Below are 57,671 nucleotides of genomic sequence, written 5' to 3' on the forward strand. Positions count from 1 at the left end.
AACAACCAGAAGTTCAAGCAGAACAAAAAACAGAAAAATCAGAAGAAAAAAAATAATTTTTTTTTCAATGCCTTTAACTCTTTACGATAAAATTTGGAACGAACACCTTGTTCATCAACAAGATGATGGAACAGCCCTACTTTTTGTTGATAGACATTTAATTCATGAGGTTACAAGTCCTCAAGCATTTGAGGGGCTTAGAAAATCTAACAGAAAAGTAAGACAACCAGGTTTAACTTTAGCAGTTGCAGATCATAATGTTCCAACTACTGATAGATCTAAAGGAATAGCAGATGCAGAATCTAAAATTCAAGTAGATACCTTAGAAAGCAATTGTAAAGAATTTGGAGTTCAATATTTAGGAATGAACGACAAGAGACAAGGAATTGTTCATATCATTGGTCCAGAACAAGGTTTTACACAACCTGGAACAGTAATTGTTTGTGGAGACAGTCACACAGCAACACATGGTGCATTTGGTGCTTTGGCATTTGGAATTGGTACCTCCGAAGTGGAACATGTCTTAGCAACACAAACATTGGTTCAAAAAAAAGCAAAGAATTTTAGAATTAATGTTAATGGAAAACTTCCTATTGGTGTTACCTCTAAAGATGTAATTTTACAAATTATAGGAAATATTGGAACTGCAGGAGGAACGGGTTCTGTTATTGAATACGCTGGCACTCTAATTTCATCTTTAAGTGTAGAACAACGAATGACAATTTGTAATATGACTATTGAGGGAGGAGCAAGAGCAGGATTAATTGCTCCAGACGAAAAAATATTTGAATATTTAAAAGGTAAACCGATGTCTCCAAAAAATGAAAATTGGGACAAGGCTATGAAATATTGGAAAAATTTAAAAACTGATGATGGAGCTAAATTTGATAAAGAAATAAATTTAGTAGCAGAAGACATTTTACCTATGATCACCTGGGGAACTTCTCCACAAGATGTAATCACTATAGATGGTAAAGTTCCAAATCCTAAAAATGAACAAGATGAAGACAAAAAGAACTCTTTAGAAAGGTCATTGAATTACATGGGTTTAGAGGCCGATACACTAGCTACAGATATTAAGATTGATAAGGTTTTTATAGGAAGTTGTACGAATGGTAGAATTGAAGATCTAAGGGAAGCTGCTAAAATATTAAAAGATAAAAAGAAAGCATCCCATGTTCACGCAATGGTTGTTCCAGGCTCAGGCTTAGTTAAAGAGCAAGCAGAGCAGGAAGGTTTAGATAAAATTTTTATAGCTTCAGGTTTTGAATGGAGAGAGCCTGGTTGTTCAATGTGTCTTGCAATGAATGCAGATAAATTAAAACAAGGAGAAAGGTGTGCTTCAACTTCAAACAGAAATTTTGAAGGAAGACAGGGTAGAGGTGGAAGAACACATTTAGTAAGCCCTGGAATGGCAGCAGCAGCTGCAATATCTGGAAACTTAGATGATGTCAGAAAGTATCAAAATTAAAATGCAAAAATTTAACTTACTTACAAGTATCCCAGTATATTTACCAATTGTAAATATTGATACAGATATGATTATTCCAAAACAATTTCTTAAAACAATTAAAAGAACAGGGTTAGGGAAAAATTTATTTTTTGAAATGAGGTATGATGATAGTGGAAATGAAATAAAAGATTTTATTCTAAATCAAAAACCTCACAATCAATCAAAAATATTAATCGCAGGAAAAAACTTTGGCTGTGGTTCGTCAAGAGAACACGCACCTTGGGCACTTTTAGATTTTGGAATTACATGCGTGATAAGCTCTAGTTATGCTGATATTTTTTACAGTAACTGTTTCAAAAATGGAATTTTACCGATTATTTTACCAGAGGAAAAAATAAAAGAATTATCAGAATATTCAAAAAGAAAAGAAGAAATTTCAATAGACCTAAATGAAGAAAAGATAATTTTTGGAAATAGTGAAATTAAGTTTGACATTGATCCTTTTAAAAAAAAATGTTTATTAGAAGGGCTTGATGATATTGCGCTGTCATTAGCCAAAAAAGAAAAAATCACAACCTTTGAAGAAAACTTAAAAAATAGTAAACCATGGATATTTAATGATAAAAATTAAAAAAAGAAAAATTTTACTTTTACCTGGAGATGGTATTGGACCTGAAGTTATTCAAGAAGTTAAAAAAGTTATTTTATGGTTAAATTCAAATAAATCTCTAGATTTTGAAATTGATCAAGATTTAGCGGGTGGTTGCTCTTATGATAAACATGGAACACCAATAACGGATGAAGTCTTTTACAAAGCTTTAGAAAGTGAATTTGTTATGTTGGGTGCAGTTGGTGGACCAAAATGGGATAATTTAGATTTTTCAAAAAAGCCAGAAAGAGCCTTATTAAAATTAAGAAAAGAATTAAAACTATTTGCAAATTTAAGACCTGCAATTTGTTTTGAGCAATTAGTTGATGCCTCAACCCTAAAACCAGAAATTGTATCTGGATTAGATATTATGATAGTAAGGGAATTAACAGGTGGAATTTATTTTGGTGAGCCAAGAGGAATTAAACCAATAGAAAATGGTGAAAGAAAAGGGATTAATACCCACTCATATACAACTAGTGAAATAGTTAGAGTAGCAAAAGTAGCTTTTGATCTAGCAAGAAAGAGATCAAATAAGGTTACTTCATGTGAAAAGTCGAATGTAATGGAAGCCGGACAACTTTGGAAAGAAGAAGTTCAAGAGCTTCACGACAAAGAATTTAAAGATGTAGAATTAAGTCATATGCTTGCTGACAATTGTGCAATGCAATTATTGAAAAATCCAAAGCAATTTGACGTAATCGTTACTGACAATTTATTTGGAGACATGCTTTCTGACCAAGCCTCAATGTTAACGGGATCTCTAGGTTTATTACCATCAGCTTCTTTAGGTGCAAAAAATAAAGAGGGAGAAATGAGAGCTATGTATGAGCCTATTCATGGTTCTGCACCAGATATCGCTGGAAAAGAAATTGCAAACCCAATAGCCTCAATTTTAAGTTTTGCAATGGCCTTAAGATACTCTTTGGATTTAGATAGTGAAGCTGATGCTTTAGAAAAAGCTGTACAAGATGTCTTAAATGAAGGTCTTAGAACAAAAGACATCCTTTCTGAGGGAAAAAAAGAAGTATCAACATCAGCTATGGGTGATGCGATAATTTCAAAATTGCAATAATTAAATAATTATTCTAAAGTTCTGGAATGCCAAATTATACTGCACCAGTAGAAGATATGATGTTTCTTTTTGATAAATTAAGAAATAATAAAAATTATAATGATCTTGAAAAATATAAAGAAGTTAATTCAGAATTAGTAAAAGATATTTTAGAAGAAGCAGCTAAAATTAATCAAAACTTAATATTACCACTAGCAAAATCAGGTGATGAAAACCCAACAGTTCTAGAGAATGGTGTGGTTAGAACACCGCCTGGCTATAAAGAAGCTTACTCTAAATATATAGAAGATGGTTGGACTTCACTTTCTTGTGATCCAAAATATGGGGGACAAGGAATGCCAAAAACTGTAAGTGCTTTTTTTGACGAAATGTTATCATCTGCAAGTTTATCATTTAAACTTTATAGTGAGTTAAGTATTGGTGCATATAATTGTATTTCTCATCATGCTACAGATCAAATAAAAGAAAAATACCTTCCAAAAATGGTTGAAGGAAAATGGAGTGGTACTATGTGCCTTACTGAACCAGTTTGTGGAACTGATTTAGGCCTTTTAAAGACTAAAGCTATTGAGCAATCTGATGGAACTTTTAAGTTAAGTGGACAGAAAATTTTTATTACTTCAGGTGATCAAGACTTAACAGAGAATATTATTCATTTAGTTATTGCAAGAGTAGCTGACTCTCCAGCAGGAACAAAAGGAATAAGTTTATTTTTAGTACCCAAGTTTGTAGTAAATGAAGATGGATCTATTGGGGCAAGAAATGGAGTTTCTACAGGTTCTATAGAAAGCAAAATGGGAATTAAAGGTTCTGCTACGTGTGTATTAAACTTTGATGATGCAACTGGTTATATGATTGGATTAAAGAATAAAGGGTTAAATGCAATGTTTACTATGATGAATTTAGAGAGAATTGTTGTAGGAATTCAAGGTTTAGGAATTTCTGAAATTGCCTATCAAAATTCTTTAAGTTATGCAAAAGAAAGGAAACAAGGAAAAACAAATAATACAAAATCAACTAATGGAGCAGATTTTATTATTGAGCATGCTGATATTAGAAAATCTTTGCTTAATATGAAATCTATTATTGAAGGTGAAAGAGCCTTATGTTTTTGGCTGTCTCAACAAACAGAAGTTAGCCTTTATCATCCAGATGAAAAAATAAAGCAGGAAGCATCAGATCTTGTGTCGTTAATGACACCTGTGGTTAAAACGATGTTTAGCGATATGGGAATGGAAATAACAAGTGAGGCTATGCAGGTTCATGGCGGTTATGGGTACACAAAAGACCAAGGAATAGAACAGCTATATAGAGATAATAGAATCACACCAATTTATGAGGGAACAAATTCAATTCAAGCAGCAGATTTGGTTTTTAGAAAATTAGTAAATAAAAATGGTGATATAATTGATAAGTATTTGGAATTAATCAAAAATGATTGCAGTACAGAAAATGAAAAATTAAAACCTTTTATAAAAGAATTAAAAACACACCTAGAAATTTTATCTACTTTTACTGTTTGGATTAAAGAAAAAGTACAAAACTCAAAAGATGATGCAAGTGCAGCATGCAATGACTATTTAAAAGCATTGGGGTTCGTGTCTATAGCACATGCGTGGATAAAAGTTTTAGAAGTAAGTTTTAAAGATTATGAGCAAAACAAAGAGTTTTATGAAGATAAAATACAAACTGCAAATTTTTATTTTAAAAGAGTTTTACCAAGAGCCGAAAGTCATTTTAAAACCGCTACATCAGGAAGTGATTATATAATGAATTTTAAATTCAGTTAGTATGAGTCATTACAATAAAAATTTAGATAAAAATGAAGCTAATTATGTTCCTCTTTCTCCTTTAACATTTTTAGAAAGAACTAAAGATATATATCCAAATTATGAAGCCTTAGTTTATGAAAGTAGGTCGTATACCTGGGGTGAGGTTTATAAAAGATGTGTTAAGTTTGCTAGCGCACTAGATAAATTGGGTGTGAAAACTGGAGATACAGTTTCTATAATGGCTTTTAATACACCAGAAATTTTTGAGGCACATTATTCAATACCAATGGTAGGAGCGGTAATTAATGCAATCAATACAAGACTAGACCCTACTACTGTAAGTTATATTTTACAGCATAGTGATGCAAAGGTTTTAATTGTAGATAGACAATTTCACAACGTAATTGAGAAGGCTTTAAAGAATGTTAAAAATAAAATTACCATTATTGATATTGATGACCAAGATATAGATACAAGTTCTTTCAAAAAAATAGGAGAATTTGAATATGAAAGTTTTTTAAATACAGGAGATGAAAATTATGAATGGAAAAAACCAAAAGATGAATGGGATGCAATTTCATTAGGGTATACATCTGGAACCACTGGAAACCCTAAGGGAGTAGTTTATCATCACAGAGGCTCATATTTAATGTCAACAGGCAGTGCCACAGCTTGGAATATGTCTAACAAACTAAATTTTTTATGCGTTGTGCCAATGTTCCATTGTAATGGCTGGTGCTATCCTTGGACACTAGCAATGCTACATGCAAGAGTAATTTGTTTAAGAAACATTGATGTAAAAAAGATGTTTGAATTAATTGTTAAATATGAAGTAACTCATTTCGGTGGAGCCCCAATAGTATTAAATATGATTGTTAATGCTCCAAAAGAAGATCAAAAAGTACTAAAAAGAAAAGTAAATGTTTTGACTGCAGGAGCACCGCCACCAAGCATCATCTTTGAAAAAATGGAAAATCTTGGCTTTGAAGTGATGCATGTTTATGGATTAACTGAAACTTATGGTCATATGTTACAGTGTGCATGGAACGAAGATTGGAATTCATTAGAAAAAGACAAAAAGAATGAAATCAAAGCAAGGCAAGGTGTTAGGTACCCAAACACAGAGGGTGCCATTGTAATGGATCCAGAAACAATGAAGCCAGTGCCCAAGGATGGAAAGACTATGGGTGAAATTATGATTAGAGGAAATATTGTAATGAAGGGGTACTACAAAGATAAAGAAGCAACAGATAAGTCGATGGCAGGTGGATGGTTTCATTCAGGAGATTTAGCTGTGACGCATCCTGATGGATATATAAAGATTCAAGATAGATCCAAAGATATTATTATTTCTGGAGGAGAAAACATTTCTTCAATAGAAATTGAAAATGTAATTGCAAAACACCCTTCAGTTTCTTTAGCAGCTGTAGTTGCTAAGCCAGATGAAAAATGGGGAGAAACACCCTGTGCTTTTGTTGAACTAATTAAAGATAAGCCAACAACTGAAAAAGAAATAATAGATTTTTGTAGAGAAACATTGGCAGGATTTAAACTTCCTAAAAGTGTTATTTTTTGTGATTTACCCAAAACTTCAACAGGAAAAATTCAAAAATTTGAACTTAGAAAAAAAGTTAAGGAATTAAGTTGATCTTTCAAGTAGACAATAAGAATGTCTTTGCATCAGATTCAGGTAAAGGTATTGATAAAAAAAAACTTACAATAATTTTACTTCATGGAAGTGGTCTCTCTCATATTGTTTGGTCTTTAACAGAGCAGTATTTATCAAATCAAAATTATAATGTTTTAGCAATTGATTTACCTGGTCATGGAAATTCTGAGGGTGATTGTTTAAAATCAATAGAAGAAATTTCAGATTGGTTAGAAAAAGTTTTTAAAGAGCTTAATATTTATGAAATAATAATGATTGGACACTCCCAAGGGTGTTTGGAGATACTTGAATATTATTCCAAATATTCAACAAGAGTTAAAAGTTTAATATTTGTCGGTGGGTCGTACAGAATGCCAGTTAATCAAGACCTTATTGATCTTGCTGAAGATGGAGATGATAAAGCAGTTCAATTAATGATGAAATGGAGTTATGAGAACTCAAAAAAATTCATTGGGGGCAATCCTGTAGAAAAAATTATTAACTCTCCAAGAGATATTAGGGAAATTTTAGCTATTGATCTTATAGCTTGTAATAATTATAAAAATGGATCTGAGGCTCTAAAATCAATAAATTGTCCTACATTATTTATATTTGGTGAGTTAGATAAGATGGTTAACCTTGAAAAAGGTAAGAAATTTGCTGAACTTATTCCTAATTCGGAAACTCATATAATAAAAGATTGTGGACACATGATTATGTTTGAAAAAGCTTTTGAAATGAGAGAAAAGATCTCTGAATTTTTAAAAAAATGAAAAACTTTTCAATAGCAAAATCTAGAAGACTAAGAAGCACTCCTTATACTTCAAGAATAGAGGAGCAAGGAGTTACAGCATACACAATTTACAATCATATGTTGTTGCCAGCTGCGTTTGGTTCAATAGAAGATAGCTACAAGCACTTAAAAGAGCATGTTCAGGTATGGGATGTTGCTGCAGAAAGACAAGTAGAGATTTCAGGAAAAGACTCAGCAGAGCTAGTACAATTGATGACATGTAGAGATTTATCAAAATCTAAAATAGGCAGATGTTATTATTGCCCAATAATAGATGAAAATGGAAACTTGATTAACGATCCAGTTATTTTAAAACTTGCGGAAGATAAATGGTGGATATCAATAGCAGACTCAGATGTAATTTTTTTTGCTAAAGGATTAGCATCAGGGCATAAATTTGATGTTAAAATTATAGAACCAGTAGTTGATATAATGGCAGTACAAGGTCCAAAATCCTTTGCATTAATGGAAAAAGTTTTTGGAAAAAAAATTACTGAACTAAAATTCTTTGGGTTTGATTATTTTGATTTTGAAGGGACAAAGCATCTTATAGCAAGGTCAGGATGGTCTAAACAAGGCGGATATGAGCTATACGTTCAAAACCCAGAGTCAGGGCAAAAATTATATGACCATCTTTTTGAAGTTGGAAAAGAATTTAAAGTAGGACCAGGATGTCCAAACTTAATAGAGAGAATTGAGAGTGCACTGTTATCCTATGGTAATGACTTTGATAATAATGATAATCCATTTGAATGTGGTTTTGAGCAATATGTTAGCTTAGATAGTGATGTAAATTTTTTAGGAAAAGAAAAATTAAAAGAAGTAAAATTAAATGGACCTCAAAAGAAATTAATGGGAGTCAAAATTGATTTAAAAGAAATCAGTCTTACTGGATCAAAAAACATATATGATGAAAATAATAATATAATTGGTGAATTAAGATCGGCTTGTTATTCACCTCATTTTCAAAAGGTTATAGGAATAGCAATGATCCAGAAATCTCACTGGGAAGCATCTCAAAGCTTTAAAATTCAAATAAACGATAATACCATTAATGGAAACGTTTGCGATTTACCCTTCATCTAGTATAAAAGTAAAATAATATCATGAATATAGCAATTGTAGGAGCCACAGGTAATGTTGGAAGAAAAATGCTCGAAGTATTGGAGCAGAAAAAAATTTCAATTGGTCAATTATTCTTAGTTGCCTCTCCAAGAAGTGCTGGTCAAAAAGTAAATTTTAATGGTAAGGAGCAGGAGATTTTTAACCTAGAGACTTATGATTTCTCAAAAGCTGAAATTACTTTTTTTGCGGCTGGTGGAAAAATATCAGAAAAATATGCAGAAAAAGCAGCAAAACATACTACAATAATTGATAGCTCTAGTTTTTTCAGAATGGATCAAGATGTACCTTTAATTGTTCCACAGGTGAATCCAGAGGCAATTAATGTTTTAAAAAAAAATATTATTGCCAATCCAAACTGCTCAACAGCACAATTAGTAATAGCTCTAAAACCGTTACATGATGAATTTAATATAAAAAGAGTAGTTATATCAACTTATCAATCCGTATCTGGTGGTGGAAAAAAACCAATGGATGAATTAATTGAACAAACTAGATTATCATTAGATAAAAAGAAAATAAATTCTAAAAATTTTACTAAACAAATTGCTTTTAATGCTATTCCACACATAGATGTTTTTGCAGATGATGGTTATACAAAAGAAGAATTAAAGATGGTTAACGAAACAAAAAAGATTCTCGATGATAAGATTGAATTGACAGCAACATGTGTAAGAATTCCAGTACTAGTTTCTCACGCTGAGTCAGTAAATATTGAATTTGAAAAACCATTTAGTTTAGAAAAAATACACTCTTTATTAGATAGTGCAGAAGGTTGTGAGGTATATGATATAAGAGAAGATGGAGGTTACATTACACCTTTAGAAGCTGAAGGTAAAAATGAAACTTATATTTCTCGGATTAGAGAAGATAAAACAAAAAAAAATACAATAAACATGTGGATAGTATCAGATAATTTATTAAGAGGTGCTGCACTGAATGCAGTTGAAATAGCTGAGCTTTTAATTAAAAAAAATAATGGATAATAACAACCCTTTATCTCCACATATCCAAATTTATAGATGGCATATATCTTCTTTAGTTTCTATTTCTCATAGAATTACTGGAATAGTTAATATAACAGCAATAACCATAATTTGTTTTTGGATCTTTTCTTTATTATTAGGAGAATCTAGTTACGAACTAACAAAAATATTTTTACAATCTATTTTTGGAAAATTTATTATTATTTGTTTAACTTGGTCCTTTAGCTTTCAAGTATTGAGTGAAATAAGACACCTAGCAATGGACCTTGGTTATGGCTTTGAACTAAAGACAACAAAGATTACAGGCTTACTAGTTATCTTTGGGTCCATTTTTTTTACAATTCTATTTTATCTATTAGGAAGGAATTTTATTTAAAATGAACTTTGTTACAAAAAAATGGCTGTTCATGAAAATTAGCTCAGCAATTCTAGTGCCTTTAATGATTTGGTTTATCTTAAATCTAGTTTCAATTTTTGATAAAGATTATATTGAGATTGTTAATTTTTTTACTACTCAATCATCTAAAATTTTAGTTTCTTTAACACTAGTATTTGCTTACTTTTTCTCAGCTTTAAGCATTAGTGAGGTATTTGAAGACTATATTCAGGATGAAAAAATCAAAAATGCCGCAAACAAAGTGCTCAATATTTTTGCTATAATAATGCCATTAATCACAATTATTGTAATATTTAATTTAAACTAATGAGCTCATATAAAATAATAGACCATGAATACGATGTAATAGTTCTTGGAGCTGGTGGTTCTGGTCTAAGAGCAGCTGTTGGTTTAAGTGAAGCTGGCTTAAAAACAGCATGTATTTCAAAAGTTTTTCCAACTAGAAGTCATACTTCTGCTGCGCAAGGAGGTATATCAGCATCATTAGGAAACATGGGTGAAGATGATTGGCGTTGGCATATGTATGACACAGTCAAAGGTGCTGACTGGCTGGGTGATCAAGATAGTATAGAGTATCTTTGTAAAGAAGCCCCTGCAGCAGTTATTGAATTAGAAAAATATGGAGTGCCATTTAGTAGAACAGAAGATGGAAAAATTTATCAAAGACCTTTTGGTGGAATGACAAAAAATTATGGCAATGGAATAGTCCAAAGAACGTGTGCAGCAGCAGATAGAACTGGACATGCAATTCTACATACACTTTATGGACAGGCACTTAAGCATAACACGGAATTTTTTATAGAATACTTTGCGCTAGATTTATTAATGAAAGATGGCGAGTGCAAAGGGTTAATAGCTTGGAATTTAAATGATGGAACAATTCATAGGTTTAGAGCTCACTCAACTATAATTGCCACTGGCGGTTATGGTAAAGTTTATTACTCCGCTACGTCAGCTCACACATGTACAGGTGATGGAAATGCAATGGTTTTAAGGGCGGGACTTCCATTACAAGATATGGAGTTTGTTCAATTTCACCCTACTGGAATTTATGGGCATGGTACTTTAATTTCAGAAGGTGTTAGAGGAGAAGGTGGATACCTTGTTAACTCTAAGGGCGAAAGATTTATGGAGAGATATGCTCCTAATGCAAAAGATTTAGCATCAAGGGATGTAGTAAGTAGATCAATGTCTATTGAGATTAACGAAGGAAGAGGCGTAGGTAAAGATAAAGATCATGTTCTTTTAAACTTAAGTCACTTAGATAAAAAAGTAATTGAAGAAAGACTTCCAGGAATTTCTGATGCTGCAAGATTATTTGCAAATGTTGATGTAACTAAAGAGCCTATACCTGTAGTCCCCACTGTTCACTATAATATGGGAGGTATTCCAACAAATTATAAAGCTGAAGTACTAACAGTTAACGGTTCTGAAAAAATAGTACCAGGATTAATGGCAATTGGTGAAGCAGCATGCGTTTCAGTTCATGGAGCTAATAGATTAGGATCTAATTCATTAATAGATTTAATGGTATTTGGAAGAGCTGCTGCAAAAAGAGCTGCGGAACTAGTTAAACCAGGAACACCCCATGAAGATATAGGAGAGTCTGAAACTGAGAAATGTTTAGAAAGATTTGATAAACTTAGAAATTCAAATGGAGAAAATAGTACAGCTGAATTGAGACTTGCGATGCAAAAAACTATGCAATCAAAATGTGCAGTCTTTAGGACAGAAAAAACTCTTAAAGAAGGTGTTTCTGAAATTAGAAAAACATATGATGGTATGGGGTCAATTTCTGTTAAGGATAAATCACTTGTTTTTAATACTGATCTTGTTGAAACGCTCGAATTTGATAATTTAATAAGACAAGCAATTACCACAGTAGACTCTGCTTATAATAGACAAGAGAGTAGAGGAGCACACGCAAGAGAAGATTTTCCAACAAGAGATGATGAAAAATTTATGCAACATACTATTGCTTGGTGCAATGGAAAAGATACAAAAATCGGCTACAGGCCAGTTCACAAAACAACTTTAACAAATGAAGTTCAATATTTTCCTCCACAAGAACGAGTATATTAATGGTTCAAATAAATTTACCTAAAAACTCAGAAGTTAAAAAAGGTATTTATTACAAAGACAAAACTGGTTCTAAAAATATTAGAAAAGTAAATGTATACAGATGGGATCCCAGTTTAGGTGAGAATCCAAGAGTAGATTCATATGAGGTCGATATGGATAATTGTCCTTCAAAGGTTTTGGATGTTTTAAACAAAATTAAAAATGAAATTGATCCCTCATTGGCTTATAGAAGATCTTGTGCGCATGGTGTTTGTGGCTCATGTGCAATGAATATGGATGGCAAAAATGGTTTAGCATGTACAAAGCCTCATTCAGAAATAGATGGAGATATTAATATTTACCCACTACCTCACTTAAAGGTAAAGAAAGATCTTATAGGTGATTTAAGTGGATTATATAAACAATATGAGTCCATTGAACCTTGGCTTAAAACAAATCAAAAAGTTGAGACCACAGAAATATTACAAACTAAAGAAGATAGAGTAAAATTAGATGGTGCCTATGAATGTATTATGTGTGCATGTTGCTCAACCTCCTGCCCAAGTTATTGGTGGAATGGTGATAAATATTTAGGCCCAGCAGTTTTACTTCAAGCTTATAGATGGATAGTAGATAGCAGGGATGATGAAAAAAAAGAAAGATTAAAAAAAGTGGCTGATGAACTTAAACTATATAGGTGCCATACTATTATGAATTGTACTAGCGCGTGTCCAAAGGGATTAAATCCAGCAAAAGCTATAGCTGAATTGAAAAAAATGCTTGCAACAAACTAATTACCCTTTTAAATAGCAATATTCATGAATTTATTAGAACACTTTGTTGGCGGAAAGCTAATTTCAGGTTCATCTGATAGAAAAAGTAAAATTTTTAATCCAGCAACAGGTGAACAAGAGTCTGAGGTAAGATTAGCCAGTAAAGCTGATCTTGATCAAGCTGTAGAAGTAGCACAAAAAGCTTTTGAAACTTGGTCATTAAAACCTGCACTTCAAAGGGCAAGAGTAATGTTTAAATTTAAAGAATTAATAGAAAAGAATGCAGATGAACTTACAAAATTAATAGTCTCAGAGCATGGCAAAGTTTATGAAGATGCCAAAGGTTCTTTAACAAGAGGTTTAGAAGTTGTTGAGTTTGCCTGTGGAATCCCAAATTTGCTTAAAGGAGAATTTTCAGAAAATGTAGGAACAAATGTTGATAGCTGGTCGATGCGACAGCCTCTTGGAGTTGTTGCTGGTATTACACCTTTTAATTTTCCAGCAATGGTACCTATGTGGATGTTCCCTTTAGCCATTGCATGTGGAAATACATTTATTTTAAAACCATCAGAAAAAGACCCATCTTGCCCACTAAGATTAGCAGAGTTACTAACAGAAGCTGGACTACCAGATGGTGTTTTTAATGTTGTTAATGGAGATAAAGAGTCTGTTGATGCAATTTTAACAAACAAAGATATCAAAGCTGTAAGCTTTGTAGGATCAACGCCAATTGCAAAATATATTTACGAAAATTCTGCCAAAAATGAAAAAAGAGTTCAAGCTTTAGGTGGCGCAAAAAATCATTTAGTAGTAATGCCTGACTGTGACCTTGATGGTGCAGTAAATGGATTAATGGGTGCTGCATACGGTTCAGCAGGAGAAAGATGTATGGCGCAATCAGTGGCAGTAGCTGTAGGAGATATAGGTGATGAGTTAGTTGCCCGTTTATCAAAAAAAGCTGAAGCATTAAAAGTAGGTCCTGGTATGGATAAAACATCTGAGATGGGTCCACTAGTTACTAAAGAACATTTAGAAAAAGTAAAAAGTTATGTTGATCTTGGAGTTGAAGAAGGTGCTAAATTAATTGTTGATGGAAGGAATATAAAACTTCAAGGATACGAAAATGGTTTCTTTATAGGTGGTTGTTTATTTGATCATGTTAATAAGGATATGAGAATTTATAAAGAAGAGATATTTGGTCCTGTTTTGTCAGTCATAAGAGTTAAAACTTTTGAAGAAGCAACAAAACTAATTAATGATCATGAGTATGGTAATGGAGTAAGCATTTATACAAGAGATGGTGATGCTGGAAGAACGTTTGCTAGTAAAATTCAAGTTGGTATGGTTGGAATTAATGTTCCAATACCTGTGCCAATGGCATTCCATAGTTTTGGTGGATGGAAAAGATCATTATTTGGAGATAGTGCAATGCACGGAGCTGAAGGAATTAAATTTTATACAAAGCTTAAAACAGTAACATCAAGATGGCCTTCTGGAATAAGATCTAATGCAGAATTTGTCATGCCAACAATGAAATAAGGAGAAAAATGAAAAAAATATCTTTAATAGGAGCAGGTCAAATTGGGGGCACTCTTGCTCACTTAATAGGAACTAAAGAAGTAGCTGATGAGGTAGTACTTTTTGATGTTGCAAGTGGCATAGCTAAAGGAAAAGCTCTAGATATAGCTCAATCTTCCTCTGTTGATGGTTTTAATGTGAAATTTTCAGGTACAGACAATTATGAAGATATAAAAGATTCTGATGTAATAATAATCACCGCAGGAGTCCCAAGAAAACCAGGAATGAGCAGAGATGATTTATTAGGTATTAATTTAAAAATTATTAAACAAGTAGCAGAAGGCATTAAAAAAAATGCACCCAATGCATTTGTTATATGTATCACTAATCCGTTAGACGTTATGGTGATGGCCTTTCAAAAATTTTCAGGCTTACCAGCAAATAAAGTAGTTGGAATGGCAGGAATTTTAGACAGCTCAAGATTTAAATTATTTTTATCTCTAGAGTTAAATGTCCCTGTAAAAGAAATTGAAGCAATGGTTATGGGAGGTCATGGAGACACAATGGTTCCCCTACCAAGATTCACAAAAGTTTCAGGCAAACCATTATTAGACCTAGTGAAAGAAGGAAAGATATCTCAAGAAAGATTAGAAGAAATTAACCAAAGAACTAGAGATGGTGGAGCTGAGATTGTTAAATATTTAGAAAAAGGTTCCGCATTTTATGCACCAGCCGCTTCAGGAGTACAAATGGCAGAAGCATATTTAAAAGATGAAAAAAAATTACTTCCATGTGCAGTTCATTTAAATGGAGAGTATGGGGTAAGTGACGTTTATGCTGGTGTACCGGTAATAGTTGGCAAAGATGGTGTTGAAAAAATAGAACAAATAGACTTGGATGAAAAAGAAAAAAAAGAATTTATGCACTCGATAGATGCTGTGAAAGCATTATGGGAAGCTGCATCAAAAATAGATTCAGATCTATCTAAATAGTAATGAACATCCACGAGCATCAAGCAAAAAAAATCCTAAAAGAATACGGGGCAGTTGTGCCTGAAGGTATTTTTGCTTTCACAGTTGATGAGTTGATTGAAAAAGCAAAATCATTAAAAACAGAAAAGTTTGTATTAAAAGCCCAAATTCATGCCGGTGGAAGAGGTAAAGCAGGAGGTGTAAAAATTTTAGATACAATTGAAGAGCTAGGTGTTGCTGCAAAAGAATTATTAGGAAAAACACTTGTAACACATCAAACTGGCCCTGAAGGTAGAGAAGTAAAAAGATTATATGTGGAAGTATCTTCCAATATAGATAAAGAATTTTATCTATCGTGCTTAATTGATAGAGCAAGTTCAAAAATTGTATTTATTTCCAGCGATCAAGGTGGAATGGATATTGAAGAGGTTGCAGATAGTACACCTGAAAAAATCATAACAACAAAAGTAGATATTGTTAATGAAATCTCAGATGCTGATTGTGAGAAGATAATTAAAATTTATAGCTTAACGGATGATGCTAAAAAGCAAGCAATAGCAATAATTAAATCAGTATATAATATGTTTCTAGGCACGGATGCTAATATGGTTGAGGTTAACCCACTAATATTAACTAAAGAAAAAAACATAATCTGCTTAGACGCAAAGGTTAATTTTGATTCCAACGCGCTATTTAGACATCCTGAAATTACAGAGTTGAGAGATTTAAACGAAGAAGATCCAGCAGAAATAGAAGCGAGCAAACATGATCTTGCTTATATAAAGTTAGATGGAAGCATTGGTTGCATGGTTAATGGAGCAGGTTTAGCAATGGCAACAATGGATATAATTAAACTGTATGGTGAAGAGCCAGCAAATTTTCTAGATGTTGGTGGTGGAGCTTCAAAAGAAAAAGTTTCTGCTGCATTAAAAATAATTCTTTCAGATAAAAATGTTAAAGGAATATTAATAAATATTTTTGGTGGAATAATGAGGTGCGATGTTCTTGCTCAAGGTGTTGTTGATGCTGCCAAGGAAATAAACATAAGTGTTCCATTGATAGTTAGACTCGCGGGAACAAACTTTAAAGAAGGAAAAGAAATTCTAGATAACTCGGGTCTAAAATTAATTTCAGCAGAAAATTTAGATGATGCTGCACAAAAAATAGTAGAGGCTATAAAATAGAATGTCAGTTTTAATTAATAAAAATACCAAAGTTATATGCCAAGGTTTTACAGGTGCACATGGTACTTTTCATTCAGAACAAGCATTAAAATATGGAACTAATCTTGTAGGTGGAGTTACTCCAAAAAAAGGAGGACAAAAACATCTTGAACGTCCAGTATTTAATACTGTAGCCGAAGCAAAAAAAGAAGTTGGTGCTGATGCAACTATGATTTATGTGCCAGCAAAATTTGCAGCAGCAGCTATAATAGAAGCTATTGATGCATCTATTGAGCTTATAGTTTGTATTACTGAAGGTATACCAATTCAAGATATGCTTCGTGTTAAACAAAAGTTAAATAATTCAAAAAGTAGATTGATAGGACCTAACTGTCCAGGAATAATTACTCCTGATGAATGTAAAATTGGAATTATGCCTGGAAATATTCATAAGAAAGGTTCTGTGGGAATTGTTTCAAGATCTGGAACTTTAACCTATGAGGCAGTTGCACAAACAACTGAAAACGGATTGGGACAATCTACCTGTATAGGTATTGGTGGAGATCCAATAAATGGAACAAACTTTATTGATTGTTTGGATTTATTTTTAAATGATGATGAGACAGAATCTATTCTTATGATAGGAGAAATTGGTGGTTCTGCAGAAGAAGAAGCAGCTGAATTTGTTAAAAACCACAAAATAAAAAAGCCTATGGTTGGATTTGTAGCTGGAATAACAGCACCCCCAGGAAGAACTATGGGACATGCAGGAGCTATTATCTCAGGTGGTAAAGGTGGAGCAGAGGATAAGATCAAAAAAATGGAAGAATGTGGGATTACAATTGCAAAATCACCGTCTGAACTAGGCAAAACATTATTTAATAAATTATCTAATTGAAAATTATTTATCTGATATTATATCAATAAAATAGATGTCATCATCAAAAAATCTCGAATTCGAAAAAACTTCATTTCTTAGTAAATCTAACAATGCTTTTATTGAGCAAATGTATCTTAAGTTCATTAATAAAGACTCTGATTTACCTGAAAGTTGGCAGAATTATTTTGAAGGAATTGGAGATGAACTAAATATTATAGTTAAAGAAATTAATGGACCATCCTGGGGAGCAAAAAAAAAAGTTGATATAGACGAGCTTCAAAAAAAAATTGAACAAGAGGATAAAAATTCACTTAGCAATACTCCTCAAATTAATATAGGCCAAATAAATTCATCCAGATCAAATGAAGACTCAATTAAAGCAGTCTCAATGATTAGATCATACAGACAAAGAGGACATCTTATTGCTAAATTAGATCCACTTGGATTATTAGAGTCAGATTATTTAGATGAACTACATCCTGAATCTTTTGGTTTTAAAAAAGAAGATTATCAAAAAAAAATTTATCTTGGTGGAGTTATAAATAAAACACAATCAAATATTAAAGAGATATTAATATTTTTGAAAAAAACTTATTGTGGTTCAATCGGATATGAATATATGCATATATCAAATCCGACTGAAAGAAAATGGTTTAGAGATCGGATAGAAAAGTCAGAAGATAATATGAATTTTACAAAAAATGGTAAAGAGGCAATTTTAAATAAATTAATTCAAGCAGAGGGTTTTGAAAAATTTCTACATAAAAAATATGTAGGGACAAAACGATTTGGATTGGATGGTGGAGAAAGCTTAATTCCTGCTTTGGAACAAATAATAAAGATTAGTGGTCAGTCTGCAGTTAAAGAGGTTAAGATTGGCATGTCCCATAGAGGTAGACTAAATGTGTTAGCAAATGTTTTGCAGAAATCTTACAAAAGAATATTTAATGAATTTGCTGGAGAGATTAATGCATCATCAGAAGAAGGAGCTGGAGATGTTAAGTATCACCTAGGAGCATCTTCAAATAGAGATTTTGATGGAAATTCTGTGCATGTTAGTTTAACAGATAATCCATCTCACTTAGAAGCTGTTAATCCAGTAGTTCTTGGGCAAACAAGAGCAAAACAATTTTTTCATAAAGATAAAGAGAGAAATAAAGTAATACCTATATTGATACATGGTGATGCTGCATTTGCGGGACAAGGTGTGGTAGCAGAATGTTTTGCGATGTCTGGTTTACCAGGTCATAACACTGGTGGAACAATTCATATTATTGTAAATAACCAAATAGGTTTCACAACAAGTCCAAGATTTGCACGATCTTCACCTTATCCATCAGATATAGCAAAAATGGTTGATGCACCAATTATTCATGCTAATGGAGACGACCCAGAAGCAGTTGTTTATGCGGCTAGAATAGCTACTGAGTTCAGATTGAAATTTAATAGAGACGTTGTTATAGATTTAATTTGCTATAGAAGGTTTGGTCATAATGAAGGAGATGAGCCATCATTTACTCAACCATTGATGTACGAAAAAATTAGATCACATCCCTCTCCAGTAAATGTCTATGGGAATAAATTGATAGCTGAAAATACAATTACTAATGATATTTTAGAAAGTTCAGTAAAAGAATTTAAAAATTTACTTGATGACCAATTTAAAAATGCAAAAAACTACAAACCTCAAATTGAATGGTTTGAAGGCACATGGTCAGCATATAAACCTGAAAAAGGAAAAGATAAAAGAGGAATAACAGGCGCAGATACTAAAAAACTTTTAGAGATTTCAGAAAAAATAAATTCTTCTTCTGAAGAACTAAATTTACATAAAACAATAATCAAAATATTAAATTCAAGAAAAGAAGCAGTTAAAAATGGTTCAAACATAGACTGGTCAACTGCAGAAGCGCTAGCATTTGGATCTTTATTAGAAGAAGGATACCCTGTTAGACTAGTTGGCCAAGATTCTGGTAGAGGAACTTTTAGTCAAAGACATTCTGTTTTAAGGAATCAATTAAATAACAGCCGCTATATTCCATTAAATAATATTTCAAAAAATCAAAAACAATTTGAAGTAGTAGATAGTTTTTTATCAGAATTAGCTGTTCTAGGTTTCGAGTATGGTTATAGTCTTGTTGAGCCTAACACACTAACACTTTGGGAAGCACAGTTTGGAGATTTTGCTAATGGAGCACAAATTGTCATTGACCAATTTATTGCATCTGGTGAAAGAAAATGGACAAGAGCATCAGGATTAGTATTATTATTACCACATGGATATGAAGGTCAAGGTCCAGAACACTCATCAGCTCGTTTAGAAAGATTTTTACAATTATGCTCTAATGACAACATGCAAGTAATGAATTGCACTACACCAGCAAATTATTTCCATGCATTAAGAAGACAAATGCATAGAGATTTTAGAAAGCCACTAATTATGATGACACCAAAATCTTTACTAAGAAACAAGTATTGTGTTTCTAACTTAGAAGATTTTAATAAGGAAAATTCATTTCATAGAATATTATGGGATCATGCTGTGGACCCAAAATCTAATGGTTTTATAAAATTAAAAAAAGCCTCAGAAATAAAAAAGGTAATAATGTGTTCAGGTAAAGTTTATTTTGATTTATTAGACGCTAGAGAAAAATTAAAAAAAGATGATGTAATATTGTTCAGAATTGAACAATTATATCCATTTCCAGCCAAGACTCTTGTTAAAGAACTTAAGCCTTATGCTAAAAATGCAAAGTTTTACTGGTGTCAGGAAGAACCAAAAAATATGGGAGCATGGTTTTCAGCAAGAGACTATATACAATGGACATTAGATACCATTAACGCTAATAATAGAGAAATTTCTTATATAGGAAGAAGTCCAGATGCATCTCCTGCAACAGGATATGCAAAAAGACACATTGCACAACAGCAGGAAATTATTAATAAGGTTTTTGAATAAAATGAATGAAAAAATTTTAGTACCCGTTTTAGGTGAAAGTATAACCGAAGCAACCGTTGCTAAGTGGCTTAAAAAAGAGGGTGATACAGTTGAAGCAGATGAGGCAATTGTAGAACTGGAAACTGACAAAGTTAACTTAGAAGTTCCATCTCCTATAGATGGAGTTTTGTCTGAAATAAATTCAAAAGATGGAGAAACAGTTGAAGTCGGAGCTTTACTTGGTTCAATAAACCAAAATGGAGTTCAGTCTGCTGAAAAAAAAATAATTACAAAAATTGAGCCTAGGAAAGCAGAAAATAATGTTATTAATTTAGAAGTAAAAAAGGAAACACCCAAAGTTTTCAAAGAGCCTGAAGAAGATCCTTTAATATTAACAAATGAAATTAAAGAAGAAGCACCATTAATATTAAAAAATGAGAACAATGAAGGCAAACCCGAATCCTCAAATAAAAATAAAGAAATACTTTCTCCATCAGTGAGAAAAATTGTTGTTGAGAATAAAATTGATTTAGAAAAAGTTAGAGGCTCAGGTAAAGAGGGTAGAATTCTTAAAGGTGACCTAATTAGCATGATGGGAGAGAACCCACAGCCATCAGAAAGAAAAATTAAATATGGTCAAGAAGAGAGAATTAAAATGTCTAGGCTTAGACAGACAATTGCAAAAAGATTAAAACAAGCACAAGAAAATGCAGCATTATTAACAACCTTTAATGAAGTTGATATGACTAGCATAATGGAAATGAGAAAAGAGAACCAGGAAGACTTCCAAAGCAGATATGAGATTAAATTAGGGTTTATGTCATTTTTTGTAAAAGCATGTGTTGCAGCACTAAAAATATACCCATCAGTTAATGCTGAAATTGATGGAGACGAAATTATTTATAAAAATTATTATAATATAAGTTTTGCAGTAGGAACTGAAAAGGGATTAGTAGTACCAGTATTAAGAGATGCAGATCAATTATCATTTGCTGATATCGAAAAAAATATTAAAACTATTTCTGAAAAGGCAAGAGATGGAAAAATAACCATAGAAGACCTTCAAGGTGGAACCTTTACAATTAGTAATGGTGGAGTTTATGGCTCAATGTTATCTACTCCAATATTAAATTTACCTCAATCTGGTGTACTAGGTATGCACAATATAGTTGAGAGACCAATGGTAGTTGATGGTGAGATTAAAATTAGACCTATTATGTATCTTGCCTTGTCTTATGATCACAGAATTATAGATGGAAAAGAGTCAGTATCGTTCTTAAAAATGGTTAAAGAAAACTTAGAGGATCCAAGAAGGTTATTTTTAAATATTTAAATGTCAGATAAATTTCAAGCAGTTGTAATAGGTGGAGGTCCAGGAGGCTATGTGTGTGCAATAAGATTAGCTCAACTGGGTCTTAAAACTGCATGTATAGAATCTAGAGGTTCATTAGGAGGCACTTGTTTAAATGTGGGGTGCATACCTTCTAAAAATTTATTAAATCTTTCAGAGAATTATCATAAAGCACAAAACTTCTCTAAACTTGGGATAGAAGTTGGTGAAGTCAAACTTAATCTTCAAAAAATGATGAAAAATAAGGAAAAGGCAGTAACTGTACTGACAAAAGGTGTGGAGTTCCTATTTAAGAAAAATAAAGTTGCTTATTTTAAAGGTACTGGAAGCTTCAAATCTGCAGATAAAATCTCAATATTAGATGATCAAAAAAAAGAAACTATCATAGAAACTGAAAAAACTGTCATTAGCACAGGATCTGTCGCAGTTTCATTGCCAGGAATTGAATTTGATGAAAAAATAATTGTATCTTCAACAGGTGCATTAACTCTGCAATCGGTTCCAAAAAAAATGGTTGTAGTTGGTGGAGGTTATATAGGATTAGAGATGGGATCTGTTTGGTCTAGATTAGGTGCTGAAGTTCATGTGGTAGAATTTCTTGACCATATTACGCCAGGAATGGATAGAGAAATAGCGTCAGAATTTATGAAAATTTTAAAGAAACAAGGAATTAACTTCCACATGCAAACTAAAGTAGAGGGTATTACTAAAAACACCAATGGAGCTAGTGTTTCAACATCTGACAAAGATGGAAAAAAATTAAATTTTGATTGTGATGTTGTTCTTATATCTGTTGGCAGAAAACCTAACACTAACAATTTAAATTTAGAAGCAATTGGTGTTGAATTGGATGAAAAGAAAAGAATTATAACAAATAAAAGCTTTCAAACGAATGTAAGTAATGTTTATGCAATTGGCGATGTAATAGATGGACCAATGTTAGCGCACAAAGCTGAAGATGAAGGTATTGCTGTTGCTGAAAATATTGCAGGACAATCAGGGCATGTTAATTATGACATTATCCCAGGTGTTGTTTATACGACACCAGAAGTTGCCTCAATAGGGAAAACTGAAGAGCAACTAAAAGAAGCAAATACAAAATATAAAATTGGCAAATTTTCATTTATGGCAAACTCAAGAGCCAAAGCAATTGATGAAGCAGAGGGTTTTGTTAAGATTTTAGCAGATGAAAAAACAGATAAAATTTTAGGGGCTCATCTTATTGGCCCTCATGCAGGTGAATTAATTGGAGAAATTGGAGTTGCAATGGAGTTTGGTGCAAGTGCCGAAGATATTGCAAGAACGTGTCATGCACACCCAACATTCTCAGAAGCTGTAAAAGAAGCAGCATTATCAGTAGATAAAAGAGCAATACACTCTTAAAGTATTTTCATATTATAAAGATATGAAAGTACCGATTCTTATACCAAATATTTTTAATCATCCATTTACCTATAATTCAGATTTAAATTTAAAGGTTGGAGACTATGTAGTAGTACCTTTTGGAAAATCAGAAGTTACTGGAGTTGTATGGGATGATTTTGAAAAAAAAACAAACAAAAATTTTGCAATTAAAAAAGTTTTAAGAAAATTAGATGTTCCATCACTAAAGAAAAATACAATTAAATTCTTAAATTGGTTTTCTGAATACAATATGACCCCTAAAGGTATGGCATTAAAATTGTTATTATTAAGTAGTGGTGCCATAGAAAAGTTGCCAATTGGAGTGTATGAGCCATTCAAAATTGACATCAAAGAAAATGAAATAAAACTTTCTAAAGAGCAAAAAGATTCATTAAAAAAAATGAATGTATTAAATCAAAAATTTAGAGTTCATGTTTTACAAGGCACTACGGGGTCTGGTAAAACTGTGGTTTATTTTGAGGCTTTAAAAAAGATAATTAATAAGGGTTTTCAAGGGTTAATTCTATTGCCAGAAATTGGATTAACAGGACAATTTCAAAATAAATTTATAGAATTTTTTGGATTCAAACCTGCTGTATGGCACTCAGGTATTACAAAAAAAAATAAAGAAATTATTTGGAGTGGAATAGCAAATGATAAAATTAAAGTTGTAATTGGTGCTCGGTCATCATTGTTTTTACCTTTTAAAAAACTAGGATTAATCATTGTTGATGAAGAACATGATCAATCTTATAAACAAGACGAGGGAGTAACTTACAATGCTAGAGATATGGCAATTTCTAGAGCATCCTTTGAAAATATTCCAATCAATTTAATAACAGCCGTCCCCTCTATTGAAACTTATGACAATATTAAAAAAGGCAAATATAGTTTATCAAAACTTGATCAAAGATATTTAAATGCATCTTTACCAAAATATGAAATAATTAATCTTAATAATTCAAAGTTAGAATCTCAATCTTGGATATCAAAAGTAACAATTGAGAAAGTAAAATTTCATCTTGAAAAAAAAGATCAAGTATTATTTTTTTTAAATAGAAGAGGATTTTCACCTCATGTATTATGTAAAAAATGTTTTATTAGTTATTCATGTCCAAATTGTTCAATAAATTTGGTTTATCACAAAAACAAAAAAAATTTATTATGTCACTACTGTGGATACAAAGCTTTACTAAATAGGAACTGCTCAAAAGAAGGAAAATGTGATTTTATTTTTAGTGGGCCTGGAGTTGAAAGGATATCTGATGAAGTAAAAAAAATTTTCCCCACCAAGGAAACAACTATATTTTCTAGCGATACAATGAATAAAAAAAGTTCAGTAGATGTTTTAGAAAAAATTATAGATAATAAAATTCAAATTTTAATTGGAACTCAATTAATCTCAAAAGGATTTCATTTTCCAAGCTTAAACTGTATTGTTGTTGTTGATATCGATTTATCATCACAAGGTCATGACTTACGGGGTGCAGAAAAGAATTTACAATTATATCATCAACTCTCAGGAAGAGCAGGAAGAACAGGAAAACCAGCAACTGTTTATTTTCAAACTTATAACTTAGATACCAAAATGATAACAGACATTACAAATAAAGATCCTGATATTTTTTTAGATAAAGAACTTGAAATTAGAAGGGAAAATAATCTTCCACCGTTTCAGAGATTTATTGCTTTAATAATTACTGGCAGCAATGAAAGAGAACTTGAAAAGGAAGCTTATAAGTTTAAAGTTTTCATAGAAAGTGCTGTCGAAGGTAGAGTTCTTGGCCCTGTAAATGCACCTATATTTAGATTAAAAAGAAAGTTCAGAGTAAGACTTTTAATCAGAGGCAGAAAATCTTTAAAAGTACAGAGTTCACTAGCCAAAATCATTGAAAAATTCAAATTTCCCACTGGAATGAAACTAACAGTTGATGTTGATCCAATAAACTTCAATTAACGGTGAAAAAACAACACTTTTAGACAATGTGTGACTTGAAGAGAATTGGGTCATATGTTAATTAAAACTGAAATTTAATAAATCTTCAATTATTTATAAGGAACAATAAGTTGAGCAAAAATAAAGGTTTTTCAGAAACATCAGCTGGCAGATACTCTTTAGCACTTTATGAGTTAGCAATAGAAGCTAATAATTTAAGTGAGATTGAGGTTCATTCTGCTTCAATTATTAATTTAATTGCTTCAAGTAAAGATTTTAAATCTTTAATTAAGGATCCAACAAACAACAAAGAAGATCAATTGAATGCTCTAAGCAAAATTTCAGAACAATATAAATTAAATGAATTATTAACAAAATTTTTAAACTTTCTAATATCTAAAAGAAGATTCTTTTACTTAGATAAAATCCTAAAAAGCTTTGTTGAGACATGTTCAATTAAAAGAGGCGAGTTAAAAGCAGAATTAATTTCTGCAAAAGATCTTACTGAAGATGAGATTAACAACATAAAAGAAGAATTGACTAAAAACTTTAGTTCAAAAATAAAATTAAACTACAAACATGATGCAAGTTTAATTGGGGGTTTGATTGTGCAAGTCGGAAGCACAATGGTGGACACTTCCATTAAAAATAAATTACAACAAATCGAAAATAGGATGATAGAGGCATAAATGGATATAAACCCATCAGAAGTAACAAAGATATTAAAAGAACAAATTAAAAAATTTGGCGATAAAGCTGAAGTGACTGAAGTTGGTCAAGTTTTGTCAGTAGGAGATGGTATTGCTAGAGTATACGGGCTAGATAACGTTCAAGCTGGAGAGATGGTAGAATTTTCTGATGGATCAAAAGGAATGGCTCTAAACTTAGAAAGTGAAAATGTTGGAGTTGTAATTTTTGGAGATGATAGAAAAATTAAAGAAGGTGACGTTGTTAAAAGAACAGGAAGTATTGTTGATGCACCTGTTGGAAAAGAATTATTAGGAAGAGTCGTTGATGGATTAGGAAATCCAATCGATGGTAAAGGTGCTTTAGATAAAGCAACTAAAAGAAGTAGAGTTGAAGTAAAAGCTCCTGGAATTATTCCAAGACAATCAGTTAGTGAACCAATGCAAACAGGTTTAAAATCAATTGACAGTCTAGTTCCAGTTGGAAGAGGACAGCGTGAATTAATTATTGGTGATAGACAAACTGGAAAAACTGCAGTTGCTATTGATGCGATCATTAACCAGAAAAAAATAAATGAATCTGGTGATGAGAAGCAAAAACTTTATTGTATCTATGTCGCTATAGGTCAAAAAAGATCTACCGTTAGACAAATTCAAAAAACTTTAGAAGAAGCTGGTGCAATGGAATATACAACAATTGTAGCCGCTACTGCTTCAGATGCTGCTCCACTTCAGTTTTTAGCGCCATATACAGGCTGTACTATGGGTGAATACTATAGAGATAATGGTATGCATTCATTAATCATCTATGATGATTTATCTAAACAGGCTGTAGCTTATAGACAAATGTCACTTTTATTAAGAAGACCTCCAGGAAGAGAAGCTTATCCGGGAGATGTATTTTATTTACACAGTAGATTACTTGAGAGAGCAGCCAAGCTTAGTGATGAGCATGGTGGAGGTTCGTTAACCGCTCTTCCTATAATTGAAACACAAGGTGGAGACGTATCTGCTTTTATTCCTACTAATGTTATTTCAATTACAGATGGTCAAATATTTCTTGAAACAGAGTTATTTAACCAAGGAATTAGACCAGCGATTAACGTAGGTCTATCAGTTTCTAGAGTTGGATCTGCAGCACAAACAAAAGCAATGAAAAAAGTTTCTGGTTCAATGAAGCTGGAGCTTGCTCAATATAGAGAGATGGCTGCCTTTGCACAATTCGGATCTGATTTAGATGCATCAACACAAAAACTTTTAAATAGAGGCTCAAAACTAACTGAACTTTTAAAACAAAAACAATATTCTCCTATGACAGTTGCTGAGCAAGTAATTTCAGTTTTCTGTGGAGTTAAAGGTTATTTGGATGATGTAGAGCTTAAAGATATTGCTGAGTTTGAATCTAAGATTATTGAAAAATGTAAATCTGAAAAACCAGAAATTTTAGAATCTGTTTTAAGCTCAGGTAAGCTTGAAGAAGATACTGAAAAATCATTAGTTGAAACTATCATGGAACTTAAGAAGAACTTTAATTCTTAAAATATGGCAACACTAGACGACTTAAAAAAAAGAATAGCGAGTGTAAAGTCTACACAAAAAATTACCAAAGCCATGAAAATGGTTGCAGCCGCTAAACTTAGAAGAGCACAAGAAAATGCTGAAAAGGGAAGACCTTACTCTGAAAAAATGAATAACATTATTCTTAATTTATCTAGTGGTATTTCTGATAAGGAAAATGCTCCTAAGCTTCTTTCTGGAACAGGTGAAGATAAGGTGCATTTATGTATTGTGCTAACATCTGATCGTGGTCTATGCGGTGGTTTTAATACAAATATTATTAAAAAGGCCAAAGCATATTTTCAAAAAATATCTGATGAGGGAAAAACTTTAAAGATTATAACTGTAGGATCTAAAGGGTATGATCAATTAAAAAGAGTTTATAAAGATGATATTATAGAGAGAATATCTTTTAAAGATTCAAAAACTGTCAATTATCTAGATGCTGAAAAAGTTGGAAAAATGATAATCGAAAATTTTGAAAAAGAAGAATTTGACGTGTGTACAATTTTTTATAATAAATTTAAAAATGTAATAACTCAAATACCTCAAGAACAACAAATAATTCCTTTAAAAACATCTGAAGCGGAAGAAAATTCTTCTGAGGACAATTATGAATTTGAACCAGATGAAGATGAAATTTTAAGCAATTTATTGCCTAAAAATATATCTACTCAGATTTTTAAAGCGATGTTAGAAAATTCAGCTAGCGAACAGGGATCAAGAATGAGTGCAATGGATAATGCAACCCGAAATGCAGGTGAAATGGTTGACAAGCTAACTATTGAGTATAATAGAAGTCGTCAAGCAGCTATTACGAAAGAATTAATTGAAATCATATCAGGAGCGGAAAGTTTATAATTATGAGCAAAGGAAAAATCACACAGATCATTGGAGCAGTAGTAGACGTAAAATTTGATGGAGAATTACCAGAAATTTTATCAGCATTAGAATGTAAAAATGGAGACAACAGATTAGTTTTAGAAGTTGCCCAGCACCTCGGTGAGTCAAGTGTTAGAACAATTGCTATGGACGCTACTGAAGGATTAAAAAGAGGAGACGAAGTAACTGCAACAGGTGCTCCTATCCAAGTTCCAGTTGGTCCAGAAACTTTAGGAAGAATCATAAATGTAATAGGTGAACCTATTGATGAAAAAGGTGAAGTTAAAACAAAAGAGAAATGGCCAATTCATAGAGCTGCACCTGAATTTAGCGATCAGTCAACTGAGACAGAAATTTTAGTTACAGGAATTAAAGTAGTTGATCTACTAGCACCATATGCCAAAGGAGGAAAAATTGGTTTATTTGGAGGTGCGGGTGTTGGTAAGACAGTACTTATTATGGAATTAATTAACAACGTAGCAAAAGCCCATGGTGGATTTTCTGTATTTGCTGGTGTTGGTGAAAGAACTAGAGAAGGAAATGATCTTTATCACGAAATGATAGATTCAGGTGTTATTAAGCCAGAAGGTCCAGGATCAAAAGCTGCACTAGTGTATGGACAAATGAATGAACCCCCAGGAGCTAGAGCAAGGGTTGCCTTAACAGGCTTAACTGTAGCTGAATATTTCAGAGACCAGGAAGGACAAGACGTATTATTCTTCGTTGATAACATCTTTAGGTTTACTCAAGCAGGTTCAGAAGTTTCTGCATTATTAGGAAGAATTCCTTCAGCAGTTGGATATCAGCCTACACTTGCAACAGACATGGGTAACCTTCAAGAAAGAATTACAACTACTAACAAGGGTTCCATTACATCTGTACAAGCTATTTATGTACCAGCAGATGATTTAACTGACCCAGCACCCGCTACATCTTTTGCTCACTTAGATGCAACAACTGTATTATCGAGACAGATAGCTGAAATTGGAATTTATCCGGCAGTAGATCCCTTAGATTCTACATCTAGAATTTTAGATCCCAGAATAGTTGGTGATGAGCACTACAGAGTTGCAAGAGAAGTGCAAAAAATTCTTCAAACTTACAAATCGCTACAAGATATTATTGCGATTTTAGGAATGGATGAATTATCTGAAGAAGATAAATTAACAGTAGCTAGAGCGCGTAAAATACAAAGATTTTTATCACAACCTTTCTTTGTTGCCGAAGTCTTTACTGGTTCTCCAGGGAAATTAGTAGATTTAGAATCTACAATTAAAGGTTTTGCTGCAATATGCAATGGTGAGTATGATCATCTACCAGAAGCTGCATTTTATATGGTGGGTACAATTGAAGAAGCTGTAGAAAAAGCAGAAAAAATGGCGAAAGATGGTGCTGCATAATGAGTGAAGAGTTTAAAATAGAAATTGTAAACCCAGAAAATTCTTTTCTTTCTAGAGAAGATGTAACAGAAGTTGTTGTACCTGCTTTTGAAGGAGAAATGGGAATTTTAAAGGATCATATCTCAATTATTTCATTTTTAAAGCCAGGGATTATTAAAATCTTTTCTAAATCAAGAGAAGACAATTACTACGTTGAGGATGGAATTGTTGAATTTAAAAATAATAATTTATCAGTTCTAACAAGTTCTATTTTTAATATTAAAGATATTGATAAAGATAAAATTAGTGAACTACTTGCTCAAGCAGAAGAAAATTCAAAAAATAGTGACATTACAGATCAAAATAAATACTTAGTTGATCAAAAAATTGATGTGCTAAAAACTCTTAATTAAGAATTTCTTTTACCTTCTCTTTAACATCTTTGTACACATGTAGCTTAAAGTCTACAACTAGGTCAGTTATATTTTCAAGATCAATCCATTTCCATTCACAAAATTCAGGATTTTTAGTTTTAATATTAACTTCACTATCTTGACCTAAAAACTTCATTACAAACCACTTTTGCTCCTGACCTCTATATTTGCCTTTCCAAATAATTCCTATTAAATTTTTAGGCAAATCGTAAGAGATTAATCCATCCAATTCTTTGACTAGATCTACATTCTTGATACTAGTTTCTTCTTCTAATTCACGATAAGCAGCAGAGAGATAGTCTTCACCTTTGTCAACACCACCCTGAGGCATTTGCCAGAAATTTTTTGGATTATCAATTCTTTTTGCAACAAAGACTTTATTTTCTTTATTTATTAAAACAATTCCAACTCCACTTCTAAGAGGTAAAAGTATATCTTTATTAGTCATTTATCCATTGAGTAACTTTAAAGCAAAGTTTAATTGATTATCAGTTTCAGAATTAAATTTAAAATTTTCAGAACTTTCTATTACCTCTATATCAGGTGTTACACCTACTTCAGAAATAGATTTTCCAGAAGGTAGATAATATTTTGCAATCGTTAATCTGATAGCGCCTCTATTTTTTAGAGGTATTATTGATTGAACAGAACCTTTTCCATAACTATTTTCTCCAAGTATAATAGCTCTTTTATGATCTTTTAATGCGCCAGCAACTATTTCTGATGCTGATGCTGATCCATAATTAATAAGTACAACCAATGTTTTGCCATTTGTTAAGTCACCTTTTTTTGCAAACCATTTTCTATTTTCTGAAACTTTTCGACTTTTAGTTGATACAATTTCACCATTCTCTAAAAAGAAATCTGAAATTTTAATTGCCTGAGAAAGTAAACCGCCTGGATTATTTCTTAAATCCAAAATAAATCCTTTTAGATCTTTATTTTTATTAAATTTTTTAATATTTTTTTTAATTTGATCACTGCTATTTTCATTAAAGGAAGTCAGTCTAATATAACCAATGTTATTTTCTACAAGTTCAGATTTAACTGATTGAACTTGGATGATTTCTCTAGTTATGTTAAAGACTAATGCTTTTTTAACACCACGTCTTCTTACTGTTATTTCAATGCTTGATCCTACAGGTCCTCTCATTAAATCAACAGCTTCCATTAATGATTTTCCTTGAACCTGCACATTTTTAACTTTTACAATATAATCACCAGCTTTTAATCCTGCTTTTGAAGCAGGAGTATTATCGATTGGAGAAATTACCTTTACAACACCAGCTTCCATACCAACTTCAATACCAAGTCCACCGAATTCACCACTTGTTTCAGTTTGCATTCCTTCAAAACTTTCTGGAGTCATGTAAGCTGAATAAGGGTCTAAAGATTGCAACAATCCATTTATTGCAGCATCCATACTTTTAGATTGATCAATCTCATTTACATATTCTTTATTAATTTTTTCAAGAACTTCACCAAATAGATCTATTTTTTTATAAATATCACTATTGTCAGAATAGCTTATTTCAAAAAAAAATAGAGCTACTGTAATAAAGGTTAATAATTTTTTCATCATACTTAAATCATCACTTTTTCTTTAGGAATTAGCTCGGACCATATTTTTTCGAGTTCATAAAATTTTCTTTTTTCAGGATTAAATATATGAACAATTAGATCAATACCATCAACCAATTTCCAGTCAGAACTTTCTTTTCCTTCTATTTTAGAATTTTTAACACCATTAGCTTTTAATTTTTCTAGCACTTGTTCCGATAAAGCCTGAATATGTCTTGAAGATGTTCCGCTGGCTATAATCATATAGTCTGCCATGGAACTTTTATTCTTAAGATCGATTGAAACTATATCTAAGGCTTTATTGGAATCCAGTGTATTTAAGATGATGCTTTTAAGATTTGTATTTTTTTCCATTAATTAAATAAACCTTATCAAACTTTTCTTAATTGAGAAGATGAAATATTAACTTTATTAAAATTAACAAATGTTAAGCTTTTGTTATTTGCTCTATTAAAGGTTACTGACTTTAATGATTTAGCTTTATACCCCTGGCGATCAAATACAAGGATATTACATTTTTTTACAATAGATTTCCATTTATGCCACTTATGAAAATTTATAAGATTATCAGCACCCATAATGAAATAAATTTCATTTTTTTTCTCTTTGGTTAAATGTTTAATTAAATCAATTGTCTTATTAGACCCTATCTTTTCTTCAAAAAATTTTAGTTTAATATAGTCTTTTTTTCCTATTATTTTTTTTGCAAATTTTATTCTACTTCTTAAATTTGATTTACTTTCATTTTTAAATGGATTTTGTTTTGTAATTGCCCAAATAACATTCTTTAGATTGAATCTTTTCTTGGCTTGCTTTGATATTTCTAAGTGTCCTTTATGTGCAGGATCAAATGTACCTCCTAAAACACCAATATTTATTTTTTCAGTTTTCAATTTATTTTCTAGTTTGACCATTGCTAACAATTTCATATTTGTAAGAAATGAGTTGACCTAAACCTACAGGCCCTCTTGGAGGAAGGATATTTGTTGAAATACCAACTTCACCACCAAATCCAAACTCTCCACCATCAGCAAACTGTGTTGATGTATTGTGCATAGCTATTGAACTTTTCACATTTTTTAAAAATTTTTTTGCAGTCTTTTTATTTTTAGTAATAATAGAGTCTGTGTGCATAGTGCCATATTTGTTGATATGTTTAATTGCTTCTTCATGATTTTTTACAGTCTTTACAGATACTGTAGGTGCTAAGTATTCCGTAGACCAGTCTTTTTCTTTTGCAGCAGAAATTTTTCCATTATAGTGTTTACATAAAAAATGGTCTCCATATATTTTACAGCCACTTTCTTCTAATCTTTTCAAAATAGGATTACAAAATTTTTTAACAATCTTCTCATGAAGCAAGATGGTTTCGGTTGCACCACAAATACTAGTATTTCTTAATTTAGCATTATAGATGATATCTATAGCCATTTTTAATTCTGCATCTTTATCAACAAAAGTGTGACATAGACCTTCTAAATGTCCAATGATAGGTATAGCAGAAAATTCTTGAACTCTTTTTACTAAATTTTTTCCACCACGAGGTATGATTACATGAATATAATCTTTCATTCTTGAAAGCATATAATCTACCATTTTTCTATTTTTAGAATCTACAAACTGAATAAAGTTTTCATTAACTTTATTTTCTTTGAGGGCCTTTCTAAACAATTTAGCTAAAATTTTATTAGTGTTTATTGCCTCTGAGCCTCCTTTTAAAATTACAGCATTTCCTGATTTAAAACATAAACTAGCAACATCTGAAGTAACATTGGGTCTACTTTCATATATAACTCCAATAACCCCAATAGGAATGGATACTCTTTTAATCTTTAATCCATTAGGTCTACTCCATTTTTCAAGAGTATTATCAATAGGATTTTTTAGTTTAATGATTTTATTTATAGAGGTTTTTATATTGTCTAATTTTTTATGATTAATAGCTAGCCTATCAATTAAATTTTTTTTAAGTCCTTTTTGTAAAGCAAATTTTATATCTTTCGTATTTTCTGCAATTATAGAGTTCTTCTCTTTATCTAGTAGGAAAGCATATCTTTTTAGAATTTTATTTTTAACCTTAGTGTTAACTTTTTCAAGTGCCGCTTTCTTAGCATTTTTCCCTATTAAATTCATATATTGGTTCATTTTATATTTCTACCATATCATCTTTATGTATAACTTCAGACTTTGAAACATATCCTAATATTTTTTCAATTTCTTTAGAATGACAACCCATAATTCTCAATATTTCATCAGATGAGAATGAACTTAAGCCTCTAGCACATTCAAAATTTTTTTTATTTAAAACTTTTATATGATCACCCTTTTTAAACTTACCAGATACTTTTGTAATTCCAGCTGCTAATAAACTTTTGCCATTAGAGAGAGCTTTTTTGGCACCATCATCAATAACAACTTCTCCTTTAGGAGAAATAGAACTAATAATCCATTTTTTTCTAGCATCTAATTTTGATATTTTTGGCAAGAACCAGGTACAATTATTATCTTTAAGTATTTTTTTAATAGGCCTCATAAGTAAGCCATTAGCTATTGCCATTTGGCATCCTGATAACTGACAGATTTTTGCTGCATCAATTTTAGTTTTCATTCCACCGGTTCCATGTTCACTAATGCTTTTAGTTGCAATTTTTTCTATATCCTTATCAATATTTTTTATTTCTTTTAATAATTTTGCATTCTTATAGATTTTAGGATTTTGTGTATAAAGACCATCAACATCAGAAAGAAGTATTAGTGAGTCAGCTCCAGATATTTGTGCCACTCTAGAAGCCAGTCTATCGTTGTCACCATATTTAATTTCTGTAGTTGCTGTAGTATCGTTTTCATTAACAATGGGCACAAAGCCTAGTTGAAATAAATTATCAAATGTTCTTTTTGCATTTAATGATCTTCTTCTTTGCTCTGTATCTTCTAGTGTAAGTAAAATTTGAGATATATTAATTTTTTGTTTAACAAATATTTCTGAAAATAAGTTCATAAGCTCAATTTGTCCAATTGATGCTACTGCCTGACTTTTATCAATTTTGAGATTTTTTTTATTTAAGTTAAGTTTTTTACAGCCCATTGCAATAGCACCTGAGCTTACAATAATAATTTTTTTATCTTTTTTAATTAATTCTCTAATATCTTTGGCAAATTCAGAAAGCCATATCTTTCTAATTTTTTTATTCTGATCTATCAATAAAGTGGAGCCAATTTTAATTACAATTATTTTAGAGTCTTTAAGATACATATGAAAGTAATTTAGCTTTAATTTTTGATATAGATCCTTTCTCTAGTGTTGAAAGAGTCACTACTTCAGATTTTTTATTTTTAGAAAATTTTTTCACAATTTCTTTTACTTCTTCTTTATTCAATAAGTCTGTTTTGTTTAATACAATTATTTCTTTTTTCTCCAGAATTTCCTTACTGTAACTACTAAGCTCTTTTTTAACTTGTTGATATGTATTTTCAATATTTTCATCAGTAATATCTATTAAATGCATTAATGTTTTGCATCTTTCTATATGTTTTAAGAATTGAATTCCAAGACCCACACCTTCATGTGCACCCTCAACTAACCCAGGTATGTCAGCTAAAGTTATTTCTTTATCATCATAAATTGCAACACCAAGATTTGGGTTTAAAGTTGTAAACTTATAATTTGATATCTTTGGTGTAGCATTTGTAATAGCTGCTAACAAACTAGATTTACCTGCGTTTGGTAAACCTACAATACCAACATCAGCAATAGTTTTTAATTGAAGCCAAATTACATATTCTTCACCTACCGCACCTTTTGTAAATTTTTTTGGAGCCCTATTTGTAGAGCTTTTAAATCTAGTATTCCCAAGACCTCCCTTACCACCTTTGGCTACAACAAATTCTTCACCTTCTTTTTTAAAATCATAGATTAAAGTTTTATTATCTTCCTCAAATACTTGTGTACCTATTGGAACTTTTAAAAATAAATCTTCTCCACCATGACCTGTACGATTTTGACCAGAACCATTCACTCCTCTTCCAGCTTTGTGGTGTTGTTGAAATCTATAATCAATAAGAGTATTTAAATTTCTTTCTGACCTCAGGAATATGGTTCCACCTTTACCTCCATCACCACCATCTGGTCCACCGTACTCAATAAACTTCTCTCTACGAAAACTAGGAGAGCCATGCCCACCGTTGCCGGCCTTTACATAAATTTTAACTTGATCTAGAAACTTCATATTACAACTGTTAGTTTTTAGTTGTACTACTAATTGGGTTTTACGGAAACGAATGTTCTATCAAATCTACCTTTTTTAAATACCACTTTTCCTTCAACAACAGAAAAAATTGAATGATCTTTACCCATTCCCACATTTTCGCCGGGAAAAATTTTTGTTCCTCTTTGTCTAACAATTATATTACCAGGAATTACTACTTCACCACCATACTTCTTAACACCCAGTCTACGACCAGCACTATCTCTTCCGTTTCTCGATGATCCACCTGCTTTTTTTGTTGCCATAATTTATCTAATTATTTATTTGCTACTTTAGTCTCAGTTTTTTTAGTGACTACCTTAGCTTTATTTTTTTTTGTTTCAATTTTAGTTTCTGCCACAACTTTTACTTTTTCAGTTTTTTTAGATGGTTTAACCATTTTTTTTGCTTCAGATAAAACTTTCCCATCTTTTGAAAAAATTTTGCTAATTCTTATTAATGAATATTGCTGTCTATGACCATTTTTTCTTCTAGAATTTTGTCTTCTTCTTTTTTTAAAAATTAATATTGTTCTATTTTTTCCATTTTCAACAAGGTCTGCTTCAACTTTAGCACCCTCAACTGTTGGTGATCCAACTTCAATATTTTTATCATCCCCGTAGGCTAAGATTTCTTTAAATTCTAACTTAGTTTCAAGCTTAGAGTCTTCTAGTCTTTCAATTTTAAGGATTTCTCCAGCCTTTACTTTGTACTGTTTTCCACCTGTTTGTATGATTGCGTATGACATTGTTTAATCTATTTTTTATAAGCAGCAATATAGTCGGGAGCCTATTATAGTCAAGAGCGAATAAGCTAAAAATTGTCCTTTAAATCCCTTAATTTTGAAAAGGTTTCTATATTGTCTGACCTAAGAAAAATATTACACTCCAATTCATCCTTAATAGTAGTTGGAATGGTTGGTAGGCCAGCTTTTAATTTTATTTTTATATCATTTATTTTATTTTTAAGATTTTTATTGTTTGTGTCGTGAAAAACACAAAATTTTGAATTTTGCAGTGTATATTCATGACCACAAAAAACTTTTGTATTTTTTGGTAACTCTTTTAGTTTCTTTAGTGAGTCAAACATTTGTTTATAAGTTCCTTCAAACAACCTGCCACAACCTAAAGAAAAAAGAGTATCTCCAGAAAAAACTGATTCATCTTTATGAAAATAAAAACATATATGACCCAGTGTATGTCCTGGAATATGAATTATTTTTGCCTCAAAGTTTTTATACACCCAAGTTTCTTGATCATTTACCAATATATCTATTCCTGGAATTCTATCTTTGTCTCCCTTGTATCCAATAACACTTGCTCCATACTTTTCTTTTAATTTTTGATTTCCTCCTACATGATCATAATGATGATGAGTATTTAATATAAACTTTAATTTAATTTGAGTACCTTCTAGGTATTTAATAATAGGTTCAGCTTCACTGGGGTCAACCACACAAGCAATATTATTTTCTTCATCAATTATTAAATAAGAATAGTTATCTTTTAAGCAAGGTATTATTTTAGTTTTCATTTATTTTTCAATTAAAAAAATACCAAGCTCTGCTGATAAGTTTTTTATATTTAGGTTTGATTTGTTAATAGTGGATATTTTTTCATCGCGAAGTGCCAATGCTTTATCTAACTTAATATCTCTTTCATAACAGAATTTATAAAAATCTTTGATAGTACACATATGTAAATTTGGAGTATTATACCACTCATCAGGTAGATTTTTTGTAATTGGCATTGTTCCTTTCATTAACAAGTGAAGTCTTACTTTCCAAAACCCAAAATTTGGCACCGTAACAATAGCTTTTTTGCCCACTCTTAATAGCTCCTGAATAACTATTTCTGGATTAAGGAAAGCCTGGAGCGTTTGACTTAATATTACAAAATCAAAAGATTTATCAGGAAATTGGGAAAGATCTTTTTCAGCATCTCCTTCAATTACTGTCAGTCCTTTACTTACACATTTTTGAGAATTTTCTTTAGAAATTTCAATTCCTCTTATGTCTATTTCTTTATTATTTTGTAAAAATTCTATTAATGTTCCATCACCACAACCAACATCTAAAACTCTTGTATTTTTTTCAATAAAATCTGAGATTATTTTGAATTCTTGCTTCATCTTGAAATTTTTGAATAAGAGTTGTTGATGTAATTTTTTAAAGTATTTAAAAATTCAGGAACATCAAGAAGAAATGAATCGTGTCCTTTATCCGACTCAATTTCAACAAATGCAACATCAGCACCAATAGCATTTAAAGCAATAACAATCTCTTTATTTTCAGAGGTTGGGTAAAGCCAGTCAGAGGTGAATGATATAACTAGAAATTTAGTTTTTGTTTTTTCAAAAGCTTTTGATAAATTTCCGTTATATTTTTTGGATAAATCAAAATAATCCATAGCCCTTGTGATATATAAATAACTGTTAGCATCAAATCTATCTACAAATACACTCCCTTGGTATCTTAGATAACTTTCTATTTGGAAATCTGCATCAAAACTAAATTTTAAATCACCTCTTTCTTGTAATTTTCTACCAAATTTTTCTTGTAAGCCATTTTTAGATAAATAGGTTATATGAGCAGCCATTCTTGCAACAGATAATCCTTTATCAGGATTTTTATTTTGATTTGCATAATCCCCGTTTAACCAATTATTATCTGCCATTATAGATTGTCTACCAAGTTCGTTAAAAGCAATGTTTTGTGCCGAATGACTTGAAGTACAAGCAATTGGAATTGCTATTCTTGCCTTATCAGGAAAATTACTCACAAATTGAAGAACCTGCATACCACCCATTGATCCACCCATGACTGCAAATAATTTTTCAATTTTAAAATAATCTAAAAGATTGTGTTGAGCATTTACCATATCATTTATTGTAATTATAGGAAAGGTAGTTCCGTAAATTTTATTAGTATCAGTGTTAGTGTTGCTAGGACCAAAAGAACCTAAACATCCACTAATTACGTTTGCACAAATTACAAAATATTTTTCGGTATCTATAGCCTTGTTTGAGCCAACAGCATGAGACCACCAGCCTTCTTTTTTTGTAATTGGATTTATTCCAGATAAAAATTGGTCACCCGTTAAGGCATGAAACACCAAAATAGCATTGTCTTTTTCTTTATTGAGAGAGCCATAAGTTTCATAAGCTAAAGGAAAGTTATCAATAGTCTGTCCACAATCTAGCTTCAATGGCTTATCAATTATTAAACTTTTTATGTTTATATTTTTATTCATAAATAAAGGCTAAAATTGAATTGAGAGATAAAAAAACATATTTAGCGGTTTTTTTTAAGCGCTCGCAATTCAGTTAAATCAGCGCATATTTTTTGTACTAGATAGCATTTCTTATGTCAAATTTTTTAAAAAATGACTTATTCTGTATGAAAATTTAATATTTTATTTATAAGATTAACAAAATGACAGTTCCAAAATTTAAAACATTTAAAATAAAAGCCTATAAACCAGGCAAATCGAATATAGGCAAAATTAAAAGCATTATTAAGCTATCTGCAAATGAATCTGCATTAGGCGTTAGTTCAAAAGTTAAGAGAATTTTAAATAATAAAGATTTAATACTTTCAAAATATCCAGATAGTAAATCAAAAATTTTAAGAAAGGAAATTTCAAAAAAGTTTAATTGTGATTTCAATAAAATAATTTGTGGAGCAGGATCTGACGAGATTATTCAAATGATTTGCCAACTATACTTAAAACCATCTGATGAAGTGGTAGTTCCTCAATATAGCTTTCTAATGTATAGAATTTATGCACAAATTATTGGTACAAAGGTCATCTTTTCTAAAGAAAAAAACTTTAAAGTTTCTGTATCAGAGATAATTAAAAGTGTTTCAAAAAAAACAAAGATAGTTTTTATTGCAAATCCTAATAATCCAACAGGAACTTATTTGACTAAGTTAGAATTAGTTGAATTAAGAAAAAAATTAAGGAAAAATATTTTATTAGTATTGGATGATGCTTACTTTGAGTATATGAAAAATAAAGATTATAAATCAAGTTTAGATTTATTTAAAAATAAAGATAACGTAGTTATAATAAGAACGTTTTCTAAAATATATGGATTAGCCTCTTTAAGAGTAGGCTGGGGATATGCCTCAAAAAAGATTATTGATGCAATGAACATGATTAAACCACCATTTAATGTTAATCAACTAGCTCAGATTGCAGCTACAGAAGCCTTAAAAGATAAAAATTTTGTTAATCAATCTGTAAAGCACAATATTATAGAAGCAAATAAACTTAAAAATATTTTAGAAAAATTAAACATTTTTTCAAATAAAATTACTGCTAATTTTTTATTATTAAATTTTGATAAATGTAAATTTTCAGCTAATTACGTATTTAATAAGCTACAATCAAAAGGTATAATATTAAGATCTACAGAAGATGGATATAATATCAAAAATAAACTGAGGTTAACAATTGGATCAAAAAAAGAAAATATAAAGTTCATAGCAACAATTAAAAGTATATTTAAATAATTATGAAAAATATTTTAATAATAGGATGTGGATTAATTGGCTCTTCGTTATTAAGGGCAATAGTTGATAAAAAAATAGCTAAAAAAATATTTATTTGTGAAAAATCTAAATCAAATATTTTAAAGATTAAAAAATTGAAATTACCATGTGTAATTACAAATGATTTTAAAAAAATTATCCCAAATTTAGATCTAATAATATTTTGCACTCCATTAGGAGAATATGAAAAAATAATTTTAAAAATAAATAAATACTTATCATCCAAAACTATCATTACAGACGTTGGCTCATCTAAAGAAAAATCTATGGAACTTATTGAAAAAAAACTTAAAAAAGGAATTTTTTGGACATCTAGTCATCCCATAGCGGGATCAGAAGTTAGTGGACCTGAGCATGGTATAAAAAATTTATTCCTTAACAAATGGTGTATATTGATAAAACAAAAAAATACCAACACTAAGCACTTAGGAAGATTGAGTAGATTTTGGAAAAAAATAGGTTCTAAGGTTGCAATTATGAACTCTAAAAAACACGATTCAATTTTTTCTATGACAAGCCATTTACCCCACTTAATTGCATATAATTTAGTCAAAACAGCAACAGATTTTGAAAAACAGCAAGGGTATGACTTAATAAAGTTTAGTGCAGGTGGTTTGAGAGATTTTTCAAGGATTGCTGCATCTAATGAAATTATGTGGAGAGATATTTTATTTAATAATCAAAAAAATATTTCAAAAGTTATTGATTTATTTGTTAAAAATTTATTTTCATTTAAAAAAGATATTCAATCTAAAAACAACAATTCGATTATTAAAAAACTAGCTGATACTAAAAAAGTTAGAAAAAAAATAATTAAATTGAAACAAGATATTGATAAACCAGATTTTGGGAGGTCTTAATTTTTATTATTTATCAATAAGGACTTTTTAAATTCGCCCAAATAATCAGCATATAATGAAGAATTCTTAATTTTAGTTTTATATATTGGTTTTCTAGCTTGATTAAAGCTAACAGTCTTTATTCCTCTTTTATTTTCGTGATGTTTTAAACAATTATCATCCCAGTCTAGTTGACAAAACTTAATCATTTCTCTTATTGTTTTTTCAGGATTATTAACAAGTGCTTCGTAATCTAAATTATATATTTTGTTGGGAAATTTATTGCCCCAAAATTTCATTAAATCATCGTACATATGGTAGAAACGTGTTAAATCGTATAAATCATTAGAATAATATAAGCCTTGATCAAATTGATTTTTATAATTAGACCAACAAACCTCTAGCATATCTCTTTGGCAGTGTATTATTTTAGAATTAGGTAAAATATTTAATATAAATCCTATCCATCTAAAATTTAATGGAGATTTATCAGTAAAATTTATCAAGTTATCTCTTCTAAAGGATATTTTCGATATATATTCGTCTTGTGATTCAGCAAAAATCTTATCAAGTTTGTCAGAATTATTAAGAATTTTTTTAGTAACTATTTGATTTAAATAATCAAGCTCACCTCCTCCAAACACTTTTTCATGAGAAGATATAATTTGTTCAACAAGAGAAGTTCCTGATCTTGGCATTCCTAAAATAAAAATAGTTTTAATTTTATTTTTTTTGGCAGGTTTAACAGAATTATTAATAAAAAATTTTTTTATATCTTTGAATAATTTTTCATCAGCATTGATGTTGTATTCAGTAAAATTTTTCATAAGTGTGTTACCTTTTTCAATATTTATAAAAGCATTTTTATAATCTTTCATATCTTCATATGCTTTACCAAGTGCAAAGTTAAGCTCTAATTTTTCATAAATTTTTAATTTTTTATTTAAAATTTTTTTTTTCAAAGTAATAAAGTGTTTGTTATTTTTATCATAATTGATCATGGAAGAAATATGTCGGTCAATTTTTGTAAAGTTAGGATTAATTTTTAATGCTTTTTCAAAGTATTTTATAGCTTCTAGCTCTTCACCCAATGCTTGATATGTAGAACCTAAGTTATAATTAATTTCAAAATTTTCACTTTCTAAAAGAAATGCTTTTTTAAAATACTCCAAAGCTTCCTCAAAAAAATTTAATTCTTTTTTTAAATTTCCATAATTATTTAAGATATTTAAATAATTTGGATTTACATCAATTGCTCTTTTATAATAATATTCTGCTTTATCTAACTCATGTTTTCTAAAATAACTTAAACCGATATTGTTTAAAAAAAAAATATTTTTGGGGTTTGCTTGAAGAAATTTTTTTAATAGCTCAATAGAATTATCAAAATCACCTTTGCCTTGATAGGCTAAGGATAAAATATTAATTATTACTTGATCATTACTCATTTTTAGTAGTTTTTTCGCATCAGCAATTACCTCATCAAATAAGCCAGCTTGAAGCTTATTTACTACTATATGAATTTTTTTTTTAAATTCTTCTTGTGAGATCATTAATATTCATTTTTTTTATAACATTAAGTTTAGAGTTTTTTTTAATTTCAGATATTGTTTTTTTTATACTCATTATTATTACCATTTTTTTTGGTCCAAATGCATGAATTAATTTCTTACTATTAATACAAATAGCAACATGGCCTTTCCAAAATATGATATCTCCTTTTTTAAATGTATCTTTACTGATATTTTTTTTTGAATATTTTACTTGGTCCTTTGTATCTCTTGGATAAAATTTATTATTATAAAAAAAAATTACTTGTAAAATTGCTGAACAATCAATTCCTTTGTAGGTTTTACCCCCCCAAAAATATTTAGTATTTAAAAATAATTTAAATATTTTAATATAATTTTTTTCTATATGATTAATTTTTTTTATATTAGATTTTTTAATCCACTTATTTTTTTCGAATTCTATAAATTTTTTATCTTCTTGGATTATTAATATTTTTGAAGCGAATGTTAAAAAATATTTTGTTTTTTTTCTAACTTTATCATAAATACTAGCTTTTAAGACGAATACTTTGTGTGTAGGTTCAAAATTTCTTATGTAATTTTCATTTTTTATGTATCCAATATAATTATCAAACGATGTTATTATTTTTAGCCAATTATTATTTTTAGATATAATATTAAACTTTTCACCGTAAATAATTTGTGAGGTAATTTCTGAAGCATTAGATGGTTTTTTGTATATGTTTGATAATGGTTTTTTATAAAAATAATTATTCATCATGAAATCTTAATTTATCCTTAATAAAAAATAAGCAAATTAAAGAGGGGATTACCATTATAGCAGTTATGATAAAAAAAATGCCCCAATCACCATTTAACCAGTCAACCAAAGCGCCAGAAGATGATGCAAGTGTAGTTCTTCCAGCAGTCCCTATTGAAGCAAGCAATGCATATTGTGTTGCTGTATAAGTTCTGTCAACTAGTAAGGAAATAAAAGCTACGAATGCAACTGTTGCAAAAGCAGCAGCTATGTCGTCAAATATGACTGCTATAGCAAATAATAACTCAGACCTTTCACTCCATGCTAATAGAGTAAATAATAAGTTTGTTGCAGCCATTAATATTCCTGCAAGAAACATAGCTTTTAAAACTCCAGATCTAATCACAAAAAGTCCACCTAATAATGTAAAAATAACTGTAGTAATCCATCCTAAAGTTTTTGAGTAAATTGCAATATCACCTTTAGAAAATCCTATTTCTTTATAAAAAACAATCGACATTCGTCCAAGAAAAGCTTCTCCAATCTTAAATAAAAAAACAAAGCACAAAACTCCAAGTGCAATTGAAAAACCATTTTTTTTGAAAAAACTAATTATAGGACCTCCTAAGGTTCCCCCTAAATAAGCAACAAAAGTGGTTATAATATTTTTTGATCCAAGCCTATTTTTAATAAGTCTGTCAGTTTCTTTTTGTTTTAGGTGTTTTTCAATGGAAAGGGTTTCATGAACAAACATTAAGCCTATATTCATTAGGATGACTATAATACCCAAAATTAAAAATGTAATTTGCCAATAATTAACCACGCCAATATTTTGCAAATGTTGAGCTGTAAATAAAGCTATTACACCACCTAACTTATAACCACTCCACCACCCAACAACAACCATAGCAGCACCAGCCGCCATTGATTTACTTTCATTTTCATTTATTTGTTCAATCCTTAGGGCGTCAACTGTAATATCTTGTGTAGCAGAAGCAATAGCAATAATTAAACCAACTGTGATTAATAATGTTAAATTTTCAGTGGGATTAATTAGACTCCATGTCAGTAAAGAGGCCAAAATAATAATTTGCATTAAAACTATCCAACCTCTTCTATGACCAAGTTTTTTTGTTAAATATGGTATTCGAAGTCTATCCACTAGAGGTGCCCACAAATAGTTAAATGCATAAACAGCAAATATTAATCCAGCCCAGCCAATAGTTGATCTGCTTAAACCTTCTTCTTTGAGCCATAAAGTTAAACTACTACCAATTAAAACCCACGGAAAACCAGAAATTGCACCTAGTAATAATATTTTAAACATTCTTTTATCAAAATACACAGAAAAAGTTTTTGAAAAAGATTGTTTTTTAATTTCAATCATAATTAATTTCTCCAAAATGAAGGTAGAAATAACACAAGTATAGCAAATAACTCTAATCTACCAAGAATCATTCCAAGACTTAAAATCCATTTAGAAAATTCAGGCAAACTTGAAAAGTTGCCACTAGGGCCGATTATAGACCCTAATCCTGGGCCAACATTTGAGATTGAAGTTGCTGCTCCTGAAATTGAAGTTAAAAAATCCAAGCCGCTTAAAGATAACATTGCTGTTATTAAAAAAAATATGACCATATATAAAAAAATAAATGAAATTATTGAAGCTATAAACTTATAATCAACAGTATTTTTATCATATTTAATGATAAAAATTCCTCGTGGATAAATAATCTTTTTTAATTGATTAATAATAAATAAATATAGAATTTGAATTCTAAAGACTTTAATACCACATGTTGTTGAACCTGCACAACCACCAATAAACATTAAAGTTAAAAAAAAGATTAATGGAAAATTTCCCCATCCATCAAATTCTCCAGTAACATATCCTGTACCTGTTAAAATAGAAATAACATTAAAAAAAATAGCTCTGATATTAACCTGAGAAAAATTTTTCTGATGAAAGAGTGAATAAATAAAAAGTAAGATGATTGAGAAAATTATTATTTTGATAAAAGATTTAATTTGAACATCTGAAATAAATATTTTCTTATTACCATTTAAAAATTTAATATAAGCAATAAAAGGTAAGCTACCCAATAGAATAAAAATCATTGATGATATTTCAATATATAAACTATCAAAATATCCTATAGATTCATTATAATTTGAAAAGCCACCGGTAGCTATTGTGGTCATTGAGTGAGTAAGACTATCAAAATAACTCATTCCAAATAATTTATAAGTTAAAGCACAAAGAGTTGTTAATCCTAAATAAACATAAATTAATCTCAATGCAATTTCAGAAGATTTTGGTAATATTTTTTCTGAAGAGTCATTATTTGAAATTTTAAATAGTTGCATTCCACCAACATTCATTATTGGCATTAGTGTTATTGCCATCACAATAATACCAATCCCTCCCAACCACTGAAGCATAGCTCTCCATAAAAGTATTGATTTAGGAGCACTCTCCAAGTTAGAAATAATTGTAGAACCAGTGGTGGTAATACCTGACATACTTTCAAAAAAAGCATCTGTAATTGATAATTCAAGTGTAGAGAAAATAAATGGCAAAGAGCCAAAAACTGCAATACTTAACCATGAAAGTGCAGTCAATAAAAAAGCTTGTTGCAAGTTTAACTTTTTATCGTGGTTTAAATTTGTCAACAAAAATAAAATACCAAATATTATTGAAATTATCGAAGCCCCTATAAAAGAGGAGTCTATTTCAGAATAAATAAACTGGGTTAAAAATGGAATCACCATAGATATTCCAAGTATAATTTGCAAAATACCCAAGGTAAAAAAAACAGTTTTGTAATTAGACATTTTGAAAGAACATTATTTTATGGTAAATAAATTTCAACTCTATAAGAATTAATAAAAACACCAAATATAAGATATTTCTTATTAAACAAAGTGATTAAAAAAGAAAATTTAGATAAAACCAATGCATGGCCATTTGTAGAGGCTAAAAAAATGCTGCGTGAAAGGAAAACTTTTATTGAAAAAAAAGGTAAAATTATTTTACAAACTGGGTATGGTCCAAGTGGATTGCCTCATATAGGAACTTTTGGTGAAGTTGCCAGAACATCAATGATGGTTAATGCCCTAAAACAACTTACTGATATACCAACAGAAATTATAACTTTTTCAGATGATATGGATGGTTTTAGAAAAGTTCCAGAAAATGTTCCTAATCAAGAATTACTAAAAAAAAATCTTCATAAACCTTTAACTCAAGTACCAGACCCGTTTGAAAAGTTTTCAAGTTTTGGTGAACACAATAATGAGATGTTAAAAAAATTTTTAGACAAATTTAAATTTGATTATAGTTTTAAAAGTTCTTCAGTTCTTTATAAGAGTGGCTTTTTTAATCCTACTTTGAAAATTATCTTAGAAAATTATCAGGGTATTATGGATATAATTCTTCCAACCCTTGGTAAGGAAAGACAAAAAACTTATAGTCCTTTTTTACCTATATGTCCAGATACTGGAAAAGTTTTGGAAATTCCAGTTTTAGAAATCTTAAAAGAAAAATTTAAAATTATTTTTGATAATAATGGAAAAAAACTTGAAAGAAGTATTTTAGACGGAGACTGTAAATTACAGTGGAAGGTGGATTGGGCTATGAGGTGGTATGCGCTTGATATAGATTTTGAAATGTATGGAAAAGATTTGATAGAAAGTGCAATATTATCTTCAAGAATAGCTAAGTTAATTGGAAACATAAATCCATCTGGTTTTGCTTATGAACTTTTTTTAGATGAAAAAGGAGAAAAAATTTCTAAGTCAAAAGGCAATGGGATCACTATTGATCAATGGTTAGAATATGCATCTCCTGAGAGTCTTTCATTGTATATGTACCAAAATCCCAAAAGAGCAAAAAAATTATATAAAGAAATAGTTCCAAAAACTGTCGATGAATACTTGGATTTTATAGAAAAAGCAAAAAACCAAAACGAATTACAGTTATTAATGAATCCAGTCTGGCATGTTCATAATGGAGTAATTCCTCAAGAAGATACTATTATGAGTTTTTCAATGCTTTTAAATTTGGTAGAGGCAAGCAATGCAAATTCGAAGGAATTACTTTGGAAATTTGTAAAAAAATATAAAAAAGATATTTCAGAAATAAATCATATAATTTTTGATAATTTAATAGGCTACGCTATTAAATATTTTAACGATGTAATTAGACCAAAGAAAAAATATAAAAAACCAAACACAAACGAAAAAAAGGCATTAAATGCACTAGTTAATACGCTTGATGATTGTAGTGATGAAATGTTGCCTGAAGATATTCAAACATTAATTTATTCAACTGGAAAAGAAAATGGATACTCAGAAAATCTACGTGATTGGTTTAAATTAATTTATGAAGTTGTGTTTGGTGATGAAAATGGTCCAAGAATGGGTTTTTTTATAAGTTTCTTTGGAGTAAAAGAGACTAAAGAATTAATAACAGAAAAAATAAAATAATGTTTTCAAAATTCAGATCACTAATATTTAAAATTGATCCTGAAGCTGCTCATAATTTAGCAATTAAGTCTTTAAAATTAAACTTGATACCAAATTTAATGGATACTGATAAAGATGATCCAATGTTTAAATCTACTTTGTTTGGTAAAGAAATAGATAATCCAATTGGAATGGCTGCTGGATTTGACAAAAATGCTGAAGTTTATGAATCATTGTTTAAACTTGGGTTTGGTTTTGTTGAAGTAGGGACGGTCACTCCACTTAAACAATATGGAAATCCAAAACCAAGAGTATTTAGACTAGTTGAAGACCAAGCACTTATAAATAGATTGGGATTTAATAATCAGGGAGCTGAAAATATAAGTAATAGAATTAGGTCTAATTTAAATATGGGTTTATTAGGAATTAATATAGGACCTAATAAAGAAAGTAGTGATAGACAAAATGACTATTTAATTGGTCTTAGAACCTTTCACGATATTGCTGATTATATCACAATTAATATCTCCTCACCAAATACAAAAGATTTAAGAAGTTTCCACGATGAAGAAAAATTTGATGAATTAATGAATTCAATTCAGGAGGAAAAAGTTAAACTTAAATCTAAAATACCAATTGTTGTGAAAATTTCTCCAGATATTTCAGAAGAACAAATTGAATTGATAAGCAAAATATTGTTAGATCATAAAGTTAGTGCAGTAATTATTTCAAATACAACTTCAGAAAATAGAGAAAAATTAAATAATATATTAAAACATCAAAAAGGGGGCTTATCTGGAAAACCTTTAGAGAAAGAAGCCAATAAATTAATAAGTAAGTTTTATAAATTATTAAAAGGTAAAATTAAAATTATTGGAGTTGGGGGAGTTGATTCAGGTGAGAGCGCCCATAGAAAATTTTTAGCTGGAGCAAGTTATGTTCAGTTATATACTGGCATGGTTTTTCAAGGTCCAAATATTGTTGGAAAGATAAAAAAAGAGCTTAAAGAAATATTAAAAGCTGATGGGATTAAGAATTTTAGAGAAATAATAGGCAAGAAACAGAGTAATTAAGCCTAATAAACTTGACGAGGTCACCAACTCATCTTATATAGTCACTAAATATTATGTCTAAAAAATGTGAACTAACTGGTAAAATACCTATGAAAGGTCATAATGTTAGTCACGCTAACAATAAGACTAATAGAAGATTTTTACCCAATCTTAAAAAAGCTAAATTCACAAGTGAGCTTTTAAAAAGAAGTTTAACTTTGACAGTAAGTAATGCAGGTATGAGATCGGTTGATAAAAAAGGAACTTTTGATCAGTTCTTAAAGTCTGTAAAAAATAGAGATATTTCACCTAGGCTAAAAAAATTAAAAAAAAGCATACTAATTAAATCACCTTTTATTAAAAAATCACCAAAAGCATCTCCTAGTAAATCAGCTTAATGAAAAAGTTTTTTATGCTACTTTCATTTATAATGGGAGTTGTTGTCTTAACTTCAAATTATTTAGTACAATTTCCAATCAACTATTATGGTTTAGAAAAAATATTAACTTATGGGGCTTTTAGCTATCCAGTTGCTTTTTTAATTACCGATCTAGCAAATAGATCTTATGGCAAGATTGTTGCTAGAAAAATTGTTTATGTTGGTTTTATTATAGGAATTATATTTACTCTCTTCTTTTCAACAAATTTTGCAGACTTAATTTCAGTCAGAATTGCCATAGGTTCAGGTACAGCATTTATGGTTGCACAGTTGCTGGATGTTCAAATTTTTGACTATTTAAGAAAAAAGAAATGGTTTGTTGCTCCATTAACTTCATCTTTAATTGGGTCTACTGTTGATACATTTTTATTCTTCTCTATCTCATTTTATGCAACTGGAATACCATGGGTTACTTTATCTCTAGGTGACTTAACAGTTAAAATATTTGTTGCTTTAGTGATGTTGATTCCATTCAGATTATTATTGGGAACTCTTAAAGCTTCAAAAGCTTAATATAAAAATTTGTAGGATAAAATTTTATAAGCAAGTTTTGCTACAAGAAAATTGTAAGAATTAAAGCCTTTTATAGGTGAAAGTTCATTTATATCTGCACCCACAATATTAGAGTTTTTAGCAGCTATCCGTATAATATTTAAAGTTTCATCCCATAATAGTCCACCTGGTTCAGGTGTACCTGTTGCGGGCATAATACTTGAATCTAAACCATCAACATCAAATGTTAAATAAACTGTTTTATTCTTTATCATATTTTTAAACTTTTTTAGGTCCCATTTACTTTTGTCTTTTGCCCAAAAGATATTAATTCTAGATGAGTTTTTTTTTAGGAATGGTATTTCACTTTGAGATATATTTCTGATCCCAAATGAGATTATTGAAACATTTTTATGATCAAGACATCTCCTAATAGCTGAGGCATGAGAAAATTTTTCTCCATTATAATTCTCTCTTAAATCTGCATGTGCATCAAAATGTAGTAAACATATTTTTTTATGTTTTTTTACAAATGGAGCAATACATCCAGGTGTTATTGAGTGTTCCCCTCCAAAAGTGATTGGAAATAATTTTTTATCTAATATTTCTTGATTTATATCAGACATCTTTTTAAGAGCTTTTTTAATATCTTTATCAATTTTAAATGGTTTTAAAGTTTTAATTCCAATTTTTTTGTAGGGTTCACAGTGTAATTCTTCATCATATAATTCAACTTGATGTGATGCTTTGATAATTTCTTTAGGGCCATTACGAGTGCCACCACCATAACTTACAGTTTTTTCTAAACCAAATGGAACAACTACTACTTTTTCTTTAAAATTAACATTATTGTCAATTCCTAGAAACCCGTTTTTATTAGAAAGATATTTCAATTTTATGTAAATATTTTTGAGAAGTTTTTTCTCGTTCTATTTTTCCAGTCACCTTTATGATAAGCGTCACTTGCAATCAAAGGAAGGACACTGGTTGCTTCTGCAAAAACCATTTGCTCTTTTGTGATATCTACTTTCCCCCAAGAGCTTGCCTCTTTTAATGTGGAGCTACTACAAGCACCATCCCTAGAATCTGCCACTGTAATTTGTACTGCATATTTATGCATCTCGACCTCTTTTCCTAAAAGTTCAGCACAAATAACAGTATCTTGAACAAAATTCTTTGGTACTCCTCCACCAATCATAAATAAACCAGATCCTTTTGATTTAATCTTTATTTCAGTTAATTCACGAAGTTCTCTAATAGAATCTATCGTAATATGGTTTTTAGGATTATTTTCTTGGTGAGTGACTAATCCAAAACCAGCACTCGAGTCTGTAAATGCTGGGCAAAAAATGGGAACATTATTGTCATATGCTGTTTCAATCAAAGAATCTTTTTTTTTAGAATTTTTCTTTAAATATTTTCCCATTTCATAAATAAATTCTCTTGATGTATAACTTCTTGGTTCAAGTGTATCCGCTATTTCACATATTTTTTGATCACATTCCTGTAACTCTTCTTCATCAATATATGTATCATAAATCCTATCTATATAATTTTTTCTTAATTCAGTGTCATTTTGAAACTGTGAACCTTGGTAATGTTTAAAGCCTAAAGCTTCGAAAAAATCCATATCAACTATTGAAGCTCCCGTAGCTATAATTGCATCAACCATATTATATTTAACTAAATCTTTATAAATATTCATACACCCTGCTGCAGAAGTTGACCCAGCAAGTGTTAAAAAAATTGTACAATCTTTATCTTGAATCATTTCATTAAAAATATTGGCTGCATTTGCTGTTTCTCTTGAAACGAAAGACATTTTTTCCATTGAGGAAATTATTTTTCTTGCATCAAATGAAGTAATATCGATGTGTTCAACTGGATTTTGTAAGAAGCTTTTTTTGCTATTATGAGTTAAATTTTTGTTTTCTGACATTAAGCAACTAATATACCTTTATTGCTCTCTTTACCATATAACGTCATTATAGGTTCGTCTTCCACTTCATAAATTTCATTAGAATAAAAACCATTAAATTGAGTTCTAAAAGTTAGACCGTAAGCACCAAGCTGGCCTAATTCTATATAATCATTTTCTTTAATATTGTTTGGAAGCAAAAATGGTCCTTTCATGTAGTCCATACTATCGCACGTAGGTCCATAAAAATTAAAAGCAGTTAATTTTTTTGAGACCATTTTTCCATTTTTAATTAATCTAGAAGGGTAAACTATGTTTGGTGTGCCAGCGTCAAAAAGAGTTCCATACGTTCCATCATTTATATAAAGTTTTTGTTTTTTTCTAAGATTTACCCGTACGATTGTTGACCCACTTTCTGCAACTAATGCTCTTCCAGGTTCACATAATATTTTAGGAAGTTTTTCCAATTTTAAGTTTAATAAACCTTTTTTTATTTCTTCAAAATAGCCATCCAAAGATTGAGGTACAAGATCAGGATATATGGCGGGAAATCCACCACCAATATTAATATAATCTGGAATAATTTTTGTTTTTCTTATTATATTTCCGATATCTGCAATTCCTTTTGAATAAGAAATGGGATGCATACATTGAGATCCTACATGAAAACTTAGCCCTACTTTTTTTGCATATTGCTTTGTTAATCTTAACAAACCAATTGCCTCAGATGTTAATGCACCAAACTTTTTAGACAAATCTATTTCAGCATGTTCATTTGAAACAGCTACTCTTACGAATAACTCAAGATCTTTTGCTCGATTAGTTGCTTCAATAATCTTTATAAGTTCATCTTTAGTATCTAAAGAAAAAGCTTTAATATTATAATTAAAGTAAGCCTCTTTAATATTCTCTCTACTTTTAACAGTATGCATATATGAGCATTTTGCATCGGGGGAGATCGCTCTTATGTCTTTAATTTCTTGAATAGAAGCTATATCAAAGTTTTCAATACCACTCTCAACAATTGTTTTTAAAACCTCAGGATGTGGATTAGTTTTTACAGCGTATAGTACTTTCCCAGGAAATTTTTTTTTAAAGTATGTAGAAGCTGATTGTATAGATTTTTTCCTAATACAATAAATAGGCTTTTCTGGCTTTAGTTGATTTATAAGCTCATCAACTGTTTTAAATTTTTGCATTTAATATGACCTCAAAAAAAATTTAATAAAAAAAAGTTTTTAAATACTTAAAAACTTTCATATAAATTATGCAATTAAGGCAATACTTAATTAATGTAAAGCAAATAATAGGTGTTGAAATTATGAGATAAAACACCATATTAAATATATGGTTGAACAGGCTAACTTAAAAAAACTAAGTGATTTTGATAACAAATCGTTATTAATCGTTGATGATGACAACCCTTTTAGAGATAGACTGGCTAGGGCAATGATAAATAAAGGTTTTGAGGTTTTTCAAGCTGAAAGTGTACAAAAAGGTATTCAATCAGTTATAGAAAATAAACCAGCTTTTGCTGTAGTTGATCTAAGACTAGCAGATGGAAATGGTCTTGAGGTAGTAAAACAAATACAGATTTCTAATCCTACTAGCAGAATAATTATGTTAACTGGCTATGGTAACATACCTACAGCTGTAGCAGCGATTAAGGAGGGTGCTATTGATTATCTTGCAAAACCGGCAGATGCAGAAGATGTTGAAAAGGCATTGTTAGCAGATCCAGAGAAGAGAGCCGAGCCGCCAGAAAATCCTATGTCAGCAGATAGAGTCAAGTGGGAACATATTCATAGAGTTTTTGAATTATGTAACAGAAATGTTTCTGAAACAGCTAGGAGACTTAAAATGCACAGAAGAACTTTGCAAAGAATTTTATCTAAAAGATCACCTAAATAAATCTTCTAATCTCAATAATTTTTTTAGCTAATAGTGCTAATAGGCAAATTTTAAACAATTCAGCTAATAAAAAAGGTGTAACACCTAATGCAAGAATTGGCTTATCCCATCCAATTAAAGTTCCAAGCCAAAGTGCCCCAAATATATAAATCGTAGAAACAGAAAATATTAATTTACTAAATACTATTAAAATATTATTTTTTAGATTTAAGTATCCTGCAAAAAATACAGCAGATAAAAAACCTATTAAATAACCCATTGTTGGTCCGGTAAAGTAAACTAAACCTATACCTTTTTCTGGTGAATTAGAAAATACTGGTATACCAATAATTCCCTCAAGAAGATAAACTCCTACTGTCGTGAGACCTATTTTATACCCAAAAGCTAATCCTAAAAAGAGGACAACAAAGGTCTGCATTGTCATTGGTACAGGATAAAATGGTATTTTTATTTTAGCAGAAACAGTTAAAGCTACTGTTCCTAAAAAAATTAACAAAAATATTTTTAAGGTTTTTGTAAGTGAGTGCGTTTTTAAAATTTCCATCAAGTTAAATTTACTATCTATTATTACAATAATCTAGTTTTTTATTAATCTAAGAAAAACGTCTTCTAAATCACCATCATCAGTAGATATATCTATAATTTTGACATTATTTTTCTTAATTAGGTTAATTAAATCTTCAATACAAACTTTGCTTTTTTCATATGATACACAAATTTCTGTACCCATTTTTGATATTACCTTTAAAGAATCTATATCCTCATCTTTAATATCAATTATTTTATCTGTTTTAAAAATAACTTTTTTTGTTTGAATCCTATCTAATAGATTTTTAGTACTATCTAAAGCAACTATATTTCCTTTATTAAGAATAGCTATACGGTCACACATTTCCTCGGCTTCTTCAAGATAATGAGTTGTCAAAATAATAGTTACACCTAGATCATTAAGTAACCTCACATTCCTCCACAAGTTCTGTCTTAACTCTACGTCAACCCCTGCTGTGGGTTCATCCAAAAAAACTATTGGAGGTTGATGGACTAGAGCTTTAGCCATTAATAGTCTTCTTTTCATTCCACCAGATAAGCTTCTAGCGTAGCTATTTGCTTGTTTTTCTAAAGATACTAATTTAAGGATTGTATCTGTAATTCTATCTTTTTCTTTAACCCCATAAAGACCAGCCTGTAATTCCAATAATTTTCTTGGACTAAAAAATGGGTCAAGATTTACTTCTTGTGGAACTATTCCTACTGAAGCTCTTACCTGCCTAGGGTTTTTGTCCAAGTCAAAACCCCATACATTTACCATTCCTGCTGTTTTTACTACTGTTCCAGCTAAAATATTTATAAATGTTGTTTTACCAGCACCATTAGGACCAAGAAGACCAAAAATCTCTCCTTCTTTCACGTCCAAGTTTAAATCATTCAGTGCATAGTTATCTTTAGCTTGGTTACCTGCATAAATTTTTTTTAAGTTTTTAACAGAAAGTATATTTTTTTGCTTCATGTAGATTAATACATTTATAGTATTTAAAATAATTAAGATAATATTATTTAATGGATAAAATAAAAAAAACAGATCATTTTTATTTAATAGATGGCTCTGGTTATATTTTTAGAGCCTACTATGCACTACCACCTTTAACTAGGAAAAGTGACGGTCTTCCTGTAGGCGCAGTCAGTGGCTTTTGTAGCATGTTATTTAAATTACTAGAAGATTCCAAGTCTAATGAGAATCTTCAAAAGCCAACACACTTTGCTGTAATCTTTGACTCAGCAAGAAAGACTTTTAGAAATGAAATTTATACAGATTACAAAGCAAATAGATCTGAAGCACCAGATGATTTAGCACCACAATTTGAATACATCAGAAAGTCAGTAGTTGCCTTTAATTTACCATCTGTCGATCTTCCTAATTACGAAGCAGATGATTTACTAGCTACTTATGCAGAACAAATTTTAGCAAAGGGAGCTAAAGTAACAATAGTATCTTCAGATAAAGATTTGATGCAATTGTATAAAAAAAATGTTCGTATATTTGATCCTATGAAAAATAAATTTATAACACCTGAAGATATATTAGCTAAATTTGGTGTGGGACCAGAAAAAGTAATCGATGTTCAGTCTTTAGCAGGAGATAGTAGTGATAATGTTCCTGGAGTTCCAGGTATAGGAGTTAAAACTGCAGCAGAACTTATCAATAAGTATGGTACCTTAGAAAAGTTGCTAAAGAGTGCACAAGAAATAAAACAAAATAAAAGAAGAGAAACACTTATAAAAAATAAAGATAAAGCAATTATCAGTAAAAAATTAGTGACACTAATGAAGAATGCTCCAGTTGAAAAAAAAATAGAAGAATTTGAACTAAAAGAAATTGATAAAGATAAGTTATATAAATTTTTAAGAGAAATGGAATTTAATAGACTCCTTAGTTCTGTAATTTCAGCTTATGGAGAGCCTGAATTAGGACAAACTGCGTTAGAAACAAAACCTGAGAAAAAACAACAAAATATTAATAAAAAAAACTATTATCTAATCACGAATGAAAAAGAAATAGATGAGTGGATTAATGAAGCAGAGGAAGCTGGTGAACTAGCAATTGATACTGAAACTAGTTCATTAGATGCACATCAGGCAGATTTAGTTGGTATCTCATTAAGCACAAAAGTAGGTAAAGCCTGCTATATTCCAATAGGTCATAAGTTTAAAGGATGTTTAAAAAAAGAATCTGTAATTAAAAAGTTAAAACCACTTTTAGAGGACAAGAGTGTAAAAAAAATTGGTCAAAATATTAAATTTGACTTTATTGTTTTATTTAAACAGGGAATAAACATGAACTCAATGGAAGACACAATGTTGATGTCTTATGTGTTAGATGCTGGAAAAAATAGACATAACATGGATACTTTGTCCAAGATTCATCTTCAACATAAAACAATTTCATTTAAAGAAATTGTTGGTACTGGAAAAAAAGAAATAAACTTTAGTGATGTAGAGTTAAATAAAGCGATGGAGTATGCTTCTGAAGATGCTGATATCACCTATAGGTTATATAAAATATTTAGCAAAACTTTAAAATTAGAAAAATTAACTAATATTTATGAAATTTTTGAAAAACCTTTAATTAAAATATTAGCATTTATGGAAATTGAAGGAATAAATATTGACAATAAATTTTTAAAGACTTTATCTGAAAAATTTGGGAAAAAGATCAGTAGATTAGAAAAAGAAATTTTTAAAATTTCAAAAAAAGAATTTAATATTGCTTCACCAAAACAATTAGGTGAGGTCATTTATAACGATTTAAAGATTGCTGTGCTTAAAAAAACCAGAAAAGGAAGCTTTGCAACTAATGCAAGTGTACTTGAAGATCTAGCATTTAAAGGGCATAAATTTCCTCAGTTAATTCTAAATTGGCGACAGGTATCTAAATTGAAAAATACATACTCAGATGCTTTACCAGAACACATTAATCCTCACACAAAACGAGTACACACTTCATTCTTGTTAGCAGCAACAACTACAGGAAGACTTGCCTCGAGTGATCCAAATTTACAAAATATTCCTATCAAATCTGAGGATGGTAAGGATATAAGAAAGGCATTTACATCTAAAAAAGGATACACATTAATTTCAGCTGATTATAATCAAATTGAAATGAGAATTTTAGCAGATCTTGCAGACGTTAAAGAATTAAAAAAAGCATTTAAAAATAATGAAGATATTCACTCACTAACAGCTAGCCAAGTATTTGATGTTGATATAAAAAAAGTTGACCAAGATATGAGAAGAAAAGCTAAAGCAATTAATTTTGGTATTATTTATGGAATTTCTCAATACGGCCTAGCAAAACAAATTAATGTTTCAAATCATGAGGCAGATGAATTTTTAAATGCTTACTTTTCAAGGTTTCCGGAAATAAAAATTTATATGGATGACACTATTAAATTTTGTAGAAAAAGTGGCTATATAAATAATATTTTTGGACGCAGAACTCATTTTAATGGAATTAATGATAAGAATTTTAATGTAAGAAATTTTCAAGAAAGAGCGTCAATAAACGCACCTATACAA

The 57,671-nt window shown here is 30.2% G+C and carries 54 protein-coding genes (1 of these 54 cut by a window edge); 33 read left to right on the plus strand and 21 right to left on the minus strand.

Going from position 1 to position 57,671, the window contains the following annotated elements; translation table 11 throughout:
- The first annotated feature begins 67 nt into the window (after nt 1–67).
- From leuC to atpC, 25 genes are all read left to right on the plus strand, one after another.
- Nucleotides 68–1,471 (plus strand): 3-isopropylmalate dehydratase large subunit, encoded by a 1,404-nt coding sequence (gene leuC / locus VP91_RS02570; protein ID WP_169035874.1) that lies wholly within the window; start codon nt 68–70, stop codon nt 1,469–1,471.
- A 1-nt stretch (nt 1,472) separates the two neighbouring features.
- Nucleotides 1,473–2,084 carry a 3-isopropylmalate dehydratase small subunit gene (gene leuD / locus VP91_RS02575; RefSeq protein ID WP_211181507.1) on the plus strand — a complete coding sequence of 204 codons (612 nt, stop codon included), beginning with the start codon at nt 1,473–1,475 and terminating at the stop codon, nt 2,082–2,084.
- Entirely contained in the window at nt 2,071–3,177 is a 1,107-nt protein-coding gene (gene leuB / locus VP91_RS02580) for a 3-isopropylmalate dehydrogenase (protein WP_169035875.1), read from the plus strand. Before leuD ends, leuB begins: the two co-directional genes overlap by 14 nt.
- A gap of 26 nt (nt 3,178–3,203) precedes the next feature.
- Entirely contained in the window at nt 3,204–4,967 is a 1,764-nt protein-coding gene (locus VP91_RS02585) for an acyl-CoA dehydrogenase family protein (RefSeq protein WP_169035876.1), read from the plus strand.
- Nucleotide 4,968: 1 nt separating this feature from the next.
- On the plus strand, nt 4,969–6,597 hold the full coding sequence (locus tag VP91_RS02590; protein ID WP_169035877.1) for a long-chain-fatty-acid--CoA ligase: 1,629 nt from the start codon (nt 4,969–4,971) through the stop codon (nt 6,595–6,597).
- Nucleotides 6,594–7,370 (plus strand): alpha/beta fold hydrolase, encoded by a 777-nt coding sequence (locus VP91_RS02595; protein WP_169035878.1) that lies wholly within the window; start codon nt 6,594–6,596, stop codon nt 7,368–7,370. The genes VP91_RS02590 and VP91_RS02595 overlap by 4 nt, the downstream gene beginning before the upstream one ends.
- Nucleotides 7,367–8,476: a dimethylsulfoniopropionate demethylase gene (locus tag VP91_RS02600; RefSeq protein WP_169035879.1), complete on the plus strand. Its 1,110-nt coding sequence runs from the start codon at nt 7,367–7,369 to the stop codon at nt 8,474–8,476. The genes VP91_RS02595 and VP91_RS02600 overlap by 4 nt, the downstream gene beginning before the upstream one ends.
- A 20-nt stretch (nt 8,477–8,496) precedes the next feature.
- Nucleotides 8,497–9,498 carry an aspartate-semialdehyde dehydrogenase gene (locus tag VP91_RS02605; protein WP_169035880.1) on the plus strand — a complete coding sequence of 334 codons (1,002 nt, stop codon included), beginning with the start codon at nt 8,497–8,499 and terminating at the stop codon, nt 9,496–9,498.
- A complete protein-coding gene (gene sdhC, locus VP91_RS02610) occupies nt 9,491–9,874 on the plus strand; it encodes a succinate dehydrogenase, cytochrome b556 subunit (protein ID WP_169035881.1) in 384 nt (127 codons plus the stop codon). The genes VP91_RS02605 and sdhC overlap by 8 nt, the downstream gene beginning before the upstream one ends.
- 1 nt (nt 9,875) lies before the next feature.
- Complete coding sequence (gene sdhD / locus VP91_RS02615) at nt 9,876–10,202, plus strand: succinate dehydrogenase, hydrophobic membrane anchor protein (RefSeq protein WP_169035882.1); 327 nt, start codon at nt 9,876–9,878, stop codon at nt 10,200–10,202.
- Nucleotides 10,202–11,977: a succinate dehydrogenase flavoprotein subunit gene (gene sdhA, locus VP91_RS02620; RefSeq protein ID WP_169035883.1), complete on the plus strand. Its 1,776-nt coding sequence runs from the start codon at nt 10,202–10,204 to the stop codon at nt 11,975–11,977. The genes sdhD and sdhA overlap by 1 nt, the downstream gene beginning before the upstream one ends.
- Nucleotides 11,977–12,750: a succinate dehydrogenase iron-sulfur subunit gene (locus VP91_RS02625; RefSeq protein WP_169035884.1), complete on the plus strand. Its 774-nt coding sequence runs from the start codon at nt 11,977–11,979 to the stop codon at nt 12,748–12,750. The genes sdhA and VP91_RS02625 overlap by 1 nt, the downstream gene beginning before the upstream one ends.
- Nucleotides 12,751–12,774: 24 nt before the next feature.
- Complete coding sequence (locus tag VP91_RS02630) at nt 12,775–14,268, plus strand: CoA-acylating methylmalonate-semialdehyde dehydrogenase (protein ID WP_169035885.1); 1,494 nt, start codon at nt 12,775–12,777, stop codon at nt 14,266–14,268.
- 8 nt (nt 14,269–14,276) lie between these two features.
- Complete coding sequence (mdh, locus tag VP91_RS02635; protein ID WP_169035886.1) at nt 14,277–15,239, plus strand: malate dehydrogenase; 963 nt, start codon at nt 14,277–14,279, stop codon at nt 15,237–15,239.
- A 2-nt stretch (nt 15,240–15,241) separates the two neighbouring features.
- Nucleotides 15,242–16,402 (plus strand): ADP-forming succinate--CoA ligase subunit beta, encoded by a 1,161-nt coding sequence (sucC, locus tag VP91_RS02640; RefSeq protein WP_169035887.1) that lies wholly within the window; start codon nt 15,242–15,244, stop codon nt 16,400–16,402.
- 1 nt (nt 16,403) lies between these two features.
- Nucleotides 16,404–17,279: a succinate--CoA ligase subunit alpha gene (sucD, locus tag VP91_RS02645; protein WP_169035888.1), complete on the plus strand. Its 876-nt coding sequence runs from the start codon at nt 16,404–16,406 to the stop codon at nt 17,277–17,279.
- Nucleotides 17,280–17,313: 34 nt separating this feature from the next.
- Nucleotides 17,314–20,220, plus strand: a complete 2,907-nt coding sequence (locus VP91_RS02650) for a 2-oxoglutarate dehydrogenase E1 component (protein WP_169035889.1) — start codon at nt 17,314–17,316, stop codon at nt 20,218–20,220.
- Nucleotide 20,221: 1 nt separating this feature from the next.
- Nucleotides 20,222–21,532 (plus strand): 2-oxoglutarate dehydrogenase complex dihydrolipoyllysine-residue succinyltransferase, encoded by a 1,311-nt coding sequence (gene odhB, locus VP91_RS02655; RefSeq protein WP_169035890.1) that lies wholly within the window; start codon nt 20,222–20,224, stop codon nt 21,530–21,532.
- Nucleotides 21,533–22,933: a dihydrolipoyl dehydrogenase gene (gene lpdA, locus VP91_RS02660; RefSeq protein WP_169035891.1), complete on the plus strand. Its 1,401-nt coding sequence runs from the start codon at nt 21,533–21,535 to the stop codon at nt 22,931–22,933.
- 22 nt (nt 22,934–22,955) lie between these two features.
- The gene (priA, locus tag VP91_RS02665) at nt 22,956–24,911 is read left to right on the plus strand and encodes a replication restart helicase PriA (RefSeq protein ID WP_169035892.1); all 1,956 of its coding nucleotides are present in this window, start codon (nt 22,956–22,958) and stop codon (nt 24,909–24,911) included.
- A gap of 110 nt (nt 24,912–25,021) precedes the next feature.
- Entirely contained in the window at nt 25,022–25,579 is a 558-nt protein-coding gene (gene atpH / locus VP91_RS02670) for an ATP synthase F1 subunit delta (RefSeq protein ID WP_169035893.1), read from the plus strand.
- On the plus strand, nt 25,580–27,115 hold the full coding sequence (gene atpA / locus VP91_RS02675; protein WP_169035894.1) for a F0F1 ATP synthase subunit alpha: 1,536 nt from the start codon (nt 25,580–25,582) through the stop codon (nt 27,113–27,115).
- Nucleotides 27,116–27,118: 3 nt separating this feature from the next.
- The gene (locus VP91_RS02680) at nt 27,119–27,994 is read left to right on the plus strand and encodes a F0F1 ATP synthase subunit gamma (RefSeq protein WP_169035895.1); all 876 of its coding nucleotides are present in this window, start codon (nt 27,119–27,121) and stop codon (nt 27,992–27,994) included.
- Nucleotides 27,995–27,996: 2 nt separating this feature from the next.
- Nucleotides 27,997–29,415, plus strand: a complete 1,419-nt coding sequence (gene atpD / locus VP91_RS02685) for a F0F1 ATP synthase subunit beta (RefSeq protein ID WP_169035896.1) — start codon at nt 27,997–27,999, stop codon at nt 29,413–29,415.
- Nucleotides 29,415–29,807, plus strand: coding sequence for an ATP synthase F1 subunit epsilon (gene atpC / locus VP91_RS02690; RefSeq protein ID WP_169035897.1), 393 nt, complete (start codon nt 29,415–29,417; stop codon nt 29,805–29,807). The genes atpD and atpC overlap by 1 nt, the downstream gene beginning before the upstream one ends.
- Here the strand turns inward: atpC and VP91_RS02695 are convergent.
- The 12 genes from VP91_RS02695 to metX form a co-directional block, all read right to left on the minus strand.
- Nucleotides 29,800–30,276 carry an RNA pyrophosphohydrolase gene (locus VP91_RS02695; protein ID WP_169035898.1) on the minus strand — a complete coding sequence of 159 codons (477 nt, stop codon included), beginning with the start codon at nt 30,274–30,276 and terminating at the stop codon, nt 29,800–29,802. The two genes, atpC and VP91_RS02695, sit on opposite strands and share 8 nt — an antisense overlap.
- Entirely contained in the window at nt 30,277–31,407 is a 1,131-nt protein-coding gene (locus VP91_RS02700; protein ID WP_169036158.1) for a S41 family peptidase, read from the minus strand.
- 5 nt (nt 31,408–31,412) lie between these two features.
- On the minus strand, nt 31,413–31,763 hold the full coding sequence (gene rsfS, locus VP91_RS02705) for a ribosome silencing factor (protein ID WP_169035899.1): 351 nt from the start codon (nt 31,761–31,763) through the stop codon (nt 31,413–31,415).
- 17 nt (nt 31,764–31,780) lie between these two features.
- Complete coding sequence (gene nadD, locus VP91_RS02710) at nt 31,781–32,323, minus strand: nicotinate (nicotinamide) nucleotide adenylyltransferase (RefSeq protein ID WP_169035900.1); 543 nt, start codon at nt 32,321–32,323, stop codon at nt 31,781–31,783.
- On the minus strand, nt 32,304–33,554 hold the full coding sequence (locus tag VP91_RS02715; protein ID WP_169035901.1) for a glutamate-5-semialdehyde dehydrogenase: 1,251 nt from the start codon (nt 33,552–33,554) through the stop codon (nt 32,304–32,306). The genes nadD and VP91_RS02715 overlap by 20 nt, the downstream gene beginning before the upstream one ends.
- Nucleotide 33,555: 1 nt before the next feature.
- Nucleotides 33,556–34,662: a glutamate 5-kinase gene (gene proB / locus VP91_RS02720; protein WP_169035902.1), complete on the minus strand. Its 1,107-nt coding sequence runs from the start codon at nt 34,660–34,662 to the stop codon at nt 33,556–33,558.
- The gene (gene cgtA / locus VP91_RS02725) at nt 34,652–35,635 is read right to left on the minus strand and encodes an Obg family GTPase CgtA (protein WP_169035903.1); all 984 of its coding nucleotides are present in this window, start codon (nt 35,633–35,635) and stop codon (nt 34,652–34,654) included. The genes proB and cgtA overlap by 11 nt, the downstream gene beginning before the upstream one ends.
- 29 nt (nt 35,636–35,664) lie before the next feature.
- Nucleotides 35,665–35,919: a 50S ribosomal protein L27 gene (gene rpmA / locus VP91_RS02730; protein ID WP_169035904.1), complete on the minus strand. Its 255-nt coding sequence runs from the start codon at nt 35,917–35,919 to the stop codon at nt 35,665–35,667.
- Nucleotides 35,920–35,930: 11 nt separating this feature from the next.
- Nucleotides 35,931–36,401, minus strand: coding sequence for a 50S ribosomal protein L21 (gene rplU / locus VP91_RS02735; protein ID WP_169035905.1), 471 nt, complete (start codon nt 36,399–36,401; stop codon nt 35,931–35,933).
- Nucleotides 36,402–36,466: 65 nt separating this feature from the next.
- Nucleotides 36,467–37,186 carry a hydroxyacylglutathione hydrolase gene (gloB, locus tag VP91_RS02740; RefSeq protein ID WP_169035906.1) on the minus strand — a complete coding sequence of 240 codons (720 nt, stop codon included), beginning with the start codon at nt 37,184–37,186 and terminating at the stop codon, nt 36,467–36,469.
- Nucleotides 37,187–37,783 (minus strand): methionine biosynthesis protein MetW, encoded by a 597-nt coding sequence (gene metW, locus VP91_RS02745; protein ID WP_169035907.1) that lies wholly within the window; start codon nt 37,781–37,783, stop codon nt 37,187–37,189.
- Nucleotides 37,780–38,904: a homoserine O-acetyltransferase MetX gene (gene metX, locus VP91_RS02750; protein WP_169035908.1), complete on the minus strand. Its 1,125-nt coding sequence runs from the start codon at nt 38,902–38,904 to the stop codon at nt 37,780–37,782. Before metX ends, metW begins: the two co-directional genes overlap by 4 nt.
- Nucleotides 38,905–39,086: 182 nt before the next feature.
- Between metX and hisC the strand changes: the two genes are divergently transcribed.
- The gene (hisC, locus tag VP91_RS02755; RefSeq protein WP_169035909.1) at nt 39,087–40,169 is read left to right on the plus strand and encodes a histidinol-phosphate transaminase; all 1,083 of its coding nucleotides are present in this window, start codon (nt 39,087–39,089) and stop codon (nt 40,167–40,169) included.
- Between the two features lie 2 nt (nt 40,170–40,171).
- Complete coding sequence (locus VP91_RS02760) at nt 40,172–41,068, plus strand: prephenate dehydrogenase (protein WP_169035910.1); 897 nt, start codon at nt 40,172–40,174, stop codon at nt 41,066–41,068.
- Here VP91_RS02760 and VP91_RS02765 read toward each other — a convergent pair.
- The 4 genes from VP91_RS02765 to VP91_RS02780 are packed head-to-tail and all read right to left on the minus strand — an operon-like array spanning nt 41,065 to nt 46,153.
- Nucleotides 41,065–42,600: a tetratricopeptide repeat-containing sulfotransferase family protein gene (locus VP91_RS02765; protein ID WP_169035911.1), complete on the minus strand. Its 1,536-nt coding sequence runs from the start codon at nt 42,598–42,600 to the stop codon at nt 41,065–41,067. The two genes, VP91_RS02760 and VP91_RS02765, sit on opposite strands and share 4 nt — an antisense overlap.
- Nucleotides 42,578–43,339: an NlpC/P60 family protein gene (locus VP91_RS02770; protein ID WP_169035912.1), complete on the minus strand. Its 762-nt coding sequence runs from the start codon at nt 43,337–43,339 to the stop codon at nt 42,578–42,580. The genes VP91_RS02765 and VP91_RS02770 overlap by 23 nt, the downstream gene beginning before the upstream one ends.
- The gene (locus VP91_RS02775) at nt 43,329–44,705 is read right to left on the minus strand and encodes an AmpG family muropeptide MFS transporter (protein ID WP_169035913.1); all 1,377 of its coding nucleotides are present in this window, start codon (nt 44,703–44,705) and stop codon (nt 43,329–43,331) included. The genes VP91_RS02770 and VP91_RS02775 overlap by 11 nt, the downstream gene beginning before the upstream one ends.
- 2 nt (nt 44,706–44,707) lie before the next feature.
- The gene (locus tag VP91_RS02780) at nt 44,708–46,153 is read right to left on the minus strand and encodes a TrkH family potassium uptake protein (protein ID WP_169035914.1); all 1,446 of its coding nucleotides are present in this window, start codon (nt 46,151–46,153) and stop codon (nt 44,708–44,710) included.
- A 90-nt stretch (nt 46,154–46,243) separates the two neighbouring features.
- Between VP91_RS02780 and VP91_RS02785 the strand changes: the two genes are divergently transcribed.
- Genes VP91_RS02785 through VP91_RS02800 form a run of 4 tightly spaced genes read left to right on the plus strand, consistent with a single transcriptional unit; the run spans nt 46,244 to nt 49,789 of the window.
- Nucleotides 46,244–47,806 (plus strand): lysine--tRNA ligase, encoded by a 1,563-nt coding sequence (locus VP91_RS02785; protein ID WP_169035915.1) that lies wholly within the window; start codon nt 46,244–46,246, stop codon nt 47,804–47,806.
- A complete protein-coding gene (locus tag VP91_RS02790; RefSeq protein ID WP_169035916.1) occupies nt 47,806–48,858 on the plus strand; it encodes a quinone-dependent dihydroorotate dehydrogenase in 1,053 nt (350 codons plus the stop codon). Before VP91_RS02785 ends, VP91_RS02790 begins: the two co-directional genes overlap by 1 nt.
- A gap of 53 nt (nt 48,859–48,911) precedes the next feature.
- Entirely contained in the window at nt 48,912–49,235 is a 324-nt protein-coding gene (rpmB, locus tag VP91_RS02795) for a 50S ribosomal protein L28 (protein WP_169035917.1), read from the plus strand.
- Entirely contained in the window at nt 49,235–49,789 is a 555-nt protein-coding gene (locus VP91_RS02800) for a queuosine precursor transporter (protein WP_169035918.1), read from the plus strand. Before rpmB ends, VP91_RS02800 begins: the two co-directional genes overlap by 1 nt.
- On the opposite strand, the gene speB is transcribed toward VP91_RS02800, so the two are convergent.
- Genes speB through VP91_RS02815 form a run of 3 tightly spaced genes read right to left on the minus strand, consistent with a single transcriptional unit; the run spans nt 49,786 to nt 52,885 of the window.
- Nucleotides 49,786–50,661, minus strand: coding sequence for an agmatinase (speB, locus tag VP91_RS02805; protein ID WP_169035919.1), 876 nt, complete (start codon nt 50,659–50,661; stop codon nt 49,786–49,788). The genes VP91_RS02800 and speB overlap by 4 nt on opposite strands.
- A 2-nt stretch (nt 50,662–50,663) precedes the next feature.
- On the minus strand, nt 50,664–51,707 hold the full coding sequence (locus VP91_RS02810) for a 1,9-bis(guanidino)-5-aza-nonane synthase (RefSeq protein ID WP_169035920.1): 1,044 nt from the start codon (nt 51,705–51,707) through the stop codon (nt 50,664–50,666).
- Entirely contained in the window at nt 51,707–52,885 is a 1,179-nt protein-coding gene (locus tag VP91_RS02815) for a type III PLP-dependent enzyme (RefSeq protein WP_169035921.1), read from the minus strand. The genes VP91_RS02810 and VP91_RS02815 overlap by 1 nt, the downstream gene beginning before the upstream one ends.
- A 148-nt stretch (nt 52,886–53,033) precedes the next feature.
- On the opposite strand from VP91_RS02815, the gene VP91_RS02820 reads away from it, so the two are divergent.
- The gene (locus tag VP91_RS02820; protein WP_169035922.1) at nt 53,034–53,597 is read left to right on the plus strand and encodes an ActR/PrrA/RegA family redox response regulator transcription factor; all 564 of its coding nucleotides are present in this window, start codon (nt 53,034–53,036) and stop codon (nt 53,595–53,597) included.
- Here VP91_RS02820 and VP91_RS02825 read toward each other — a convergent pair.
- Together VP91_RS02825 and VP91_RS02830 are read right to left on the minus strand one after the other, a co-directional pair.
- Nucleotides 53,590–54,141, minus strand: a complete 552-nt coding sequence (locus VP91_RS02825; RefSeq protein ID WP_169035923.1) for a biotin transporter BioY — start codon at nt 54,139–54,141, stop codon at nt 53,590–53,592. The two genes, VP91_RS02820 and VP91_RS02825, sit on opposite strands and share 8 nt — an antisense overlap.
- 33 nt (nt 54,142–54,174) lie before the next feature.
- Nucleotides 54,175–55,104 carry an ABC transporter ATP-binding protein gene (locus VP91_RS02830; protein ID WP_169035924.1) on the minus strand — a complete coding sequence of 310 codons (930 nt, stop codon included), beginning with the start codon at nt 55,102–55,104 and terminating at the stop codon, nt 54,175–54,177.
- Between the two features lie 50 nt (nt 55,105–55,154).
- On the opposite strand from VP91_RS02830, the gene polA reads away from it, so the two are divergent.
- Nucleotides 55,155–57,671 carry the 5' portion of a DNA polymerase I gene (gene polA / locus VP91_RS02835; RefSeq protein WP_169035925.1) on the plus strand. The gene runs 258 nt beyond the window's last position, so the window shows 2,517 of its 2,775 coding nt (coding positions 1–2,517); the start codon lies at nt 55,155–55,157; its stop codon lies beyond the right edge, outside the window.

This window comes from Candidatus Pelagibacter communis (assembly GCF_012932795.1).
In the GTDB taxonomy this organism is placed as follows: Bacteria; Pseudomonadota; Alphaproteobacteria; order Pelagibacterales; family Pelagibacteraceae; genus Pelagibacter; species Pelagibacter ubique_S.

What these genes read in the sequence shown, in the direction of transcription:
- VP91_RS02605 (WP_169035880.1), top strand. Translation starts at nt 8,497, where the DNA reads ATGAATATAGCAATTGTAGGAGCCACAGGTAATGTTGGAAGAAAAATG.
- VP91_RS02760 (WP_169035910.1), top strand. Translation starts at nt 40,172, where the DNA reads ATGAAAAATATTTTAATAATAGGATGTGGATTAATTGGCTCTTCGTTA.
- leuD (WP_211181507.1), top strand. Translation starts at nt 1,473, where the DNA reads ATGCAAAAATTTAACTTACTTACAAGTATCCCAGTATATTTACCAATT.
- sdhC (WP_169035881.1), top strand. Translation starts at nt 9,491, where the DNA reads ATGGATAATAACAACCCTTTATCTCCACATATCCAAATTTATAGATGG.
- VP91_RS02695 (WP_169035898.1), bottom strand. Translation starts at nt 30,276, where the DNA reads ATGACTAATAAAGATATACTTTTACCTCTTAGAAGTGGAGTTGGAATT.
- VP91_RS02765 (WP_169035911.1), bottom strand. Translation starts at nt 42,600, where the DNA reads ATGATCTCACAAGAAGAATTTAAAAAAAAAATTCATATAGTAGTAAAT.
- atpA (WP_169035894.1), top strand. Translation starts at nt 25,580, where the DNA reads ATGGATATAAACCCATCAGAAGTAACAAAGATATTAAAAGAACAAATT.
- VP91_RS02780 (WP_169035914.1), bottom strand. Translation starts at nt 46,153, where the DNA reads ATGTCTAATTACAAAACTGTTTTTTTTACCTTGGGTATTTTGCAAATT.
- VP91_RS02700 (WP_169036158.1), bottom strand. Translation starts at nt 31,407, where the DNA reads ATGAAAAAATTATTAACCTTTATTACAGTAGCTCTATTTTTTTTTGAA.
- hisC (WP_169035909.1), top strand. Translation starts at nt 39,087, where the DNA reads ATGACAGTTCCAAAATTTAAAACATTTAAAATAAAAGCCTATAAACCA.
- gloB (WP_169035906.1), bottom strand. Translation starts at nt 37,186, where the DNA reads ATGAAAACTAAAATAATACCTTGCTTAAAAGATAACTATTCTTATTTA.
- VP91_RS02600 (WP_169035879.1), top strand. Translation starts at nt 7,367, where the DNA reads ATGAAAAACTTTTCAATAGCAAAATCTAGAAGACTAAGAAGCACTCCT.
- VP91_RS02680 (WP_169035895.1), top strand. Translation starts at nt 27,119, where the DNA reads ATGGCAACACTAGACGACTTAAAAAAAAGAATAGCGAGTGTAAAGTCT.
- atpC (WP_169035897.1), top strand. Translation starts at nt 29,415, where the DNA reads ATGAGTGAAGAGTTTAAAATAGAAATTGTAAACCCAGAAAATTCTTTT.
- VP91_RS02810 (WP_169035920.1), bottom strand. Translation starts at nt 51,707, where the DNA reads ATGTCAGAAAACAAAAATTTAACTCATAATAGCAAAAAAAGCTTCTTA.
- metX (WP_169035908.1), bottom strand. Translation starts at nt 38,904, where the DNA reads ATGAATAAAAATATAAACATAAAAAGTTTAATAATTGATAAGCCATTG.
- VP91_RS02790 (WP_169035916.1), top strand. Translation starts at nt 47,806, where the DNA reads ATGTTTTCAAAATTCAGATCACTAATATTTAAAATTGATCCTGAAGCT.
- leuC (WP_169035874.1), top strand. Translation starts at nt 68, where the DNA reads ATGCCTTTAACTCTTTACGATAAAATTTGGAACGAACACCTTGTTCAT.
- sdhD (WP_169035882.1), top strand. Translation starts at nt 9,876, where the DNA reads ATGAACTTTGTTACAAAAAAATGGCTGTTCATGAAAATTAGCTCAGCA.
- VP91_RS02715 (WP_169035901.1), bottom strand. Translation starts at nt 33,554, where the DNA reads ATGAACCAATATATGAATTTAATAGGGAAAAATGCTAAGAAAGCGGCA.
- VP91_RS02630 (WP_169035885.1), top strand. Translation starts at nt 12,775, where the DNA reads ATGAATTTATTAGAACACTTTGTTGGCGGAAAGCTAATTTCAGGTTCA.
- VP91_RS02800 (WP_169035918.1), top strand. Translation starts at nt 49,235, where the DNA reads ATGAAAAAGTTTTTTATGCTACTTTCATTTATAATGGGAGTTGTTGTC.
- rplU (WP_169035905.1), bottom strand. Translation starts at nt 36,401, where the DNA reads ATGTCATACGCAATCATACAAACAGGTGGAAAACAGTACAAAGTAAAG.
- atpD (WP_169035896.1), top strand. Translation starts at nt 27,997, where the DNA reads ATGAGCAAAGGAAAAATCACACAGATCATTGGAGCAGTAGTAGACGTA.
- VP91_RS02830 (WP_169035924.1), bottom strand. Translation starts at nt 55,104, where the DNA reads ATGAAGCAAAAAAATATACTTTCTGTTAAAAACTTAAAAAAAATTTAT.
- priA (WP_169035892.1), top strand. Translation starts at nt 22,956, where the DNA reads ATGAAAGTACCGATTCTTATACCAAATATTTTTAATCATCCATTTACC.
- sucC (WP_169035887.1), top strand. Translation starts at nt 15,242, where the DNA reads ATGAACATCCACGAGCATCAAGCAAAAAAAATCCTAAAAGAATACGGG.
- VP91_RS02770 (WP_169035912.1), bottom strand. Translation starts at nt 43,339, where the DNA reads ATGATGAATAATTATTTTTATAAAAAACCATTATCAAACATATACAAA.
- VP91_RS02775 (WP_169035913.1), bottom strand. Translation starts at nt 44,705, where the DNA reads ATGATTGAAATTAAAAAACAATCTTTTTCAAAAACTTTTTCTGTGTAT.
- cgtA (WP_169035903.1), bottom strand. Translation starts at nt 35,635, where the DNA reads ATGAAGTTTCTAGATCAAGTTAAAATTTATGTAAAGGCCGGCAACGGT.
- mdh (WP_169035886.1), top strand. Translation starts at nt 14,277, where the DNA reads ATGAAAAAAATATCTTTAATAGGAGCAGGTCAAATTGGGGGCACTCTT.
- VP91_RS02590 (WP_169035877.1), top strand. Translation starts at nt 4,969, where the DNA reads ATGAGTCATTACAATAAAAATTTAGATAAAAATGAAGCTAATTATGTT.
- VP91_RS02625 (WP_169035884.1), top strand. Translation starts at nt 11,977, where the DNA reads ATGGTTCAAATAAATTTACCTAAAAACTCAGAAGTTAAAAAAGGTATT.
- VP91_RS02825 (WP_169035923.1), bottom strand. Translation starts at nt 54,141, where the DNA reads ATGGAAATTTTAAAAACGCACTCACTTACAAAAACCTTAAAAATATTT.
- VP91_RS02585 (WP_169035876.1), top strand. Translation starts at nt 3,204, where the DNA reads ATGCCAAATTATACTGCACCAGTAGAAGATATGATGTTTCTTTTTGAT.
- sucD (WP_169035888.1), top strand. Translation starts at nt 16,404, where the DNA reads ATGTCAGTTTTAATTAATAAAAATACCAAAGTTATATGCCAAGGTTTT.
- rpmA (WP_169035904.1), bottom strand. Translation starts at nt 35,919, where the DNA reads ATGGCAACAAAAAAAGCAGGTGGATCATCGAGAAACGGAAGAGATAGT.
- proB (WP_169035902.1), bottom strand. Translation starts at nt 34,662, where the DNA reads ATGTATCTTAAAGACTCTAAAATAATTGTAATTAAAATTGGCTCCACT.
- VP91_RS02650 (WP_169035889.1), top strand. Translation starts at nt 17,314, where the DNA reads ATGTCATCATCAAAAAATCTCGAATTCGAAAAAACTTCATTTCTTAGT.
- VP91_RS02815 (WP_169035921.1), bottom strand. Translation starts at nt 52,885, where the DNA reads ATGCAAAAATTTAAAACAGTTGATGAGCTTATAAATCAACTAAAGCCA.
- rpmB (WP_169035917.1), top strand. Translation starts at nt 48,912, where the DNA reads ATGTCTAAAAAATGTGAACTAACTGGTAAAATACCTATGAAAGGTCAT.
- nadD (WP_169035900.1), bottom strand. Translation starts at nt 32,323, where the DNA reads ATGGTCAAACTAGAAAATAAATTGAAAACTGAAAAAATAAATATTGGT.
- odhB (WP_169035890.1), top strand. Translation starts at nt 20,222, where the DNA reads ATGAATGAAAAAATTTTAGTACCCGTTTTAGGTGAAAGTATAACCGAA.
- sdhA (WP_169035883.1), top strand. Translation starts at nt 10,202, where the DNA reads ATGAGCTCATATAAAATAATAGACCATGAATACGATGTAATAGTTCTT.
- metW (WP_169035907.1), bottom strand. Translation starts at nt 37,783, where the DNA reads ATGAAGCAAGAATTCAAAATAATCTCAGATTTTATTGAAAAAAATACA.
- leuB (WP_169035875.1), top strand. Translation starts at nt 2,071, where the DNA reads ATGATAAAAATTAAAAAAAGAAAAATTTTACTTTTACCTGGAGATGGT.
- lpdA (WP_169035891.1), top strand. Translation starts at nt 21,533, where the DNA reads ATGTCAGATAAATTTCAAGCAGTTGTAATAGGTGGAGGTCCAGGAGGC.
- VP91_RS02820 (WP_169035922.1), top strand. Translation starts at nt 53,034, where the DNA reads ATGGTTGAACAGGCTAACTTAAAAAAACTAAGTGATTTTGATAACAAA.
- rsfS (WP_169035899.1), bottom strand. Translation starts at nt 31,763, where the DNA reads ATGGAAAAAAATACAAATCTTAAAAGCATCATCTTAAATACACTGGAT.